This window comes from Paenibacillus monticola, assembly GCF_009664975.1.
Lineage (GTDB): Bacteria > Bacillota > Bacilli > Paenibacillales > Paenibacillaceae > Paenibacillus_AQ > Paenibacillus_AQ monticola.
Genome location: NZ_WJXB01000004.1, coordinates 1 through 57,671 on the forward strand (window position 1 = coordinate 1; position 57,671 = coordinate 57,671).

At 44.5% G+C, this 57,671-nt stretch carries 54 protein-coding genes, 1 tRNA gene and 1 rRNA gene (1 of these 56 running past the window's edge); 44 read left to right on the forward strand and 12 right to left on the reverse strand.

The window, feature by feature from the left end; all coding sequences use genetic code 11:
• The 3 genes from GJB61_RS12615 to gyrA form a co-directional block, all read right to left on the reverse strand.
• Positions 1 to 95: ribosomal RNA gene (locus GJB61_RS12615) — 16S ribosomal RNA — on the reverse strand; the annotation flags it as partial.
• A gap of 425 nt (positions 96 to 520) precedes the next feature.
• Positions 521 to 1,621 (reverse strand): HD-GYP domain-containing protein, encoded by a 1,101-nt coding sequence (locus GJB61_RS12620; protein ID WP_154118887.1) that lies wholly within the window; start codon positions 1,619 to 1,621, stop codon positions 521 to 523.
• A gap of 247 nt (positions 1,622 to 1,868) precedes the next feature.
• Positions 1,869 to 4,409, reverse strand: coding sequence for a DNA gyrase subunit A (gyrA, locus tag GJB61_RS12625; RefSeq protein ID WP_154118888.1), 2,541 nt, complete (start codon positions 4,407 to 4,409; stop codon positions 1,869 to 1,871).
• A 447-nt stretch (positions 4,410 to 4,856) separates the two neighbouring features.
• Here gyrA and GJB61_RS12630 point away from each other — a divergent pair, with 447 nt between their 5' ends.
• A complete protein-coding gene (locus GJB61_RS12630) occupies positions 4,857 to 5,726 on the forward strand; it encodes a YheC/YheD family protein (RefSeq protein WP_154118889.1) in 870 nt (289 codons plus the stop codon).
• 84 nt (positions 5,727 to 5,810) lie between these two features.
• Here GJB61_RS12630 and gyrB read toward each other — a convergent pair whose 3' ends face one another.
• The 6 genes from gyrB to dnaA all read right to left on the reverse strand — a co-directional run bounded on the left by gyrB (position 5,811) and on the right by dnaA (position 12,135).
• Positions 5,811 to 7,721 carry a DNA topoisomerase (ATP-hydrolyzing) subunit B gene (gene gyrB / locus GJB61_RS12635; protein WP_154118890.1) on the reverse strand — a complete coding sequence of 637 codons (1,911 nt, stop codon included), beginning with the start codon at positions 7,719 to 7,721 and terminating at the stop codon, positions 5,811 to 5,813.
• Between the two features lie 47 nt (positions 7,722 to 7,768).
• Positions 7,769 to 8,017 carry an extracellular matrix regulator RemB gene (gene remB / locus GJB61_RS12640; protein ID WP_154118891.1) on the reverse strand — a complete coding sequence of 83 codons (249 nt, stop codon included), beginning with the start codon at positions 8,015 to 8,017 and terminating at the stop codon, positions 7,769 to 7,771.
• A gap of 16 nt (positions 8,018 to 8,033) precedes the next feature.
• Complete coding sequence (recF, locus tag GJB61_RS12645; protein WP_338115789.1) at positions 8,034 to 9,152, reverse strand: DNA replication/repair protein RecF; 1,119 nt, start codon at positions 9,150 to 9,152, stop codon at positions 8,034 to 8,036.
• 23 nt (positions 9,153 to 9,175) lie between these two features.
• Complete coding sequence (gene yaaA / locus GJB61_RS12650) at positions 9,176 to 9,403, reverse strand: S4 domain-containing protein YaaA (RefSeq protein ID WP_154118892.1); 228 nt, start codon at positions 9,401 to 9,403, stop codon at positions 9,176 to 9,178.
• Positions 9,404 to 9,450: 47 nt separating this feature from the next.
• Entirely contained in the window at positions 9,451 to 10,593 is a 1,143-nt protein-coding gene (gene dnaN / locus GJB61_RS12655) for a DNA polymerase III subunit beta (RefSeq protein ID WP_154118893.1), read from the reverse strand.
• Between the two features lie 195 nt (positions 10,594 to 10,788).
• On the reverse strand, positions 10,789 to 12,135 hold the full coding sequence (gene dnaA / locus GJB61_RS12660; protein WP_338115790.1) for a chromosomal replication initiator protein DnaA: 1,347 nt from the start codon (positions 12,133 to 12,135) through the stop codon (positions 10,789 to 10,791).
• A 673-nt stretch (positions 12,136 to 12,808) separates the two neighbouring features.
• Between dnaA and rpmH the strand changes: the two genes are divergently transcribed.
• From rpmH to GJB61_RS12720, 12 genes are all read left to right on the forward strand, one after another.
• A complete protein-coding gene (gene rpmH / locus GJB61_RS12665) occupies positions 12,809 to 12,943 on the forward strand; it encodes a 50S ribosomal protein L34 (protein ID WP_036677745.1) in 135 nt (44 codons plus the stop codon).
• 282 nt (positions 12,944 to 13,225) lie between these two features.
• Complete coding sequence (gene rnpA / locus GJB61_RS12670) at positions 13,226 to 13,576, forward strand: ribonuclease P protein component (RefSeq protein WP_338115791.1); 351 nt, start codon at positions 13,226 to 13,228, stop codon at positions 13,574 to 13,576.
• A gap of 86 nt (positions 13,577 to 13,662) precedes the next feature.
• Entirely contained in the window at positions 13,663 to 14,580 is a 918-nt protein-coding gene (locus GJB61_RS12675; protein WP_338115792.1) for a YidC/Oxa1 family membrane protein insertase, read from the forward strand.
• Positions 14,577 to 15,311 carry an RNA-binding cell elongation regulator Jag/EloR gene (gene jag / locus GJB61_RS12680; protein ID WP_154118895.1) on the forward strand — a complete coding sequence of 245 codons (735 nt, stop codon included), beginning with the start codon at positions 14,577 to 14,579 and terminating at the stop codon, positions 15,309 to 15,311. The genes GJB61_RS12675 and jag overlap by 4 nt, the downstream gene beginning before the upstream one ends.
• A 99-nt stretch (positions 15,312 to 15,410) precedes the next feature.
• Positions 15,411 to 16,787, forward strand: coding sequence for a tRNA uridine-5-carboxymethylaminomethyl(34) synthesis GTPase MnmE (mnmE, locus tag GJB61_RS12685; RefSeq protein ID WP_154118896.1), 1,377 nt, complete (start codon positions 15,411 to 15,413; stop codon positions 16,785 to 16,787).
• Between the two features lie 22 nt (positions 16,788 to 16,809).
• Positions 16,810 to 18,696 (forward strand): tRNA uridine-5-carboxymethylaminomethyl(34) synthesis enzyme MnmG, encoded by a 1,887-nt coding sequence (gene mnmG, locus GJB61_RS12690; RefSeq protein ID WP_154118897.1) that lies wholly within the window; start codon positions 16,810 to 16,812, stop codon positions 18,694 to 18,696.
• Positions 18,697 to 18,699: 3 nt separating this feature from the next.
• On the forward strand, positions 18,700 to 19,422 hold the full coding sequence (gene rsmG, locus GJB61_RS12695) for a 16S rRNA (guanine(527)-N(7))-methyltransferase RsmG (protein ID WP_154118898.1): 723 nt from the start codon (positions 18,700 to 18,702) through the stop codon (positions 19,420 to 19,422).
• 446 nt (positions 19,423 to 19,868) lie between these two features.
• Entirely contained in the window at positions 19,869 to 20,684 is an 816-nt protein-coding gene (noc, locus tag GJB61_RS12700) for a nucleoid occlusion protein (RefSeq protein WP_154118899.1), read from the forward strand.
• Positions 20,685 to 20,866: 182 nt separating this feature from the next.
• A complete protein-coding gene (locus tag GJB61_RS12705) occupies positions 20,867 to 21,628 on the forward strand; it encodes a ParA family protein (RefSeq protein WP_338115793.1) in 762 nt (253 codons plus the stop codon).
• Positions 21,621 to 22,463: a ParB/RepB/Spo0J family partition protein gene (locus GJB61_RS12710; protein WP_154118900.1), complete on the forward strand. Its 843-nt coding sequence runs from the start codon at positions 21,621 to 21,623 to the stop codon at positions 22,461 to 22,463. The genes GJB61_RS12705 and GJB61_RS12710 overlap by 8 nt, the downstream gene beginning before the upstream one ends.
• Before the next feature lie 111 nt (positions 22,464 to 22,574).
• Positions 22,575 to 23,741, forward strand: a complete 1,167-nt coding sequence (locus tag GJB61_RS12715; protein WP_338115794.1) for an aminotransferase class V-fold PLP-dependent enzyme — start codon at positions 22,575 to 22,577, stop codon at positions 23,739 to 23,741.
• A 16-nt stretch (positions 23,742 to 23,757) separates the two neighbouring features.
• Positions 23,758 to 24,258 carry a DUF4446 family protein gene (locus GJB61_RS12720; protein ID WP_154119397.1) on the forward strand — a complete coding sequence of 167 codons (501 nt, stop codon included), beginning with the start codon at positions 23,758 to 23,760 and terminating at the stop codon, positions 24,256 to 24,258.
• Here GJB61_RS12720 and yyaC read toward each other — a convergent pair.
• Complete coding sequence (yyaC, locus tag GJB61_RS12725; RefSeq protein ID WP_154118902.1) at positions 24,233 to 24,838, reverse strand: spore protease YyaC; 606 nt, start codon at positions 24,836 to 24,838, stop codon at positions 24,233 to 24,235. The two genes, GJB61_RS12720 and yyaC, sit on opposite strands and share 26 nt — an antisense overlap.
• A 116-nt stretch (positions 24,839 to 24,954) precedes the next feature.
• Between yyaC and GJB61_RS12730 the strand changes: the two genes are divergently transcribed.
• The 4 genes from GJB61_RS12730 (at position 24,955) to GJB61_RS12745 (ending at position 26,594) form a co-directional block, all read left to right on the forward strand.
• The gene (locus GJB61_RS12730) at positions 24,955 to 25,206 is read left to right on the forward strand and encodes a putative Se/S carrier protein (protein ID WP_154118903.1); all 252 of its coding nucleotides are present in this window, start codon (positions 24,955 to 24,957) and stop codon (positions 25,204 to 25,206) included.
• Between the two features lie 13 nt (positions 25,207 to 25,219).
• Positions 25,220 to 26,248 carry a mechanosensitive ion channel family protein gene (locus tag GJB61_RS12735; protein WP_154118904.1) on the forward strand — a complete coding sequence of 343 codons (1,029 nt, stop codon included), beginning with the start codon at positions 25,220 to 25,222 and terminating at the stop codon, positions 26,246 to 26,248.
• Positions 26,248 to 26,460, forward strand: coding sequence for a DUF951 domain-containing protein (locus GJB61_RS12740; protein ID WP_338115795.1), 213 nt, complete (start codon positions 26,248 to 26,250; stop codon positions 26,458 to 26,460). Before GJB61_RS12735 ends, GJB61_RS12740 begins: the two co-directional genes overlap by 1 nt.
• 43 nt (positions 26,461 to 26,503) lie before the next feature.
• A tRNA-Ser gene (locus GJB61_RS12745) sits at positions 26,504 to 26,594 on the forward strand.
• A 363-nt stretch (positions 26,595 to 26,957) separates the two neighbouring features.
• On the opposite strand, the gene GJB61_RS12750 is transcribed toward GJB61_RS12745, so the two are convergent.
• Positions 26,958 to 27,155: a YjzC family protein gene (locus GJB61_RS12750; RefSeq protein ID WP_154118905.1), complete on the reverse strand. Its 198-nt coding sequence runs from the start codon at positions 27,153 to 27,155 to the stop codon at positions 26,958 to 26,960.
• A 180-nt stretch (positions 27,156 to 27,335) separates the two neighbouring features.
• Between GJB61_RS12750 and rpsF the strand changes: the two genes are divergently transcribed.
• The 20 genes from rpsF to GJB61_RS12850 all read left to right on the forward strand — a co-directional run bounded on the left by rpsF (position 27,336) and on the right by GJB61_RS12850 (position 50,418).
• Positions 27,336 to 27,620: a 30S ribosomal protein S6 gene (gene rpsF, locus GJB61_RS12755; protein ID WP_154118906.1), complete on the forward strand. Its 285-nt coding sequence runs from the start codon at positions 27,336 to 27,338 to the stop codon at positions 27,618 to 27,620.
• A gap of 48 nt (positions 27,621 to 27,668) precedes the next feature.
• On the forward strand, positions 27,669 to 28,169 hold the full coding sequence (gene ssb / locus GJB61_RS12760) for a single-stranded DNA-binding protein (RefSeq protein WP_154118907.1): 501 nt from the start codon (positions 27,669 to 27,671) through the stop codon (positions 28,167 to 28,169).
• 20 nt (positions 28,170 to 28,189) lie between these two features.
• Entirely contained in the window at positions 28,190 to 28,462 is a 273-nt protein-coding gene (gene rpsR / locus GJB61_RS12765) for a 30S ribosomal protein S18 (protein WP_087918946.1), read from the forward strand.
• Positions 28,463 to 28,990: 528 nt separating this feature from the next.
• On the forward strand, positions 28,991 to 30,940 hold the full coding sequence (locus tag GJB61_RS12770) for an endonuclease MutS2 (RefSeq protein WP_154118908.1): 1,950 nt from the start codon (positions 28,991 to 28,993) through the stop codon (positions 30,938 to 30,940).
• Positions 30,941 to 31,177: 237 nt separating this feature from the next.
• Positions 31,178 to 32,905: an oligopeptide ABC transporter substrate-binding protein gene (opp4A, locus tag GJB61_RS12775; RefSeq protein WP_154118909.1), complete on the forward strand. Its 1,728-nt coding sequence runs from the start codon at positions 31,178 to 31,180 to the stop codon at positions 32,903 to 32,905.
• A gap of 391 nt (positions 32,906 to 33,296) precedes the next feature.
• Positions 33,297 to 34,334, forward strand: coding sequence for an LCP family protein (locus tag GJB61_RS12780; protein ID WP_154118910.1), 1,038 nt, complete (start codon positions 33,297 to 33,299; stop codon positions 34,332 to 34,334).
• A gap of 193 nt (positions 34,335 to 34,527) precedes the next feature.
• Entirely contained in the window at positions 34,528 to 34,953 is a 426-nt protein-coding gene (locus GJB61_RS12785) for a CBS domain-containing protein (RefSeq protein ID WP_154118911.1), read from the forward strand.
• Between the two features lie 183 nt (positions 34,954 to 35,136).
• Entirely contained in the window at positions 35,137 to 35,439 is a 303-nt protein-coding gene (locus tag GJB61_RS12790; RefSeq protein ID WP_338115847.1) for a MazG-like family protein, read from the forward strand.
• 6 nt (positions 35,440 to 35,445) lie between these two features.
• The gene (locus GJB61_RS12795) at positions 35,446 to 36,363 is read left to right on the forward strand and encodes a DUF2232 domain-containing protein (protein ID WP_154118912.1); all 918 of its coding nucleotides are present in this window, start codon (positions 35,446 to 35,448) and stop codon (positions 36,361 to 36,363) included.
• Between the two features lie 11 nt (positions 36,364 to 36,374).
• On the forward strand, positions 36,375 to 38,381 hold the full coding sequence (locus GJB61_RS12800) for a DHH family phosphoesterase (protein ID WP_154118913.1): 2,007 nt from the start codon (positions 36,375 to 36,377) through the stop codon (positions 38,379 to 38,381).
• Positions 38,378 to 38,824, forward strand: a complete 447-nt coding sequence (gene rplI / locus GJB61_RS12805) for a 50S ribosomal protein L9 (RefSeq protein ID WP_154118914.1) — start codon at positions 38,378 to 38,380, stop codon at positions 38,822 to 38,824. Before GJB61_RS12800 ends, rplI begins: the two co-directional genes overlap by 4 nt.
• 1 nt (position 38,825) lies before the next feature.
• Complete coding sequence (dnaB, locus tag GJB61_RS12810) at positions 38,826 to 40,187, forward strand: replicative DNA helicase (RefSeq protein ID WP_154118915.1); 1,362 nt, start codon at positions 38,826 to 38,828, stop codon at positions 40,185 to 40,187.
• Between the two features lie 214 nt (positions 40,188 to 40,401).
• Complete coding sequence (locus GJB61_RS12815) at positions 40,402 to 41,688, forward strand: adenylosuccinate synthase (RefSeq protein ID WP_154118916.1); 1,287 nt, start codon at positions 40,402 to 40,404, stop codon at positions 41,686 to 41,688.
• Between the two features lie 216 nt (positions 41,689 to 41,904).
• Positions 41,905 to 42,564 carry a hypothetical protein gene (locus GJB61_RS12820; protein ID WP_154118917.1) on the forward strand — a complete coding sequence of 220 codons (660 nt, stop codon included), beginning with the start codon at positions 41,905 to 41,907 and terminating at the stop codon, positions 42,562 to 42,564.
• A 301-nt stretch (positions 42,565 to 42,865) separates the two neighbouring features.
• The gene (locus GJB61_RS12825) at positions 42,866 to 44,410 is read left to right on the forward strand and encodes a M23 family metallopeptidase (RefSeq protein ID WP_154118918.1); all 1,545 of its coding nucleotides are present in this window, start codon (positions 42,866 to 42,868) and stop codon (positions 44,408 to 44,410) included.
• 242 nt (positions 44,411 to 44,652) lie between these two features.
• Positions 44,653 to 45,384 carry a response regulator YycF gene (gene yycF / locus GJB61_RS12830; protein ID WP_154118919.1) on the forward strand — a complete coding sequence of 244 codons (732 nt, stop codon included), beginning with the start codon at positions 44,653 to 44,655 and terminating at the stop codon, positions 45,382 to 45,384.
• A complete protein-coding gene (walK, locus tag GJB61_RS12835) occupies positions 45,384 to 47,216 on the forward strand; it encodes a cell wall metabolism sensor histidine kinase WalK (RefSeq protein ID WP_154118920.1) in 1,833 nt (610 codons plus the stop codon). Before yycF ends, walK begins: the two co-directional genes overlap by 1 nt.
• The gene (locus GJB61_RS12840) at positions 47,213 to 48,505 is read left to right on the forward strand and encodes a YycH family regulatory protein (RefSeq protein WP_338115796.1); all 1,293 of its coding nucleotides are present in this window, start codon (positions 47,213 to 47,215) and stop codon (positions 48,503 to 48,505) included. Before walK ends, GJB61_RS12840 begins: the two co-directional genes overlap by 4 nt.
• Positions 48,506 to 48,856: 351 nt before the next feature.
• Complete coding sequence (yycI, locus tag GJB61_RS12845; protein WP_154118921.1) at positions 48,857 to 49,597, forward strand: two-component system regulatory protein YycI; 741 nt, start codon at positions 48,857 to 48,859, stop codon at positions 49,595 to 49,597.
• Between the two features lie 14 nt (positions 49,598 to 49,611).
• Positions 49,612 to 50,418, forward strand: a complete 807-nt coding sequence (locus GJB61_RS12850; RefSeq protein WP_154118922.1) for an MBL fold metallo-hydrolase — start codon at positions 49,612 to 49,614, stop codon at positions 50,416 to 50,418.
• Here the strand turns inward: GJB61_RS12850 and GJB61_RS12855 are convergent.
• Positions 50,387 to 50,593 (reverse strand): hypothetical protein, encoded by a 207-nt coding sequence (locus GJB61_RS12855; protein WP_154118923.1) that lies wholly within the window; start codon positions 50,591 to 50,593, stop codon positions 50,387 to 50,389. The genes GJB61_RS12850 and GJB61_RS12855 overlap by 32 nt on opposite strands.
• Before the next feature lie 394 nt (positions 50,594 to 50,987).
• On the opposite strand from GJB61_RS12855, the gene GJB61_RS12860 reads away from it, so the two are divergent.
• From GJB61_RS12860 to cydC, 7 genes are all read left to right on the forward strand, one after another.
• Positions 50,988 to 52,229, forward strand: coding sequence for a S1C family serine protease (locus GJB61_RS12860; RefSeq protein WP_338115797.1), 1,242 nt, complete (start codon positions 50,988 to 50,990; stop codon positions 52,227 to 52,229).
• Between the two features lie 290 nt (positions 52,230 to 52,519).
• A complete protein-coding gene (locus GJB61_RS12865; protein ID WP_019914582.1) occupies positions 52,520 to 52,720 on the forward strand; it encodes a cold-shock protein in 201 nt (66 codons plus the stop codon).
• A gap of 101 nt (positions 52,721 to 52,821) precedes the next feature.
• Positions 52,822 to 53,052: a cold-shock protein gene (locus tag GJB61_RS12870; RefSeq protein WP_154118924.1), complete on the forward strand. Its 231-nt coding sequence runs from the start codon at positions 52,822 to 52,824 to the stop codon at positions 53,050 to 53,052.
• Between the two features lie 221 nt (positions 53,053 to 53,273).
• Entirely contained in the window at positions 53,274 to 54,677 is a 1,404-nt protein-coding gene (locus GJB61_RS12875; RefSeq protein WP_154118925.1) for a cytochrome ubiquinol oxidase subunit I, read from the forward strand.
• Positions 54,667 to 55,680 carry a cytochrome d ubiquinol oxidase subunit II gene (gene cydB, locus GJB61_RS12880; protein WP_154118926.1) on the forward strand — a complete coding sequence of 338 codons (1,014 nt, stop codon included), beginning with the start codon at positions 54,667 to 54,669 and terminating at the stop codon, positions 55,678 to 55,680. The genes GJB61_RS12875 and cydB overlap by 11 nt, the downstream gene beginning before the upstream one ends.
• Positions 55,680 to 57,443, forward strand: coding sequence for a thiol reductant ABC exporter subunit CydD (gene cydD, locus GJB61_RS12885; protein ID WP_154118927.1), 1,764 nt, complete (start codon positions 55,680 to 55,682; stop codon positions 57,441 to 57,443). The genes cydB and cydD overlap by 1 nt, the downstream gene beginning before the upstream one ends.
• Positions 57,440 to 57,671, forward strand: partial view of a thiol reductant ABC exporter subunit CydC gene (gene cydC, locus GJB61_RS12890; protein WP_154118928.1) — the beginning only. It continues 1,523 nt past the right edge of the window; only the first 232 of its 1,755 coding nucleotides appear in the window; its start codon is at positions 57,440 to 57,442; the stop codon falls past the right edge of the window. Before cydD ends, cydC begins: the two co-directional genes overlap by 4 nt.

Below are 57,671 nucleotides of genomic sequence, written 5' to 3' on the forward strand. Positions count from 1 at the left end.
GTTGAAAGCAAGCTTTCAACAAAACTCCGCTCGACTTGCATGTATTAGGCATGCCGCCAGCGTTCGTCCTGAGCCAGGATCAAACTCTCCAATTTGTATTGAAAAGAGCGATTGCTCATTTTGAAACATCTGACGAGAATTTACATTCTCTAACCGACAAGTTCACTCAGCATAAATGCCGTGAAACTCATCTTCTTTTGGATTTTACTTTCGTAAAATCCCACTCACTCGTTGTTCAGTTTTCAAAGATCAAGTTCTCGTTGTCGGCGTTTAATGTCTCACCAGCAACTCTTATAATATATCATATTCATTCGTGTAATGCAAGCACTTTTTTTATTTCATTTTCGTGCTCGGCGTTGATGTCTCTCGGCCGGACTTAGAATATATCATGATTGGAGATCCATTGCAAGCTTTATTTGAATATTGTCTTCAAAGAAATAGCTGTACTTATCCGTTGCTGAGTATTCACCATCAACCATTGATAAAGTACAGCTACTTATAAGATCCCTCTATAGATACATTAAGCTATAATCTCCTGAATATGTAACTCACGTTCCTGTGCTAAGTTAACTATCTTACCTTCCACTTGCACCATAGGCCGCGTGGGGTTATTACGATCTGTGAATATGATTTCTGCATGTCGACCATCGCTTAAACGTATTCTTGTTCCATTATAGAACTCTGTGGTCTTTTGAATAAAGGTTTGAACAATAACCGGATCCAATTTGCCAAAGCTCTCTGTCAGTAACTGCTCTAATACCAAGTAAGGAGACTTGGCCTTTCTGTACGCTCTTTCCAGAGTCATTGCATGGAATATATCCGCCACCGCAACTATCTTGGCATAGAAATGAATCTGATTGCCCTCAAGCCTAAGCGGATAACCGGAACCGTCCACCTTCTCATGATGCTGAAGGGCCGCAAGTCTGACTCCCTCATTGATTGCCGTTACATTGCGTAACAACTGATATCCATAGGTAGTATGTCTGCGCACTTCTTCTATTTCAGCGCTGTTGAGACTGGCTGGCTTTTGCAAAAGCGAGGCATCCACCTTTACATTCCCAATATCATGCAGCAAGCCCCCGAAAGCAGCCTGCATCCAGTCTTTCTGTGGGTATCCACACCACTGGGCTATCTTGTAGGATGTTAATGCCGACAGTACTGCATTGTGATAGTTATAGTCCTGATCATTTAGCGTACGTGGTGCAAACTTCAGGATACTATAATCCTTTAAATGACTAATTAATATTTCTAGTTGGCTCCGCAATTCAAAAATGGGAAGAGACGCAGCTGCAACGGAAAAATAACTTTTTTTAATGAGTGCTAACATTTTGTCATATTCATCATGAAGAGGGGAATTGCTTTTAGCCAGTACTGATTCATTTATTATGGACCCTGCTTTAGACGGTGCTGGTTTGGAAGCTGCTTTTAGAGGATCGGAAGTTTTCGCCTCACCTTCACTGCCCTCGATCTCCACCTGTTGAATCAAGAAGGCTTGCAAAATATCCAAATCCCGCGGTAATAATACTTTTCCTTTAGTGAACAAAGTTCCTCCCAAAGGTGTTATTACATCTTTTAAAATCTTTGAACCTGGTTTAACTTCTCCAACCATTATGTTTGGCATATGCTCAGCCCCTTTATTTCTATAACCTAAGCCATGAAGGAACCCCATTTATGATACGGGTAATTTATTGGCCGACTGATGCATGCTCAGACACCTGGGTACTCTATGTATTTGATTATAGTACGGATAAATGCAAGCGACTAGTATGAAATGGAGCTATCTTTAAGAATATAAATAAACATTCGATTGATATTTCAAAAAAAACGGAAGTTTCTTATAAGAAACTTCCGTTTGGCATTATTTATTGTTATTCCAGGTTATCCGTTTCGCTCTCAGCGCCTGTCTGAGGCTGCTCAGTATCCCCTGCTTCTTCTGTTACACTTTGACCCTCTTCGCCTTCCACTAAGTCGGACAATTCGTCCTCCTCATTCTTATCAGCTCTGCAAAGGGTAGCCACTGCATCATCCTCACGGATGTTAATCAGCTTAACACCTTGGGCATAACGGCCCATTGTAGAGATACCATCCATACTTGTACGGATCAAGGTACCGCTAGTTGTAATAATCATCAGATCCTCGTCATTCTTAACAACCTTCAGACCAACTACTGGACCATTCTTTTCAGTAAGATTAATCGTCTTAATCCCTTTACCTCCACGGGTCTGGGAACGATAATCACCGGCTGGTGTCCGTTTGCCATAACCTTTGGAAGTAACAATCAGAACCTCAAGATCCTTATCTACACAGTCCATACCGATAACATGATCGCGGCTGTCGAGCGTGATGCCTTTGACACCAGTTGCACTGCGACCCATTGACCGCACATCGTTCTCGGAGAACGTAATTGACATCCCGCGTGCGGTACCAATAATCAAGTTCTGCTGGCCGTCGGTCAGCTTAACCTCAATTAGTGAATCCTCTTCACGAAGATTGATGGCAATCAGCCCACCCTTACGGATGTTATTATAGTCTTCTAGAGGAGTCTTCTTGACAATACCTTCCCGGGTAGAAAAGAATAGATACTTATCTTTATCTGCTTCCTGTACCTGGATCACGGCACTAATCTTCTCTCCTTGCTCGATTTGAATCAGGTTGATGATTGGCGTACCGCGTGCAGTGCGACCAAGCTCCGGAATCTCATAAGCCTTAATCCGGTATACTTTCCCCTTATCCGTAAAGAACAAGAGATAATTATGTGAGTTACTCACAAAGAGATGCTCTACAAAATCCGTATCTTTCGTATCCATACCAATAACACCCCGGCCACCACGCTTCTGGCTGCGGTAAGTGCTGACTGGCAATCGTTTGATATAGCCTGTATGCGTGATAGTAATAATAACCTCTTCACGTGGAATAAGGTCCTCATCGAGAATGCTTTCTTCCCCTACGGTGATTTCTGTACGACGGTCATCACTATATCTATCACGAATTTCTTGCAACTCGTTGCTGATAATATCCAATACGAGATGTTCATTAGCTAATATTTCACGGTATTCCGCAATTTTGATCATCAGCTCGTTATATTCATTCTCAATCTTTTCGCGTTCCAGACCGGTCAGGCGCTGCATCCGCATATCAAGGATAGCTTGAGCCTGCTCTTGACTAAGACTAAATGTTTCCATTAACCCTTCGCGGGCGATATCTGCCGTACGGGAGCTACGGATCAAAGCAATTACCTGATCCAAATGATCTAGCGCAATCCGCAGACCTTCCAAAATGTGCGCTCTTGCTTCAGCCTTCTTCAAATCAAATATCGTACGACGACGGATAACTTCAATTTGATGCTGCAAATAATGATAAAGCACATCACGTAAATTGAGTATCTTTGGCTCTTTGTTAACAATGGCTAACATATTAATACCAAATGTCGACTGCATAGAAGTATGTTTATACAGATTATTTAGTACAACACTAGGATTGACATCGCGTCTCAATTCAACAACAACGCGCATCCCATTACGGTCTGATTCATCACGAAGATCTGTGATACCCTCTATCCGCTTCTCGCGTACTAGTTCTGCAATCTTCTCAACTAACCTTGCTTTGTTTACCTGGTAAGGCAGCTCATGCACAAGTATACGTGCTTTGCCATTATTCTCTTCAATCGTCGCCTTTGCGCGCATTGTAACTGATCCGCGTCCCGTATTATACGCCTGACGAATGCCTTCACGACCCAGAATAAATCCGGCTGTTGGAAAGTCTGGACCTTGAATATATTCCATTAGCTCCATAGGTGTAATATCAGGATTCTTGATCATTGCCTGTACACCATCGATAACTTCACCCAAATTATGCGGCGGAATATTGGTAGCCATACCTACAGCGATACCAGATACCCCGTTTACAAGCAGATTGGGATAACGGGATGGCAATACTACAGGTTCATTTTCTTCACCATCGTAGTTGGGTTCAAAGTCAACAGTCTCTTTATTTAAATCACGAAGCATTTCACCGGCAATTTTGGACAACCGAGCCTCTGTATACCGCATTGCTGCAGCCATGTCTCCATCAACAGAACCAAAGTTCCCATGTCCGTCTACAAGCATATAACGCATCGAGAAATCCTGAGCCATCCGTACCATTGTTTCGTAAACTGCAGAGTCACCGTGAGGATGGTACTTACCAATAACTTCCCCAACGATTCTTGCCGATTTCTTGTGAGGTTTGTCCGAGGACATTCCTAGTTCCGACATTGCAAACAATATGCGTCGGTGAACCGGCTTCAAGCCGTCCCGCACATCTGGCAAAGCCCGGCTAACAATGATGCTCATCGCGTAATCCATAAAGGATTCACGCATTTCCTCACCAATGTCCCGATCTTTGACTTGCGGATTATTTTGTTCAGCCATGAGTTGCTGGACCTCCTTCAGTTAAAAACCGCTACCCATAATTATATTACTTTCACAAAAGTAGCACAATTAAACCTGATAGCCTTCTATCTTCTAATATTAATTTCTTTTGCCGTGATAAGGGTATATGCCCTTTCCGCAAATATCCGCAGTACATAGACTATACAGATAAGAAGAAACGTCTGCGCCGCACCCTACGGATGGCATCCGTTTCCCGGCAAAAATATAAGGATAAAGGATATCTTGAAATTTAAATATTCTTATATTTCAAGAATATCATCCTAAAATCGTCTCATAAGACATAGCCCCACATCCTCATATTATACCATTGTTTAAGTAGCTTGTCCTAAAATTTCAGCTGCTAAAAAATATGCTTCCGAAGTAAGTTTTGTACGAAGAAACTAAGGAGGAACAGATGCTGCGCAAAACTTTTAAGGAGGAAAAATAATGAGGATCCAACGGGTCTCCAGTAAATGGGCTAAAACAAAGGTTATTCTACAAAATCAATCTTTGTCCGCATATGTCCCAGATACCCGTCCATACAACTTGGCTTTCCTTAAGGAACTGCTTGGATTATATACAACGGTCTATATTAAACCAGACCGTGGAACTTATGGTATCGGTGTAATGAGAGCTGAACAACGAACTGTAGCCCTAAAACCGATCAATCAACAAGAAATCATTAATACTGACCCCATTCAGGTCATAGAAGAACAGGTAATGTATATTCTTAGATACGGTAAAGCTACTGAGGTTTTCACCTCACTTGAGGAAATGCATACGGTTTTGCTTAATCGATTTCAAGGAAGGTCCTACCTGATTCAAAAAGGGATCGATCTGCTTCATTACCGCAACCGGCCTTTTGATCTACGAGTGCTTACTCAAATGAGTCCGACAGGAGCATGGGAAACGACGGGAATGCTAGGCCGAGTGGCAGCTCCACAAAAAATCGTCACAAATTATCATAATGGGGGCACTATTCTTTCCGTAAATAAGTTGTTCAAGGATCATATGAATTCTCTTGAAACCAGTACAATGATTAACCAATTAAAAATATTAGGTGTTCAAATTGCCGGACAATTACAAATGGTCTACCCGAGAATCAGAGAAATTGGTCTTGATGTTGCTATAGATCAGCACCATGATATGTGGATTTTAGAGGTCAATACACTTCCCGCGATTTTTGTATTCAAGCGTTTCCCCAACAAATCCATCTATCGTAAAATCTATCGTTATGCTCTAGCTTACGGACGCCTGAAAGGAATTAAAGCCACTTATTCTTCTCACCGGAGAAAAACTACACGAATGTGCAAATAAGATAATAAAGAACCTCCTGCTATACTATTCCGTTAGGAACAGAAGCGGAGGTTCTTTTGGGATTAATCTAAACTGCTATATCAATTACACATCAAGGTTCTTTACGGATTTAGCATGTTCATGAATGAATTCGCGACGTGGCTCCACGTTATCACCCATAAGAGTGTCAAAAATACCGTCAGCCAAAATCGCATCTTCAATCGTTACCTGCAGCATCATCCGAGTCTCAGGGTCCATAGTCGTATCCCATAGCTGAGTTGCATTCATCTCACCCAGACCTTTATAGCGCTGAACATTTACTTTCACATTCTCGCCGAATGAAGCAATGATCTCATCGCGTTCTCTCTCCGAATTCGCATATCGGATCACCTTGTTACGTTCTACCTTGAACAGCGGCGGTTGGGCAATATAGATATATCCCGCATCTACCAGCTTACGCATGTAGCGGTAAAAGAACGTCAAGAGCAGTGTTCTAATATGGGCCCCATCTACGTCAGCATCTGTCATGATAACGATCTTATGGTAACGAGCTTTAGCAAGATCGAAGTCTTCACTGATCCCAGTACCCAGTGCTGTAATGATATTCCGAATTTCAGCATTGGATAAAATACGATCAAGACGTGCTTTCTCTACGTTCAGGATCTTGCCACGCAGCGGTAGAATCGCCTGGAAGTGGCGGTCGCGGCCTTGCTTGGCTGAACCTCCGGCAGAGTCACCTTCGACGATATACAATTCACTGATCGAGGCATCTTTGGATGAACAGTCAGCCAACTTGCCGGGTAAAGCGCTGACCTCAAGCGCACTCTTACGACGAGTTAGTTCACGTGCTTTGCGAGCAGCCTCTCGAGCGCGTGAAGCCGATAAGGATTTCTCCAGAACCTTGCGCGAAACTGCTGGGTTCTCCTCCAAAAATTGTTGCAGCTTCTCTCCAAACAACGATTCTACAATACCACGTACTTCACTGTTACCCAGTTTCGTTTTGGTCTGTCCTTCGAATTGTGGTTCTGGAATTTTGACGGAAATAATAGCCGTCAGACCTTCACGAACATCATCACCGGTCAGATTGGAGTTACTGTCCTTAATCACACCTGTCTTACGGGCATAATCGTTGATGATACGCGTTAGTGCACTTTTGAAACCAGACTCATGGGTTCCACCCTCATGGGTATTAATATTATTAGCAAAAGAATATATATTCTCTGTATAGGAATCATTGTACTGCAGTGCTACTTCAACCTGAATCGTATCTCGAGACCCTTCTACGTAGATAGGATCATCATGAAGGGCTTCTTTGTTCTCATTCAGATATTTAACGTATTCAACAATACCGCCTTCGTATCTGAAAACATTAGAGACTCCTGTACGTTCATCCATCAACGAGATCTCGATTCCCTTGTTAAGAAATGCCAACTCACGAATACGAGTAAGCAACGTTGAATATTCTATAACTCTTGTTTCGGTGAATATTTCAGGATCAGAATGAAAAGTTATTGCAGTACCCGTCTCATCCGTTTCACCGATAGTTTTGATTTCATACTCAGGTGCACCGCGTTTATACTCCTGCTGATAGATAAATCCCTCGCGTTTGACCGTAACCACGAGTTTCTCAGACAAGGCGTTAACTACAGATATACCTACACCGTGCAAACCGCCTGATACTTTATATCCGCCACCGCCGAACTTTCCTCCGGCATGCAGGACAGTCATAACGACTTCCAGTGTCGACTTCTTCAGCTTTTCATTCTCACCTACAGGGATACCGCGACCATTATCAATAACGGTTACGCTGTTATCCTCATGTATGACCACATCAATCCGGTCACAATAACCAGCTAGCGCTTCATCGATACTATTATCGACGACCTCCCATACCAAATGATGCAGACCTTTGGCGCTAGTGGAGCCAATATACATGCCCGGACGTTTCCGGACCGCTTCCAGCCCTTCCAGTACCTGAATCTGGCTCTCATCATATTTGGGTTGATTCATAGACATGCCTTCACCTACTTCTTTCAGATTATCTTTTAGTTCTTAAATGAATTCTATATTTCTAATAATATTTTGGCTCTCTTTTTGAGGGTGGAGGAAGAAATGGGGGAGTAGTACACGATATTTTTCGTTACGACTATAGATTTTGCTTCCTCTTCACCAATCCGCTCCAGCTTCTTATCCTGCTGAGACTGAATTACGAACTGTTTTGACACCTTAGAAGATTTCTCAATCGATATATCAAATATAGCGATCAACTCAGAGGATCGAATAATCTTTTCCCCGCCCAAATGAATATACATGGTCTTCCTCCGCTCTTTATAACTCGACTTTTCCATCATGAACATGGTAAAGGTTGGCGCCCTTTAATTTATCGGCATTCAGACCCTCAATACCGGTTGCGGTAATGAATGTCTGTACCTTGCTTTGAAAGGTTTCGATAAGCTGAGTCTGGCGGTAAGGATCAAGTTCGGACAAAACATCGTCAAGAAGCAGCACAGGATACTCCCCGATTTCCTCATGGATCAGCTCGATTTCCGCCAGCTTGAGTGATAACGCTGTCGTACGCTGCTGTCCTTGAGAACCGTAGACCTGAGCTTCTCTTCCGTTGATAAAAAAGGACAGGTCATCCCTATGGGGACCCGTCAGCGTCATGCCGCGCCTGATTTCTTGTTCTCTTGTTTGTGATAACTTTAACATAAAATTGTCTAATAAGACAGCTTCATCTTCCTCGTCTCTCTCCCCGAAAGAGGGAACATAAAGCAATTTCAGCTCTTCTCCGCCGTTCGTAATCCCGCGGTGAATGCTTTCAGCCCAAATTTGCAGCTTCTTTATGAATTGTTTCCTTTTTTTGACGATTTTAACACCATGCTCCACAAGTTGAACATCCCAAATCTCCAAAAGCTCTTTTTGAGCAGCATCTTTACCCCATAATTGCTTCAACAAATTGCCTCTTTGGAGCAGCACCTTCTGGTATTGCTGCAGATGAAACAAATAGCTTGGCTGCACTTGCCCAATCTCCATATCGAGAAAGCGCCGTCTAATGCCAGGTGTTCCTTTAACAATCTCTAGATCTTCGGGAGCAAACATTACCACATTGAGTGAACCGATAAATTCACTGAGCCGACGCTGCTCTAGTCCGTTAATCTTAGCTTTTTTGCCTTGAGCTGATAATAACAGTTCAAGTTTCAGATCGCCGTATTTTCGTTCTACCTCGGCATAAATTTGAGCAGAGCCTCCGGGAGCATTAAACGAGATGAGCTCGCGGTCTTTGGAGGTACGGTGGCTTTTGGTCATCGCCAGGACGAACAATGCCTCCATGAGGTTTGTTTTGCCTTGGGCATTCTGACCGAGAATCAGATTCACATCGCCCAAGCTCTCAAGACGCAGCAGCTCATAATTGCGATAATGCTGCATGCCGATATTTTTAACAAACACGAAATAGTTCCTCCTCGGATGCCCTACTCTTTAACTCCGCCGCCTTCAACTTCAAAAGCTCCGTTATCCTGAACCTCTATTTTATCACCAGGGTAGAGTTTTCTGCCGCGCCGTTCTTCTACTTCTCCGTTAACAAGAACATGACCTTCTTGCAGTAGGGCTTTGGCCATACCGCCTGTGGATACACATTCAGACAGCTTTAAAAACTGGTCAAGCTTAATGTATCCACTGTGGATAACTATTTTTTTCATGATTTTGATCCTTTCCACCACTTATCCACAGGCCGTGAACGATGGCGTTAATTTGTTGTGCGGTAAGGCAAAATGACATATAAGCTGCGGCTTTCATCCAGTGGTCTTAGTATAATTGGGCTCATCATTCCCGTAAAGGCAATGACCAGCTGCTCACTTTCTACGACCTTTAATACATCGAGCATGTATTTGGAGTTGAAGGAGATCTTCAACGGTTCACCTTTAAAATCAAGGACCTCAAGCTCTTCACGGACCTTACCAAGCTCTGACGAGCTTGAAGAGATCTCAATACTGCCATTCTCAAGCGTTTGCATCCGTACAATATTCGTTTTTTCTTCACGAGACAACAAATAAGCGCGGTCAATCGATTCGCTGAGTTTTTTTGTATCTAAAGTTAGTTCTGTTTTGTAGGCTGTCGGAATAATCCTAGAAGTATCCGGATAAATTCCATCCAAAATCCGTGAATAGAACAGTACCTTGTCAATTTTGAAGAGAACCTGGTTATCGGCTACAACAATATCCACTAGCATATTCTGGTCTGGAATAATTTTGCTAAGCTCATTGAGTGTTTTGCCGGCTATGACGACGTTAGCAAATTGAACACTTTCGGTACCTTCTAATCGGGCAGCTCTTGTAGCCAAACGGTGGCGATCAGTCGCTGTAAATTTAAATTCATTATCAGCCAAATTCCACAGTATTCCTGTTAGGATCGGTGTTGTTTCTTGAGTAGAAATCGAAAAAGCAGTTTGTTTAATCATATTTTTAAGCAAATCACCTGGTATAGAGATCGTCTCATTCTCTTCAATACTCGGCAGTACAGGAAATTCTTCAGGGTCAAGTCCTACAATCTGAATCTCTGTTGATCCGGAGGAAATATAGGTCTGGAAACCTTCCTTTACCTCCATCTGAATCTCTTTAGATGGCAATTTCTTGATAATTTCAACAAAAAATTTAGCGGGTAGAACAACACTGCCTGGTTGATCGACTTTCACAATGGTGAGACTGTCATTCTCCAGGGGAATAAATGATTGAATTGAAATATCAGTATCGCTGGCAGTTAGAGTCACTCCTTGGTGGGTGACTTCTAGTTTAATGCCCGTCAGGATAGGGATCGTTGTTCTGCTGGAAATAGCCTTTGATACATGTTGTATGGATTCGTTGAGTTCATTTTTAAGAATGCTTATTTTCATGATTTCACTCCTAGCTGAAAAATGGGAAATTGTGATGTTATTAGTGTCTTGAAAACACGCTTGTAGATGATGAATTATTATAGTTATTTAGTAGTATTAGTAGTAGGGGCACTGAATATGTGGATAACCCTCTCAAACCGCATGGAACTAAGCCTATTCACATGTGTATAGATTGTGCATAGGCTTATAGTTCATTTAGGAAGGATTTTTGATTTTCTCCGCAAGATTATTTACCACTTTGTACAACTCCTGATCAACCTTTAATTGCTGTGTTATCTTGTCATGGGCATGTATGACTGTCGTATGGTCACGTCCCCCAAATGCTTCGCCAATCTTAGGGAGTGAATAATCCGTTAATTCACGGGATAGATACATTGCGATCTGACGCGGAAAGGCTACGGCTTTAGTGCGCTTGCGTGCTTTGAAATCCTCAAGGCGTAAATTGTAATATTCGCCGACTTTTTGCTGAATGTCCCCCATCGTAATCATTTTGGGGCGGCTGGACGGGATGATGTCCTTCAATGCTTCAGCTGCCAGATGAGTAGTTACATCCTGGTTCGTTAGAGAGGAGTAGGCAACAACCCGGATCAACGCACCTTCCAGCTCACGGATATTTGTATCGATCTGATTGGCTATGTACATCATAGCTTCATTAGGGATATCAAGATTCTCGGCCTTCGCCTTTTTGCGCAAAATGGCAATCCGGGTCTCCAGATCTGGAGGTTGAATATCTGTAATCAAACCCCATTCGAACCGGGAGCGCAGCCGTTCTTCCAGTGTGGGAATTTCTTTTGGAGGCCGGTCGCTGGAGATGATAATTTGCTTGCGTTCTTCATGGAGCGCATTGAACGTATGGAAGAATTCCTCCTGTGTTGATTCTTTGCCGGCGAGGAATTGGATATCATCAATAAGCAAAATGTCAACGCTACGATACTTATTACGGAAGCTTTCGCCGCGGTTATCACGGATGGAATTAATGAATTCATTCGTGAATTTCTCAGACGAAATGTAGATAACCTTGTTGTTTGGGTTATGTTCCAGCACATAATGCCCAATGGCATGCATTAAATGGGTCTTGCCCAGACCTACTCCGCCGTATAAAAACAAAGGATTGTAGGCTTTGGCTGGTGCTTCGGCAACGGCCAGTGAGGCTGCGTGCGCGAAACGATTGCCTGAGCCGATCACAAAGGTGTCGAAAGTATACTTGGGATTGAGCAGATGCGTTTGAGCTTCTTCGCGTGATACTGCGGGAAAAGGCGCAGATTGTTGAATTATAAGCTCTGAAGGCTTGTTCTCCTCAATGACAAATTTGACGTCTACCTGTTTGCCGGTGACCTCGTAAACCGTAGCTCCTACCAGTTTGGTGTAACGACTTTCCAGCCATTCGACTGCAAATGTTGTAGGTGCCGAGATGATAAGAACCTGTGTGCTGAAAGTGATCGCTTTCGTAGCCTTAAACCAGGTATCAAAGCTCGGCTTGCTTAATTTGGTCTGAATAATCGATAAAATTTGCTGCCATAATTCGGAAGTATGGCTGTCCACAGACTGTCACTCCTTTAAATCTTCCAAATGTGGCATCAGCCATGAGTGGAAATGTCGAAGAAAATAGGTTAATGATGAGTTTTATCCCCAACATGCAATATGCAGAGACAAAAAAATATGGATAAATTTGAATTGTTCACAACGTTATCCACAACTTGTTGATAATATAGAGAACAAACAAATCTATTCACATTCAAAAGTAATACCATCATAGCAAAACTACCCTTGTTTTTCAATGATCAGGGCTATTTTATCCACAAATTCAAGCACTTGTGTATAATATTTAAGAACAACACTACATATTGTTGATAATTTGTTTATGGTTCGACAGTTTACGTCAAGGTTCCAATTTTTTTATACACAGGTTATTACCACCTGCAAATAGTTGGCTTAATTTTTTAGTAACAGGTGGATAACTTTTTAAGCCTGTGGATTACTTTTTTTCTGATCGGGGCTGTGGATAAACGCTTTAGCTTTAGGAGAGAAGAAGGTGGACGTGTTAGGTTGACTTTTATCCGTAAAATATGTTTTAATATATAAAGGTGTTTTCTGTGTGGATATGTCTCCAAATTATAATGATAATACTTGTAGATACTGTCCCTACTTAAAGGACGGCATAGTCCGTTTCTGCTTATAAGACAGTAATTTAGTACCTGTAAGGGAGGTGCAATACATGAGACCGACATTTAGACCTAATGTGAGCAAACGCAGCAAGGTGCATGGTTTTCGCAAAAGAATGAGCACGAAAAACGGCCGCAAAGTGCTGGCAGCCCGTCGCCTAAAAGGCAGAAAAGTTTTGAGTGCGTAAGTAAGGCCACCCGAGACCACTACGGTGGTCTTTTTTACTGTATTTTTATTTCTGGGGGCTCTGTAGAGGTTAGGATTACGCTTCGATGCGTTGGCTATACTTTGCGGGGTTATTTTACGTATACACTTATAAATATGAAACAACGAAGTTCAACCCCTATAGATGAAGTAGAGCAAAATGGGGTCAGCGGCCGTTTATGGCAGCTCAATAATGACTATACTAATTAGAAGGAAAAATTCCGGAGCGATCTTTGAGGCCGGTCTTTTTAATAAGGAGATTCTCGTGCACAAAAGATTACGTTTACGAAACCGTGCCGACTTCAGCCGCGTATACCGCCATGGGAAGTCATTTGCGAATCATCAGTTTGTAGTGTATTGGTTCAGCAGAAAAGAGGTGGAGCGGTTCCGACTTGGTGTATCAGTAAGTAAAAAGGTGGGAAATGCCGTTGTCCGCAACCGAATGAGGAGACTGGTGAAAGAAATTGTCCGTCTTCACGAGCCTGAAATTGCAGGTGGACTAGACATGGTGTTTATCGTAAGAAAAGGAGCCCTTACTATGGAATACGGAGAGCTCGAAAAAAGTGTGCTCCATGTGCTGCGCAAAGCCAAGCTACTAAAGGCTTCCCGTAAATAATGGAGCCCGAAGTGGCTTGTTTATTTGTATTCATAATTATGGTATGATTTACGGTGCAATGGAATGTTCAAGAGAGGGGTTTTGAAGTGTCTGTAATGAAGACTAGACGAGGAAAATGGTTTCTCCTCATCGCTGTGTTGATTTTATCGCTTGCTGTTTTATCGGGATGTACATCTTCAGTTTCAGTGACGCATACTACAGAGGATTTGAAAAATGGAGGATTCTGGCAGAGTAATGTTGTTTATTATTTTGCTTTAGCTCTCGATACGTTCGCAAAATGGTTTAATGGACAATACGGATTCGCCGTACTTGTGATGGTTATTATTGTCCGTACGTTGATTCTTCCGCTTACTATGAAACAGGTCAAAAGCTCGCGCGCAATGCAAGCCATACAGCCGGAACTCCAAAAGATCCAGAAAAAATATAAAGAAACACCTGAGAAGGTGCAGCAAGAAACCATGCGCCTGTTCCAGGAGAATAAGGTTAATCCAATGGCGGGCTGCCTGCCGCTAATCGTACAGATGCCAGTTTTTATCGCTCTATACAATTCAATCTACTACAACCCAAGTTTGCGTGAGCATACCTTCTTGTGGTTGCAGCTTGGTGAGCCAGATAAGCTGTTTATTCTACCGATACTTGCTGCTTTGACAACATTTATTCAAACCAGAATGATGACCAAAATGAATCCGACCCAAATGCAAGGACCTATGCAGTTTATGATGATGGTCTATCCGGTTCTGATTTTTGTCATGTCCTACAATTTCCCGGCAGCGTTACCTTTATACTGGGTATACAGTAATATATACACGATTATTCAGAACTATTTCTTATACCGCAACAATGGTAAAAACAAGTTAGCTGTTGCAGGTGCCGGTGTCATCGATGTTGGTCCTAATCTCGTGAAGAGTAAAGATGTCTCGAGCACTGGGAAAAACAAAAATGTTTCCAGCACTGTGAAAAATAATAGTGGCAAGGCATCGAAGGGGGCCAAAAAGTCAAAATGAGCAAAGTCGTCGCGACAGGGAAAACCATTGAAGAAGCTGTAGAACGTGGGCTTACACAGCTTGGAGTTCACCGGGATCGAGTTACGGTCAATGTACTTGAACAGCCATCAAGAGGATTCCTGGGATTGATCGGTGCGAAAGGTGCCAAGGTTGAATTAACCCTGTTTACCGAAGCTGCACCGGCATCAGCGGCGAGTGCTCCGTCACTGCCTCAGCAGTCAACAAGAGAGAGCAAACAGGAGGCTATTGGCGGCGTGCCGCGCCAAGATTCCGGACAACCGGTGGAGGAAGCTTACCAAGAGGCCGTTCATTTCATTGTGGATGTCGCCAAAAGCATGGGGCTTGAGGTGGAAGTGGAAATCATCCATACCAAGGAGTCAAATATTCTGCAGATATCCGGTCCGGATCTCGGATTGTTGATTGGCAGAAGGGGACAAACTCTCGATGCTCTGCAGTATTTGGCTAATATCGTAGCTAACCGATACTCAGACAGCTTTATACGGTTAGTGCTTGATGCGGAGAATTTTCGTGAACGCCGCAAGAAGACACTAGAAGAACTGGCTGATCGATTAGCAGGTCGTGTTATTCGTACCCGTAAAGAGGTTGTGCTGGAGCCAATGTCTCCGCAAGAGCGTAAGATTATTCATTCCAGACTACAGGATCACCGGCAAGTGAATACCCTTAGTAAGGGTGAAGAACCGAATCGCCGCGTCGTTATAACTTTGAAGTAAAGACCATATTGCCGCAATGACTCCTTGACCTATGAAAGGAGTCATTGTTTTTTAGTATATAAGAATATAAAGAGCAGATAAGACGAGGTGAATAACAGCATGCTTAGCGACACCATTGCTGCCGTATCAACGGCATTAGGTGAGGGCGGGATTGCTATAATCCGGGTCAGCGGCCCGCAGGCTATTACGCAGGTGACACCATTATTTCGCAGCCGGATATCACTTGCGGATGCGGAGTCACATACCGTTCATTACGGACATATTATTAGTCCGGTTGATGGTGAGAAAATGGAAGAAGTACTTGTAACTGTAATGAAAGGCCCGCGTTCTTTTACCACAGAGGATGTAGTGGAGATCAGTGCGCATGGTGGTATTATTTCGGTTAGAAGAGTAATGGATTTACTGCTGCAGCAGGAGATTAGATTGGCTGAGCCAGGTGAGTTCACCAAGCGCGCATTTTTGGGCGGACGTATAGATTTATCACAAGCAGAAGCAGTCATTGATCTTATCCGTTCCAAATCAGATCGAGCTTTCTCGGTAGCTTTAAAGCAGGTGAGTGGTTCACTATCCGAACAGATCCATATCTTGCGTCATTCGCTTATTGAAATGCTGGCTCATATTGAAGTGAATATTGATTACCCTGAACATGATGTGGAATCCGTAACAGCTGAATTTATTAAAGATAAAAGTACTGAGGTTATGGAAGGCATCAATAAGCTACTGAAGACTTCTAATGAAGGTAAAATTCTACGTGAAGGTATTACTACAGCCATTATAGGCCGTCCAAATGTGGGCAAATCATCGCTGCTTAATGCGCTCGCGCGCGATAATAAAGCGATTGTAACAGATATTCCAGGCACAACACGTGATGTTATAGAAGAGTATGTAACGATTAATAATATTCCGCTTAAGCTTCTCGACACTGCGGGTATTCGCGACACAATGGATGTGGTGGAGAAAATCGGCGTTGAACGTTCCCGAGCTGCCGTAGTTGATGCGGATCTTATTCTGCTTGTACTGAATTCAAATGACGAGCTGCATGCGGATGAATTGGCATTAATGGAACAATTCAAGGGTAGACAATGTATATGTTTGATGAATAAAATGGACTTACCGTCTAAAGTGGATAAGGAAACGTTACTTTCTTTTTTTGAAGAGTCGAGCATTGTACCCATGTCTATTCTGGAAGAGAAAGGTTTGGACAAATTGGAAGAGGCTATATCGACACTTTTTTTCGGCGGGAAGCTGGAATCGGGTGACTTGACATATGTTAGTAATGTAAGACATATTGCCTTGCTCAAAAAGGCGTACAGATCGCTTATGGATGCTTACGAGGCGGCAGAGTTGCATGTCCCGATTGATCTAATCCAAATCGATGTACGGCTGGCCTGGGAGCAGCTAGGCGAGATCATAGGCGATACAGCAGCCGACTCGTTGCTAGACCAGATTTTTTCACAGTTTTGTTTAGGTAAATAGGTTCTATAGGGGGAAACAAGATATGAGTTATGATGGAGGCAGTTATGACGTGATCGTCATTGGTGCTGGTCATGCCGGCTGTGAAGCCGCGCTCGCCTCAGCCAGAATGGGTTGTAGCACGTTAATGATTACGATTAACCTGGATATGGTAGCGTTTATGCCTTGTAATCCTTCCATTGGCGGACCTGCCAAGGGACATGTGGTGCGTGAAATTGATGCGCTCGGTGGAGAAATGGGCCGTAATATAGATAAGACTTTCATTCAATTAAGAATGCTTAATACAGGCAAGGGACCAGCTGTTCATGCTTTACGTGCTCAAGCGGATAAATTCCAGTATCAACATGCAATGAAGGAAACGATGGAAAAGACGCCGAAGCTGACACTTCGCCAAGGGATGGTAGAGCGCTTAATCGTAGAGGATGGACATTGCGTAGGTGTGATTACCAAGACAGGAACATCCTACCGCAGCAAGTCTGTTATTCTGACCACAGGTACTTATTTGCGTGGCAAGGTCATCATGGGTGAGTTGGCATATGAGAGCGGACCGAATAATCAGCAGCCTTCAATTAAACTGTCGGAGCATTTGCGTGAACTGGGCTTTGAACTGGTGCGCTTTAAGACAGGTACACCTCCACGTGTGCATAAGGATACGATTGATTTCTCCAAGACTGAAATACAGCCTGGAGACAATAAGCCGAAATTCTTTTCTTTTGAAACCAAGTCTTCGCAAAATGAACAGCTTCCTTGCTGGTTGACTTACACCTCTGAAGTAACTCATCAGATCATTAATGATAACCTGCATCGGGCACCTATGTTCACTGGAATAATTGAAGGAACAGGTCCGCGTTATTGTCCCTCTATAGAGGATAAAGTAGTACGGTTTAGCGATAAATCGAAACATCAAATCTTCTTGGAGCCAGAAGGAAAAAACACATCGGAATACTATGTACAGGGCTTGTCCACTAGTCTTCCCGAGGATGTACAGCTTGCGGTTCTCCGCTCTATACCAGGTATGGAAAAAGTAGAAATGATGCGCAATGGTTATGCCATAGAATACGATGCGATGGTCCCTACCCAGTTGTGGCCTTCACTGGAAACGAAACGTCTTCCAGGCCTGTTCACTGCCGGACAGATCAACGGTACTTCTGGTTATGAGGAAGCAGCAGGACAAGGGGTTATGGCGGGTATTAATGCAGCGCGCAAAGTACAGGATAAAGAGCCGATAGTATTGGATCGCTCACAGGGATATATCGGAGTATTAATTGATGATCTGGTGACAAAGGGGACTAATGAACCCTATCGTCTCTTGACCTCGCGTGCGGAATATCGTCTGTTGCTTCGTCATGATAATGCAGATCTACGCCTGACTCCTATTGGACATGAGATCGGTTTGATTCCTCAACAGCGTTATGAGACTTTTCTTGAAAAGAAGGAACTGGTGGAACGTGAGATAGCCCGTCTTCAGGAGACTAAGGTTAAACCCGTAGAAGTTAATGAACTCCTTGCACAATATGAATCTGCACCGATTGTTGATGGCAGCAACCTGCTTACACTAATGCGCCGTCCAGAGCTTACTTATAGTTTCGTTGATCAATTATCACCTTCTGCTGAGAATTTGGATGAGGATATGAAAGAACAAGTCGAAATTCAGATTAAATACGCAGGATATATAGAGAAGCAACTGCAACATGTAGAAAAACTGCAAAAGATGGAAAAAAAGAAAATTCCTGATGGAATTAATTACTATGAAATTCACGGGTTGGCGATTGAAGCCCGACAGAAGCTTACCAAGATTGTTCCTATCTCTATCGGCCAGGCCTCGCGGATATCCGGAGTGACGCCAGCAGATATTTCCATTCTTCTCGTACATCTGGAGCATTACAACCGGGTGACGGCGGCGAGAGGATAATTCATGGACAATATAACGACCCAATTCACAGAGCTTTTGCAGCAACAGGGAATTACACTTACACTGGAACAATTGGAGCAGTTCGAACTTTATTATCAGGAACTAGTATCCTGGAATGAAAAAATGAACCTAACCGGCATAACAGAGCGTGAGCAGGTATATATGAAGCATTTTTATGATTCGCTTTCATTGGCTTTTTATAAGGATATGAATGAAGTGAAAAGTATGGCGGATATTGGCTCGGGAGCAGGGTTCCCAGGGATTCCACTGAAGATATGTTTTCCACATCTAAAACTGACCATTATCGACTCGTTAAGCAAAAGAATTTCTTTTCTCCAGCATGTATGCAGTGAGCTCAAGCTTAGTGATGTACAGTTGATTCATGGCCGTGCTGAGGATATTGCCAGACAGTTCATTCATCGTGATGCTTATGATTTGGTCACTGCACGTGCAGTTGCGCGGTTATCATTACTCAATGAGTTTTGTCTACCATTCACTCGCAAGGACGGAATCTTCGCTGCGATGAAAGGCAATGATCCTTCTGAGGAATTGAATGAAGCTAAATACAGTTTGAAAGAACTTCGTGCTCAATTAGATAAAGTAGAGTCCTTCAGTCTTCCTGTAGAAGAGTCAGTCCGTCATATTATTATGATTCGAAAGACAGGAGCTACTCCTGCCAAATATCCGCGTAAAGCAGGTATTCCAGTAAAATCCCCACTAGTTTAAATGTTTCACGTGAAACATTTTAGCTCATATATTTCACACAACAACTCATCTCTATAGTCAAGAAAAACGGGTACCGTCCATTAATAGGACAGCACCCGTTTTTCTTGTATGCTTCTTCCATATATAATTGTCACTACAGAAACAGGTATTCTCGAAAAATTGAGAGCATCTTCATTTCTACACAAACTAGAGTGAAAATGTGAATTTTCGATCATAAATGCAGGAAAAATAGGTCTCTAAGGAGAATAGGATTATAAGCAAAAAAGTGATAGAATAATATAGTGAGACTTCCAATCTAGTTGGTTCCTTCTGATGCTATTGTTTCTTCGGAGGAGAGATTGTAACGCCTGGTGATTTGCAGGCTGGTTCATTGCTGTACGATATGCTTTCCCCTAAAGAAGGTCAAGAAGATCGTACTATAACGAAATTAGGTGGTTATGAACGGAATGAAAGAACAATTCACCAAGCTTTTTGGATTTACCGAGCGGAGCAGCGGAGAAGAAATCAAACAAATCCCGGTTCATGAGGTCATCAGCAGTCCGTATCAGCCTAGGACAATATTTGATGATGATAAGATAGATGAGCTATGTCAGACTATCAAAACTCATGGCGTTATCCAACCCATAGTTGTACGTTTTCGAGATTCACAGTACGAGATCATTGCAGGTGAACGGCGTTGGCGAGCAGTTAAAAAACTGGGTATGGAAACTATACCGGCTATTGTCCGCGAGTTTAATGATTCACAAGCTGCTTCAATTGCATTGATTGAAAATTTGCAACGTGAGAATTTGACTTCTATTGAAGAAGCAATGGCTTATCAAAAATTGATTGATCTGCACCAACTAACGCAGGAAAGTTTAGCGCAGCGGCTTGGTAAAAGTCAGTCAACAATTGCTAATAAGATACGATTGCTGCATCTACCACAAGAAGTCAAGACAGCATTGATGGAGCGTAAGATTACTGAAAGACATGCTCGTTCGTTACTGTCACTGGACAGCGTAGAAATGCAACTGAAGGTTCTATCAGAAGTTATTGCTAAGGGTTTAAATGTTAAGCAGACGGAAGCGCGTATAGCTTTCTATAAAGAGGTAACACATATAAAGAAGTCGAAGCGGGTCTCTTTTACTAAGGATGTTCGACTAGCACTTAATACAATTCGTCAATCTATTGATATGGTTTCAGGCTCAGGATTGGAAATCAAAACTTCGGAGAATGACCGTGGTGACCATTACGAAATTTTGATTCAAATCCCAAAAAGATAATGTAATCAACAGCTGAAGGCGGCCCTGAAGGTGATTGGCCGTCTTTTTATGTGGCTTAAGTCCATATATTAAAGAATTGCTTATACTTCTAGCAGAATATGATGTCGCCCGAAAGGGGCGGTAACATTATTCTTACTATCGACCTACAAGAAGATTCTTCCTAACTATTCGAGGTGAAATAAGTGTCCAAGATCATTGCCATAGCAAATCAAAAAGGTGGTGTCGGCAAAACAACAACCTCAGTGAACCTGGGTGCCGGCATGGCTGCTTTAGGAAAGAAAGTGCTTCTTGTCGATATTGATCCTCAAGGAAACACTACAAGCGGCGTTGGCATCAACAAAGCAGATGTAGCAGATTGTATTTATGATGTTCTTATTAATGAAGTAGATCCACAGGACACAATACTTGAAACCCAAAATGAAGGGTTGCATATTATCCCAGCAACGATTCAACTGGCCGGTGCAGAAATTGAATTGGTATCGATGATTTCAAGAGAACTGAAGCTGAAAAAGGCCTTGAATGCTGTTAAAGGGAATTATGATTATGTTATTATTGATTGCCCTCCATCACTTGGCATATTGACGATCAATTCGCTAACAGCAGCTGATTCCGTAATTATTCCAATTCAATGCGAATATTACGCCCTTGAGGGGTTGAGTCAACTTCTGAACACAGTACGTCTTGTTCAAAAAAATCTCAATCCTCATCTTAAAATAGAAGGGGTATTATTGACGATGCTTGATGCCCGCACAAATTTGGGGATCCAAGTTATTGAAGAGGTTAAAAAGTATTTTCAAGAAAAGGTATATAAGACGATTATCCCACGCAACGTGCGTCTTAGTGAGGCACCGTCTCATGGACAATCGATCATTACTTATGATCCCCGTTCAAAAGGAGCGGAAGTGTATTTAGAGTTGGCAAAGGAAGTGATTTCTTATGAGTAAGCGTTTAGGAAAAGGACTAGATGCATTAATTCCCTCCTTGTCTATTAATGAAGATGATAAGGTCGTAGAAATCCCTTTAGGACAATTACGAGCGAATCCTTATCAACCGCGCAAGGATTTTAATGAAGAAGCTATTCAAGAGTTGGCTGAATCTATTCGTCAGCACGGAGTAATTCAACCTATTATTGTTCGTAGTGTATTAAAAGGATTTGAAATTATTGCCGGTGAACGTAGATTCCGCGCTTCACAATATTGTGGTAAAGCTACTATTCCAGCTGTCGTGCGAAATCTAAGTGATCAACAGGTAATGGAGATTGCATTGATTGAGAACCTGCAAAGGGAAAATTTGAATGCAATGGAAATCGCTGTAGCTTATCAAGGCTTGATGGATCAATTCTCGCTTACTCAGGAGGAACTTTCATTGAAAGTTGGGAAATCGAGATCTCATATTGCCAATTTCCTACGTTTGCTTTCTTTGCCTGAGGAAGTTAAAGAATATGTTTCACGTGGAACAATTTCCATGGGGCATGCGCGGGCAATTGTTGCTTTGAAGGATACGGAGCTAGTATTGCAACTTGCGGAGCAATGTGTGGAGCAGCAATGGAGCGTAAGGGAATTAGAAGAAACTGTGAAAAACCTAGATCGCAAACCAGCCAATGGAGTTAAGGCCAAGGTGGTCAAACGTGATCCGTATATTGATAATGTTGAAGAAACATTGCGCGAAAGATTCAAAACAACGGTTAAGATTAAGCAAGGTAAAGAAAAAGGCAAGATTGAATTGAACTACTATAGCGCCCAAGACTTGGAAAGATTATTGGAATTATTGGGGAACTGATGGATATTTGCACCTAAAAACATATCCTGAGTTATCCCTAACCGGATAAGGAGGGGTATGTTTTTTAAAAAGATGAGAATTTGTATGTTTCACAGGATAAGGGGTGGAGGAGTGGGAAAACTCATATATTTGGATCATGCAGCAACTTCATGGCCGAAACCTCCAGAGGTGGCAACCGCAATGATGAATGCTTTACAACAGTCTGGGGCAAATGCTGGCCGAGGCAATCATTCAATGGCAATGGGTGCAGGTCGTGTATTAGTCAGAACGCGAGGCCTGTTGGCTGAATTGTTTGCTGTTCCCAATGCACAGGATATTGCCTTTACACACAATACAACTATGGCTCTGAATATGGGGATTAGAGGTACACTACAAGCAGGGGATCATGTGATATCGACAATGACAGAACATAACTCTGTGCGTAGGCCTCTAGAATATTTACGAAGAACTCAGGGAATAACAGTTGATTATCTGCAAGTGAATAAAGAAGGACAGTTGGATTTGCGCGAATTGCAGAATGCTTTTCGACATAATACTAAAATGGTTATCTGTAGTCACAGCTCCAATTTACTTGGCAGCATTCTTCCCATCGGTGATATTGGTGATATAGCTAAATCAAAAGGTGCCATGTTTATGGTAGATGCTGCTCAAAGTGCAGGTTCAATAGAAATAGATGTAGTATCAATGAATATCGACCTGCTTGCCTTCCCTGGGCACAAAGGGCTGCTGGGTCCACAAGGCACAGGTGGGCTATATATATCGCCTCAATTGGAGCTGGAGCCTCTGATGTATGGGGGGACGGGTAGTCAGTCTGAAAATAGTGAACAACCTTCTGTTCGTCCGGACAGGTACGAGGCGGGAACGCAAAATACAGTGGGTATTGCTGGTCTGATGGCTGGTGTTCAAAAGGTGAAGTCCATAGGGACGAACATCATACATGAGCGCGAATGGAAGTTGACACAATTGCTGATGGAAGGATTGCTGGAAATTCCGGGCATAAGATTGCTAGGGCCAGATCAGGGAGCGCCACGAACCGGGATCGTAGCTTTTGTGATCGCTGGACAGGAGTCAGCAGAAATTGCTCATCGTCTGGACCGTGAATATAATATTGCTGTGCGTGCCGGGATGCATTGTACGCCCTTAGCACATAAAGCAGTTGATACAATCGAGAGCGGTGCTGTTAGGGCAAGTGTGGGGTATGATTCGACAGAGCATGATATAAGCACAATGCTGGCAGCTATGGAAGAGCTATATGGCAATGCCGCAGCAGATAAATAAAAAGGATGGTCCATTTATGTCAGATATGAATCAATTCATCAGTGATCAATTGTTATGGTTTGTTGTTGCATTCGTTGTAATTGTGTTAGTGTTGGCAATCATCGTTATTGTACAGGGAGCCAACCTGCGTACAATGCGACGGAGATATGAAGCTATGATGTCAGGTAGCGGTGTGGAGGATTTGGAAAGTCTGCTGATCGATCTTAAAAACCAAGGTGAAATGCTGGAGGACGGGCAACGAGAACACAAAGCAATACTTGAAGCTACAACACTTAAAATCAGCGGAATGAAATCCAACGTGGCGATGAAACGTTACAATGCCTTCGGCGAACGCGGAAATGATTTGAGCTTCTCGTTGGCAATTTTAGACGATGCTAGCAATGGTGTAGTACTCAGCAGCCTGCATAACCGAGAGAATTCTTATATTTATTCAAAACCTATGCAAAAGGGAGAGTCGCAGTATCCTTTATCTCCAGAAGAAAAGGAAGTAGTTACTCTCGCGTTGCAGCAGACTTAGAATGAAGATGCCACTGCTTTAGTGCCGAGTAAAGGCTGGAAGCAATGATATCTGATAATCTCATAACCAAACTCAACCTTGTGTTTTGTAGTACAAAATATTCCATGAAGCCGCCGACATTAACGATACCCGTCAAATGGATATCGCCAACAGGCGGCAGTTGTTTATTTACACCCGCGCCAGGCTTTAACGGACCCTCTACGACTTGAATACATCCGACACTGGTAGAATGACCAAGACAAGCATCTATGCCAATAATGAAAGGATTGCTGTATCTTTCATTTATATGTGATAAGGTCTCTTCAAGATTAATGGCATGTACTGGTTCTTCAAGTGTGCCGTATATATGAAATAGAGGGCTGTGGAAACGGGCTAATGAAGTGCCAACAAGTGGGCCAAGTGAGTCTCCAGTAGAACGGTCCGTGCCAATGCAGACCACAATAATCTGTGTGTCCGGGCGTGTGCATGAGAAGTGAAAAAGCAGCCTGTGAGTAATGGCAGAATAGATATTTGGATCTGTATGTGATATTTTTAAACAGGACATTTCAGGTATTGGAGAAGCCTTAGATGAAGAGTTCATACCATCTTCCTTTCTGAAACTGATTCTATTTGTTGCTATCTAGTATATGGATGAAAGAGGAATTTTATACTACAGCGCAGAAGACTGGGCAAGAAACTATGAGGGAGGCGTGACGTATGGAGGAAGAACTGCTTATTTCATTTGATTCTACCCAGCAGGCGCTTCGGGCCGAAATGCTGCTTGAATATGCAGAAATAGAAATTGATATCTTTCCAACACCTAAGGAAATTACCGCTGGGTGTGCGATGTCGATCCAATTTTTTCGTGATGCACTGAGTGATGTGCGGAAGATTGTGGCTGAGCAAAATATTGAAATCAGAGGGATTTACGGTAAAGACGATAACAAGGGTTATGAATTGATCGAGTGATAAGGAGGATCCTATGAATAAATGGATATTAGATGCTTCCCTCACTGATGATCCCGTTGGACAGGCGCTCAAATTCAAGGATCAATTATGGAACTGGGTGTCAGATGCGGACATGTGGATGAGTGTATTGTTCACAGGGTTGCGAATTATTATAATTTTTATCTTGTCCCGGATTATAATTAAAGTTGTATATAATGTAATCGATCGGTCTATGGCTCGCAAAACCGGAGGCAGATTGTTAGCGAATACGCGCCGCTTTACTACTGTGGGAGAACTGCTCAAAAATGTTGTAACTGTCATCAGTAATTTTGTGATGATTATGTTGATTCTCTCCGAATTTCATTTTGATCTAGCACCGCTGTTGGCAGGGGCTGGTGTACTAGGCTTGGCTGTAGGTTTCGGGGCACAAAGTCTGGTGAAGGATATTATTACGGGTTTTTTCATCATTTTAGAGGATCAATTCGCGGTTGGTGATGTGATTCAGACCGGGATCTATAAAGGAACTGTTGAGGTAATTGGGTTGAGAACAACAAGATTACTTAGCAATACTGGTGAAGTGCATATCATCCCCAATGGTTCAATCATCAATGTAACGAACTATTCCCTTTCTAATGCGCTAGCCGTAGTGGATGTGCCTGTGAAGATTGAACGGGGATTGGAAGAGACATTAGGTTTGATTGGGGAAGCTTTGCAGGGAATAGAGGATCGTAATCCAAGTGTTCTTGCTTACCCTGATATTCTAGGAATCCAGTCTATGAGTACATCCGAATTTGTCATTCGAGTAGCAGCAAGCTGCATGCCAAATGCCAGAGATGCAGCGGAGCGGCAAATCCAGAGTGATATTAAAGAGGCCCTAGAGAAGCAAAGCAGCATGGAGGCTGCAGAGGCCGAACAACAGGCTCGTGAACGAGAGGAAGAGGAGTCCAGGGTTGCTCAAGAGGCAGATGCAATGAATGTAGCGCGGGAGGTTAGCGGATCTACAGGAGCAGCACCTAGACAGCAGGTGGCAGCCACACACGAGGGCGAAGAGGGGGAAGAATAGTGGAACGCAAAGTATTTCAGCTTGGAGATGTCGTGCAGATGAAAAAGCCGCATCCCTGCGGCACCAATGAGATGGAGATCATTCGTATGGGCATGGATATCCGGATTAAATGTACGGGCTGTCAGCACAGTGTCTTGGTTCCTCGTGCGAAGTTTGAGAAGAATTTAAAGAAGGTTCTGCGATCGACCGCGGGCAGTGCGGACAGTAATTAAGCTTGCAAAAGGCAGTGCTGCGTGATATGATAATTCTTGCTGCGGAGAGGTACCCAAGAGGCCCAAGGGGGCTGACTCGAAATCAGTTAGGCGTGTCACAGCGTGCGTGGGTTCGAATCCCACCCTCTCCGCCACTCATTTTACATATGCGATTTTAAATCCTTCGTTCTATAACGGAGGTTTTTTTGTCTCTAAATTTGGATATAAAAAAGGCATACAAAAGGAAGGACCTTTGCAGGTCCTTCCTCAGGAGGCAGCACATCAATGATGTTGGAATCTCTCTGTCTAAAGCCGCTAAAGTGATAAAAGGCTTTGCTGCGGTCACTGCCTTTTTAAGGGCGGCAACCAGCTACTCTTCCTTGCTTACCATAGTTGCTGAATCAGAATCCCTGTGATTTTGTTCGTCTACGACGTCCAACGGAACCACACCTCTCTTTTGTACTGCCTGAGAATAGTATGGGTAATGTCCTTTTTTTCTATACACATGATTCTAAAAATTAATGTACGCGCGCTTTCTCGACCTTTTTCCACTTGCGGTCCTTATTCGTGGTTTCAGGGAAGGTGTCTCCCTTCTCCATTTCAATTCGTTTGGGGTTCTGGATTTCCGTATGAAAGCTGCGTGCCTCGCCTACTTCTGTGTAGATGCCCGGATTTGGGGCCTTGTCACCTTTTTCATATTCGGTTTTCTCGCCCATGTGCTATTCCTCCTTCCCTAAGGGAAATGAAATCAGTTATATTGTGCGCAGATCAACTATTTTATATAACTTGCTTTATGCATATCGTTTTGGTATATTAAAGTGGTGCGAGTTTATGTATGTGCTCGTTCCTTGCTCCTGACGTGATTAGGGGCCTCAGACCATAAGGAGGTGAAAATTATGCGCAAATATGAAGTGATGTACATTATTCGTCCTGATATTGAACCAGAAGCCGTTCAAGCAGCAGTCGAAAAATTCCAAGGCATCATCTCCAATGGCGGGGAAATTACAAAGCACGATGTGCAAGGTAAACGCCGTCTTGCGTATGAGATCAAGAAATTCCGCGATGGCGTCTATGTTTTGGTTAACTTTACTGCAGAACCTGCAGTAGTTACTGAATTAGAACGTCTCATGAAGATTTCCGACGAAGTTATTCGTTATCTCATTACGAACGACGTTGCTTAAGAACTTGTCCAAGCTTTGTAATGAATCGCTCTAAAGGAGGGGATTGAATTGTTGAACCGTATCATATTGATCGGTCGGTTAACCCGTGACCCGGAACTTCGTTATACTCCCGCTGGTGTTGCCGTAACACAGTTTACGCTTGCCGTAGACCGTAACTTTACGGGCCAGAACGGTGAACGCGAGGCGGACTTCATCCCGGTTGTTACCTGGAGACAGCTGGCGGAAACCTGTGCCAATTACTTGCGCAAAGGTCGTCTGACAGCAGTGGAAGGACGTATCCAAATACGGAATTACGAGAATAACGAAGGTAAACGTGTATACGTAACCGAAGTCATTGCCGATAATGTCCGTTTTCTGGAATCTTCGCAGAATCGTGAAGGTGGAAATACATCTGGTGGTGCAAGTGTTCCTGAAGAGCCAGCCTTTGGTGGCGGCGGTAACAGTGGACGCGGAAATAGCAATAATGTTTCGCGTAACAACAATAATCAAGATCCTTTTTCGGGCGATGGAAAACCGATCGATATATCGGATGATGATTTGCCATTTTAATAAGGAAGGACTGAACTGACATGGCTTTTAAACCAAGAGAAGGCGCCGATAACGACAAAAGACCGGCTCGTCGTGGCGGACGCAACAAGCGTAAGAAAGTATGTTTCTTCACTGTGAACAAGATTACTCACATTGATTATAAAGATACAGAGCTTCTTAAGAAATTTGTCAGCGAACGCGGAAAGATTTTGCCGCGTCGTGTAACAGGCACAAGTGCAAAATACCAACGTGCTCTTACCATTGCTATCAAGCGCTCGCGTCAAATCGCGTTGCTGCCTTACACAACGGAATAGGACGTTTACTACAAGGGCAGCCGAGAAATTGGTTGCCTTTTTTGTGTTCATTGCTAAGATAAGCCTCGGGCATCAATTGACGTTCACTCTGGAATGTAGTAAGTTACAGATATCCTATACTAAAGGGGAAATTTTGATGTTGGTGAGTGTCCTTAACTAGTAATTTCATATTGCCTAATCAAGAAACTGCAGCTGGCTCGATTCGCATAAGAATACGTGCTCTATTAGAGTTCGTTGAACTGCGAGATCTGTAGTACTTGAAGGGTGAATGATTTAGTTAAGAACACACGAAGCGTCAAATGGCCTCTTTACGGCTATTGTTCTCTTTGTAACCCGTGCTCTTGCAGCACGGGTTTTTCTGTTTTCAATAACCTTTCTAAATTAGTGCTTAGAGGGAGTTGAGAGCAACAAGGGGATAGTAGCGGACAAATGGAGGGCAAGGACTGCCGATAGTGGCAGTCCTTGCCCTTTTTTGCGTTAGGGAGAATGAAGCAAAGATCTGAGTAGAAACAATAAGGAGGGAACGCTTTGAATTTACAAAATCTAAATACACTGGATTACGGGATCATTAAGGAGGAATTGGGGCATTTTGCAGTTTCTTATGCCGGTAGGAAGTATGTGAAAGAGCTTATGCCCATGACCTATCTGCCAGCTATACGAAGCGCCATGGAGGAAACGGCTGAAGCTAAAGAGCTATTGGAAAGAGGGGCGAGTGTACCCATTCCTTCATTAGAAGGAATAGAATGGATGATGTCATTAATGGGGACAGGATATCTATATAATGAACAAGATTTTATGGCAGTATCAACGTTCCTCCACAGCTGCAGTCAACTGCGCAAGTATATGGCCTCCAAGGAACAGTCTGCTCCAAGAATCGGCTCATACGCCTCCTCACTGCTGGAATTAATGTCAGTGCAAGAGGCGATTGATCGTTGTATTCGTTATGGTTCTATTGATGACGGGGCCAGTAAGGGGCTGGAAAAGGCCCGAAAACGGATGACCGTAACTAAGGAGAGGCTCCATAATAAATTAGAGGGTATCATGTCACGTTATCAGCCGATTCTGCAGGAGAATATTTATAGCCAACGTAATGGGCGATATGTTATCCCTGTGAAACGCGAATATTACAAGCAAGTGAAGGGCTCCGTGCTAGATCAGTCCACAAGTGGGCTCACTGTCTTCGTAGAGCCTAGCGAGATCGCAGACCTTCAGGGAGAACTAGATTTACTGTCTGCGGAGGAAGCGCGAGAGGAAGCTATTGTTTTGAGTATGCTGTCCGGCCTGGTGGAGCAGGAGCAGGTCGCATTGCGGCTTAATATTGAGGTGACAGGTACGTATGACTTTATCTTTGCCAAAGCAAAATATGCTCGCTCTATAGGTGGGAGTGCTATTTCTTTAAATGAGCGAGGTATTCTACGGATGAACGGCGGAAGACATCCGATGTTGAAGGATATGATTCCAATCAGTCTGGAATTCGGCAGAGGTTATCAATCACTCATTGTAACGGGACCCAATACAGGAGGTAAAACGGTAGTTCTTAAAACCCTCGGGTTACTGACTATAATGGCGCAGTCGGGTCTGCTGATCCCTGTAGATGAAGGTAGTGATTTCACCATATTCTCAGATGTATTGAGTGTTATTGGGGATGGTCAGAGTCTGGCACAGTCGCTAAGCACCTTTTCAGCCCAGATGAAGAGCATTGAGGAGATGTTGCGTAGTGCTTCTAGAGGGGTTCTGGTGTTGATTGATGAGCTGGCCGCAGGTACAGACCCCGGGGAAGGGATCGCCCTCTCCATCGCAATACTGGAGGAACTGAGCTATAAGGGAGTGAATATGGTCGTCACCACCCATTTTAACGAGCTGAAAACCTTTGCTGCTGCTACTCCCGACTTTCAAAATGCAAGGATGGAGTTTGATAAAGAAACACTGCAGCCGTTATACAGGCTGACGATAGGAGAAGCGGGCGAGAGCTATGCACTGCAGATTGCCGAGAAGCTGGGTATTCAGCAGAAAGTAATTGAGCGGTCACGGCAAATTGTGGAGGAGCAGAAGCATAAGCAAGGACTACAAAGAAACCAAGGAGCGTGGAAGGGTGCTAATCGGCCGAGTATGTCACAATCGGAAGAGGGGGAGCTGAACAGAGAACATAAAAGTTTTAATAATGAGACGAAGGGCAGGAAGGAACTTCCGCTTTCTTTTGAAATAGGCGATGCAGTGTATGTCAGTTCTCTGGGCAAAATGGGTATTGTCTACAGGCAGAAAGATAATCTGGGAATGGTTGGCGTGATGATACAGAAGCAAAAAATGAGTATCAATCATAAGCGGCTAAAGCCTTACCTGTCCAAGAACGAGTTGTATCCCGACGATTATGATTTGGACATTATTTTCGAGAGCAAGGTGAACCGCAAGAAAAGCAAACTGATGCAACGAAAACATATTGAGGGATTGACTATTGTTCATGAGGGGGAAGAGAACTGACCAATAGCTGGTAAAGCTGGGCCTGTCCGTAAGGATAGGCTTCTTTTATGCTCGATTTTGTTGCGGATCTTGGGAAATGCTGCTAATATGACCCTTCACTTTTAGATGGATATTGTATATATTTTCAAGAGGAATGTAATTAAATAAATAGACGTGAGATATCATACCATTGTAGGAAATTTAAAATTTTGTTAAAGTAAAAGCTTAATGCATCAAGAACGAGAAGGGAAAAAATACATGAATAACAAGAAAAGGAGCCGGGTCTTGCTATTGTTGCTCGTGGTGGCGACGATGCTATCTGCCTGTAATGGGTCAGGGTCAGGTAATAATTCAAATAATTTACGTTTATCCAAGACGGTCGTCGATGAACCACAGGTTGGTGGAATCGTTACTTATGGTTACCCCTCACCGTTTAAAGGCTTATTCGAACCTGCTTTTTATGAAGGTGATGATGACTTGAATGTCCTTGAGTTCACCACTGAAGCTATGTTTAAGGTTGAAGACGATTTATCTACGGTCCCGAATATTGCGACTTGGCTAGAATCGGATGATCACCGCACCTTCACCTTTAAGATTAAACCAGGCATACGTTGGCACAATGGGGATGAGTTGACCGTGGAAGACTGGAAGTTCGCGCTTGAAACCATCGCTAGTCCTGACTATACTGGGCCCCGTTATTACAGTGTAGAGATGATAGAGGGCGTGGAAGCTTACCATGCAGGGAAGACCCAGGGGATTACAGGAATCAAAGTCCTTGATCCATATACGTTGAAAATAACGGTGACGGCTGCACGTGTGAACACGATTGATAATTTATGGCCTTATCCGATGAATAAAAAATATTATACGGGCATAGCTGTCAAAGATATGCCGGAAAGCGATCAGGTTAGAAAACATCCGATTGGGATTGGACCTTTTGAGGTGACCCAAATTCAGCCTGGCGAGTCCGTAGAGATGAAACGGTTTGACGATTACTATCAGGGCAAGGCACTGCTGGATGGTATTGTATATAAGGTCTTTGATGATAAGCAGCTGACTTCCCTGTTTGAACAGGGCGTGGTGGATATGGAGACTGCTCCGCGTGATGCTTATGAAGGTCTGAGCAAACTGGATAATGTGAATATTATGCAGACAACAGAGCTGTCTTATGAATATATCGGTTTCAAATTTGGGCACTGGGATAATGAAGCAGAGAAGATTGTTATGGACAATGCCAAATTTAAGGATAAAAGATTGCGACAGGCTATGTATTATGCACTGGACCGTGAAGGGATTATTAATACTTTTTCCTATGGCTTGGGTCAGGTAGTGGAAAGTCCAATTCCAAGCGCAAGCTGGGCTAAAATACCGGATTCGGAGATTAATGCTTATCCGTATAGTCCGGAGAAGGCCAAAGCCTTATTAGATGAAGCTGGTTATGTGGATATTGATGGTGATGGTCTTCGTGAAGATCCCAAGGGCAAGAAATTTGTGATTCATTATGACGCTATGACAGGGAATACGAATACAGAACAGCGTACAGAGGCTATACTGCTAAACTGGCGTCAGGTTGGGCTGGATGTCCAGCTGAATGGTGGGGTATTGAAGGAAATGAATGTTTTCTATGATGCGGTAGAGAGCGATGAGCCTACTATTGATTTATTCAATGGAGTCTGGGGCTTGGCGAGTGATCCTGACCCATCCGGCCTGTGGCGAGCGAGTGACCTGTGGAATTATCCACGCTGGTCTTCGGAGCGGAACGAACAACTCATTCGCGATGGAGTCAGTATGAAATCTTATGACAGGAATTATCGCAAAGGCGTGTATTATGAGTGGCAGAAGCTTATCAATGAGGAAGTGCCTATGATTTTCTTTGCTGAGCGAGAGAGTATTACTCCCGTAAACAAGCGTTTGCAGGGAGTACACGTCAATTCCATGAGCAATATAATTGAACCGCAGAAATGGTGGGTAAAGCAAGCCAAGTGATTATTGCCTGGCCTGCTTTTTTATTTACTAAATAGGGGTTGCACAATCAAATTATGCCTTCAACCGGTACCAGATTGGATTAAATGTCGTTATTTGTTGTTTCTTTTTATCCGTTTAGTGATTACAATAGTAATATTGTTTCTACGGGCATAGGTATTAGGAACTGGATTACACTTTTTAAGCTTAGCCTGTGTCAAAGAAGATTTCCAAGTTTATTCTACAATAGGCGTGATCCGAAATTCCGAAAAGGGGGAACCATAAACCAGGAAGCAGAGCAGAGCTTTACAGATAAGAGAATTTAAAGTCATAACTGCCTGGAAGAACAGGTAAGTATTATAAATATAAGGTGAGTAATTTATATGTATATTCCACAATAAAGAAGGAATCAATCATGAAAAAATTAATAAAAAAGAAAAAAATTTATATTTCCCTTATTGTAATTGTGCTTATCATAGCTGGAGGCTTTCTGTTCCGTAAGTCGCTAACTGTGTTGGCATTTGATCTTTTTCTGTCAGATCAAGTTGAAGCCAAACTGCAAGAGAAATCCTACCAACCGCTTGTAAGTGAGGATAACAAAGTTAAGCCAGAACCAGTGGTTTACAAAAGTGATCCTTTCTCATTGATGTTGCTGGGTACGGACCAGCGAAAAAATGAAACAGCACGTTCGGATACAATGATCTATGCAGTTATTCGACCGGAGGATTCTAAAATTTTGCTTATTTCTATACCGCGTGATACCTATACCGAAATTATTGGACATGATGATAACAAAAAGGATAAAATCACACATGCTTATGCTTTTGGCGGTCAACAAATGTCCAAGGACACTCTTGAAGCTCTTTTAGGGCATGACATTCAATATTATGCTACCATTAATTTTCAAGGATTAAAGGATGCTGTTGATGCCATCGGAGGCGTACCCTTACCGATTCAAAAAGATATTGTAAATAAAGGTAAGGATCACGAGAAATTTACTATTGCCGGTGGTAAATCTAATTATAATGGGGAAGAAGCATTAAATTATACGCGTTATCGTGAAGATAGTGACTTTAACCGGACCAAACGTCAACAGGTATTTATTGACGTGGTAGCGAATAAGATGTTATCGATCAGCCAGATCGGCAATATTCCTGAGTTGCTGGATATTATGGGTGATAATTTCAAGACGGATTTACAGCCTTCTATGATTATTAGCCTGGCCAAGAAATTCATGGGTGGCAAAGCTATGGATATTTCCAGCTTTACGGTTATGGGCGAAGGGAAACGAATCGATGGTATATCTTATGATATCGCTGATGAAGAAGACCTGAGCGAGGCCACGGCAATGATCGATAACTGGATGAACGCTAGTACGCCAGTCGATCAATTAATTGAGCCGGGTAAAGCTGAAAATGCGCTGGAGCCCAAAGCGACGACTGCTGCACAATAATTTTGGATCAGATATAATGCCATATACCCTAATGCAGCAGCCATAGTGAAGGTTAGTGGCTGCTGCTTGTTGTGTCATGGTATAATGGTCTGGAACTATTTATTAGTCGCGACGTATTACTTTAAGGCCCTATAGGTAAGGGGAAGATAAGGGAACCGTAATTCCTTCGGAAATCTTTTAGGAGGATCAAGACATGAATATTGCATTTTTTTTACTTCCCAAACAGGAGGTAGCTTGTGTAACGCTGGATTCTACACTGCGCCAGACTTTAGAGCGGATGGAATATCACCGTTATAGCGCTGTGCCGATTCTTAATCGAAACGGAGAGTATGCAGGTACTATAACAGAAGGCGATTTATTGTGGTACATGAAGGATTCTAACGGTAAAATTACATTTGAGAATGCTTCTAAATTTTTGCTAAAGGATGTACCGCTGAGAATGAACAATAAGCCGGTCTCAATTGATGCGAATATGGAAGATTTAATTAATCTAGCCAAGGTACAAAATTTTGTGCCGGTGATCGACGACATGAACCGATTTATTGGTATTGTCCGACGGAGTCAGGTTATAGAATATTGCGAGAGATTTGTTTCACGGCAATCACAGGAATCGTTATAATTCATTTATTCACGGCTCGTGGAAGCAAACGAAGTCAAGAGGCCTGTATTTCCGGCGATAACGGAATGCAGGCTTTTTTTGAAAACAAGATTTCGGAGGCGGGAACCGTAAGTGGTGCACAGAAATATTTATGCTATAATGGAGAATAAAGCTTTTTGCCGGAGGTAGTGAAACGTGACCAATGTGCCGAAGGATCTGGATGTGGCTAAACGTGCGAAGGTAATTGAATGGCTGAAAACGGAAGTAATTGATCAAGTCTCGCGGTTATTTAAAGCGTTATGGGAAGGTAGTACTGCCCGTGTTGGTGACAGTCTGGCAAGCCTAATTATGAGTTCTTATATCCTGGGGCGAAGATTGGGCATCCCCTATAGTGAGCTGGATGGACTACTGCAAGAAAAGCTCAGGAAGCATAAGCAAGAAGGCCATCAATTGGAAGATTGGTATCAAGATATATCTACGTTAGAAGAACATATGCGTAAGAGGTGAATACTGTTGAAATTTCGTTGGACGTCTGTGGCTTGGAGCATCGCATATTTGTTATTGCTGCTCTCCTTATCAACCCCATTGCTTCTCATTACTACTCTATTTATGATTATTCCGGCCGTAGTGCTGTTCACTACTCTGAACACCAAACAGTTTATTGTACATGTATTGCCGATATTGTTAATTGTCGGTCTGATTACACCTATATATCCAGTGATAGCAGTGTATTTCTTGATACCGGCACTGGTTATGGGCCGCTTTTACAAAAAACGCGCCTCGGCGATGTCAACCCTGCTCGCAGGTACCGTTACAATTCTTGGAGAATTTCTGCTGCTCTTGCTTCTTGGAACAGCGCTATTTAATTTTGATCTGTCGAGCTATGTGAATGATGTGCTGCAAATGGTCACATCACCACTGTCGCAGTTAGGAACTGCCAATCCGCTGATAAGTGATCTTAACTTTACCTCAGAGGATGTAAACAAGATCAGTATCATGACTATTCAAATGATTCCTATGACTTTAATCGTGAGCTCGTTCATGATTGCTGTGATCACACACTCTATTGTCCGTCCGATTCTGAACAGTATGGAATATGCAGTTCCGAAGCTGAAGCCTGCGCGCGAATGGAGACTTCCAAGATCATTCATCTGGTATTATCTGCTTGGCGTTATTATTCAATTGTTGTTCTCCGGTTCGGATAGCAGCTATATGACAATGATTTCAGCTAATCTGTTGCCACTGCTGCGAATCGGTTTTATGATTCAGGCCATTGGATTTTTCTTCTTTGTAGCGCATGAGCGGAAATGGAATAAGATTATTCCGATTCTTCTGGCAATACCCATTATTCTTCTACCGCCGCTGCGGATTATCGGCATTATCGATTTGGTATTTCCGCTGCGAGCGTTTGTGACGAAATCGAAACGATAGGGTGAGGGTTCATGCCTAAATTTCTGCAAAGACGCTGGCACGGCTATCATACCGTATGGGCGTTCATGCTGTTACTAGTTCTTATAATAGTAGTCAGTATTTATAACTGGGCCCTTGGTGTCGCTAGTCTGTTTCTGGCTGGCACCTTGTGCTTCTCTATGTTGAAGGCCGAAATATCGTTTCGGCGCAATTTGGTGGAGTATATAAACGGGCTATCTTTTCGTATCAAGCGAGTAGAGGGCGAAGCGGTAAGCATGCTTCCGCTTGGGATTATCCTATATAGTGAGGATCGTACGGTAGAGTGGAATAACCGCAATGCAGGTGAGATCTTCGCCCGCAAGTCCTTGGTAGGCGAAGCGATTCAAGAGTTGCTACCTGATATGATGTCCTCCTTAGGGAATGCACAGGGAAAACGTGAGGTTTTTAAAGACGGTCTTTTGAAGGACTCAAGGTTGGAAATCACTGTGGATGAGCGGTATTATCAAGCGGTCATCATTCCAAGCGAACGTCTGCTTTACTTATACGATATAACGGAGCTTGTGGTGCTACGTGAACGCTATGAGGAAGAGAAGCTGGCAATAGGTATTGTGATGATGGACAATTTGGATGAATCCGCTCAAGGGATGGATGATCAGCAGCGAACTTCGCTAATCGCCAAAGTAGCCACTGAGATCACGGATTGGAGTAAGCAGTTTGATGTATATTTGCGCCGTTTATCTTCGGAACGTTATCTAATGCTACTGAATCATCGTAGTCTACAGGCATTGGAAGAAAGCCGTTTCGTTGTTCTTGATGAGGTTCGTGAGATGACTGCTGACTTAAAGGTCCCTATGACACTTAGTATTGGTCTGGCCTTTGGAGCGGAGTCCGCCAGTGAGCTTGGTGCGCTAGCGCAATCTAGTCTTGATATGGCCCTTGGACGGGGGGGCGATCAGGCAGCAGTAAAGGCAGGACAACGGCTGTCTTTCTATGGCGGCAAAAGCAATGCTGCGGAAAAGCGTACCCGGGTAAGAGCTCGAGTGATCGCCCATGCTCTGCGAGATTTGATGCAGGAGAGTGACCGCGTACTTATCATGGGACACCGGACGCCGGATATTGACGCTGTAGGTGCCGCAATCGGATTGCTCAAGGCTGCACAAATGTATAATGTGGAAGCGAATATTGTGATGGAGGACGCACCCAATCCTTCCATCACCCGCATGCTGGAGCAGATTCGAAAGGATGAGGAATTGAACAAATTCTTTATCTCTACGGAGCAAGCCATGCAAGTGATGACTGAGCATACGCTGCTAATTGTTGTGGATACACATAAAGCGTCTATGACGATGGAACCGCGACTTGTCCAATATGCCAGCCGGATTGTGGTCGTGGATCATCACCGGAGAGGCGAGGAGTTCATTAATGATGCAGTGCTTGTCTATCTGGAACCCTATGCTTCATCTACCTGTGAACTGGTGACGGAACTGCTGCAGTATATCCACGATAAGGTTAAGCTTAGCCCGCTGGAAGCGACAATGCTGCTTGCCGGGATTACGGTGGATACGAAACATTTTGCGCTTCATACAGGCTCGCGTACTTTTGAAGCAGCAGGCTTTCTACGCCGGATTGGTGCGGATACGATTCTCATTCAGCGCATGCTTAAAGAGGATCTGCAAGAGTACATTTCTAAAGCGGAGATTATCAAACATGCGCGAATGGTATATGATCATATTGCACTGGTTGTGACAGCGCCGGGAATGAAGATCCCGCAGCTGCTTATTGCCCAGACCGCGGATACGCTGCTCGGCATGACGAATGTAGTCGCTTCATTCGTCATCAGTGAGCGTCCTGATGGCCTAATCGGCATTAGTGCCCGATCACTCGGGCGCATGAACGTCCAGGTCGTTATGGAGCAAATGGGCGGCGGTGGACATCTGTCCAATGCGGCTGTACAGCTGGAGGGAACATGTAAGGAAGCAGAGGCCAGACTGATGGAAGTGCTGGCTGAAATTGAATCGAAAGAGGGGCTGTTCGAATGAAGGTTATTTTCATGAAAGATGTTAAGGGACAAGGTAAAAAAGGTCAGGTCAAAGAGGTGTCGGAAGGTTATGCAGCCAACTTCCTGCTGCCGCGGGGACTGGTTCGTCCGGCAACAGACGGCAATGTGAAGACGCTGGAGAATCAAGCAGCTGCGGAACAACGTCGCAAGGATAACGAAAAAGGGGATGCCCAGCAGCTTGGCAAGAAGTTGGACGAGCTAACCCTGAATATGAAAGCAAAAGCGGGTGAAGGCGGCCGTCTCTTTGGCGCTATTACAAGTAAACAGATTGCTGAAACTCTGTCTTCCACGGAGGGCATCGTTATTGACAAGCGTAAAATCGAGCTGAGTGACCCAATCCGTCACCTGGGTGTGACTGAGGTTGTTATAAAGCTGCATACTGAAGTAAAGGCTACGCTTAAGGTTCAGGTAACGGAGGAGTAATATGGGTGGAGATCTCTTTTTCGATCGGATTCCCCCGCAGAATCTGGAGGCCGAGCAAGCGGTAATTGGCGCTATTCTGCTGCAGGATGAAGCACTGCTCACCACTATGGAGCGGGTGAATACCGAAGACTTCTACGATAAACCGCATCAAATGATATTTGAGGCGATGGTGCAGCTCGGAGAAGAGAGCCAGCCGATTGACCTTGTTACGCTGACGTCCAGACTGCAGGACAAGGGACAGCTGGAGGATATAGGTGGTGTCAGCTATTTGGCTAAGCTGGCTCATGCGGTGCCGACGGCGGCGAACGTAGAGTATTATGCGCAGATTATCGAAGAGAAGGCCATGCTGCGACGTCTGATCCGTACAGCAACACAGATCGTAAGTGAAGGTTATACGGGCGGCGAAGATGTAGCCGGCATGTTGAGTGATGCTGAGCGGCGTATTCTTGAAATTTCGAATCGTCGCAGTGGCAGTGGATTTGTCGCCATTCGTGATGTGCTGATGCAGGTATTTGACCGGGTGGAGTTGTTGCACCAGAATAAGGGTGGGACTTCCGGTATTCCCTCTGGATTCGTGGATCTAGACAAAATGACCAATGGCTTTCAGCGAAACGATTTGATAATTGTGGCAGCCCGACCTTCCGTAGGGAAAACCGCATTTGCACTTAATATCGCCCAGAATGTATCTGTACGTGCCAAAGAGACTGTTGCGATATTCAGCTTAGAAATGTCAGCACCACAGCTGGTACAGCGTATGATTTGTGCCGAAGCCAACCTGGATGCCAATATTATGCGTACAGGGGACTTCAAGAGTGATGATGACTGGTCAAAGCTGACGATGGGGATTCAGTCGCTGTCGGAGGCGGAGATTTATATTGATGATTCACCTGGTATTACCGTAACGGAAATTCGCGCCAAATGCCGGAGACTTAAGAAGGAAAAGGGTCTTGGTATGATCGTCATTGACTATCTGCAGCTGATACAAGGTCGCGGAAAGGGCGGGGAGAACCGCCAACAGGAAGTATCGGAAATCTCGCGTACGCTGAAACAGATTGCCCGTGAGCTGGATGTGCCGGTTATTGCACTGTCTCAGCTTAGTCGGGGCGTGGAGCAACGTCAGGATAAACGCCCAATGATGAGTGACTTGCGTGAGTCCGGTTCGATTGAGCAGGATGCCGATATCGTAGCGTTTCTGTATCGTGATGATTATTACAATCAGGATACGGAGAAGAAAAATATTATCGAAATCATCATAGCCAAACAGCGTAACGGACCCGTAGGTACGGTGGAGCTTGTATTCTTAAAAAACTTTAACAAGTTCGTCAACTACGAGCGAGCGCATGCAGAACCATTTGCAGGTTAAGCTTATTCGTGACAATAACCGAACGATTGCACATTTACCCGTGTAATCGTTCGTTTTTATTTGACTTTAAAAATTACGGCTGTTACACTGGGTATTGTGCTTTAGCGGGGTAAAACCGCTGGCGTCCGGAGGGCTGCGTACATAAGAATGCCGTACAGGGCCCATATTATTATGAAAAATAATGGTGCTGGCAAGCACCTACGGAGGAATGAACATGTCAACGGTAGTCGTCGTGGGAACACAATGGGGAGACGAAGGCAAAGGGAAAATCACAGACTTTTTGGCAGAGAGCGCAGATGTGGTCGCCCGGTATCAAGGTGGTAATAATGCCGGTCACACGATTCTGATTGACGGTAAGAAGTATAAGCTCAGCTTGATTCCATCTGGTGTATTTTATAAAGAGAAAACTTGTGTAATTGGTAACGGAATGGTTATTAATCCGGAAGCGCTGATACAAGAAATTAATTATATTCACGAGAGCGGATTCGATACTACAAATTTGGTTATCAGCGATCGTGCTCACGTTATTATGCCTTATCATATGTTGTTGGATGCTTTGGAAGAAGACCGCAAAGGTCCGAACAAGATTGGGACAACCCGCAAGGGGATCGGCCCATGTTATATGGATAAAGCTGCACGCAACGGTATTCGTATTGCCGATCTGATGGATGCTGAGGAATTCGAGCTGAGACTTCGTCCATTAATGGAAGAGAAGAATCAGGTTATTACACAGGTCTATGGTGGTGAGGCTCTAGATGTTGAAGAGATTCTAACCCAATATCTGGCCTATGCCGAAGTGCTGCGCAACTATGTAACAGATACATCTGTTGTGCTCAATGATGCCATTGATGCTGGTTCGAGAGTGTTGTTTGAGGGTGCACAAGGGGTTATGCTTGATATTGATCAAGGCACATACCCGTACGTTACATCGTCTAATCCATCTGCTGGCGGTGTCTGCATCGGTTCTGGTGTTGGACCCTCCAAGATCAAACAGGTTATCGGGGTTGCCAAGGCTTATACCACTCGTGTGGGTGACGGCCCTTTCCCTACTGAACTGAATAATGAAATCGGGGAGTATATTCGGGAGACAGGCCATGAATATGGGACTGTAACGGGACGTGCGCGTCGCGTAGGTTGGTTCGACAGTGTTGTCGTACGCCATGCTCGTCGTGTCAGCGGTCTTACAGGCTTGTCACTTAACTCCTTGGATGTACTTAGCGGTCTTGAGACAGTAAAGATCTGTACGGGCTACAAATTCCGTGGGGAGATCATTAACCACTATCCGGCTAGTCTCAAAATGCTGGCGGAATGCGAAGCTGTATATGAAGAGCTTCCAGGCTGGAGCGAGGATATCACTTCTGCAAAAACACTGGAGGATTTGCCTGCGAATACCCGCCGATATGTAGAACGTGTATCGGAGCTGACCGGCATCCCGATCGCGATTTTCTCGGTTGGGCGTAACCGGGAACAGACCAATCAAGTGCTGCCAATCTATATCTAATAGTATGACCCTATGAGGGAGTCCCGTAAGCCATGTAAATGGCCTATGAGGCTTCCTCTTTTTTTTGAAATATAGGCAAGTAGAAGTTTCAAGATATCCTTATCTTCAGAGGTTTCCCAGAGCCCGTTCTAGTCAATACTTGAAAGATAGAAGCTACGGGCTGGATCATGCTCCTTCAGAGATAGGACATGAACATGAGTGAGGGGAGTGATGAAGATGAGGATAGTTAAGCGTACGCTTGGGGTGTGCCTAATTGTAGTGTTGGCGAGTGCACTTTCAATCCTGACAACAGGAGTGGTCGTGAATGCTTATATACAGTCAGTGTTGGCAAGCTTCGACATCAAGCTAGGTAGCTCTGCTCCGGGGCTAGGAGGGATGATGAAGAGTATCATTGGGATGGAGGATAAAGCTGCCTCGACCTCAACAGAGATAACAGAGAATACGAAAGAAACAAAATCTAGTTCGGGAGTACAGGATAAGGGCAGCACTCCAGATTCTTCGTCCCCTAAGAGTGAAGATCCTGAGGATGAAAAAGTTCCGGAGGATGCTGTACCTGCAATGGGACAACAAGCTTCAACAGATTCTGCGGCCTCCGACCAGAGTGAAAATTCGTTAGACCAACAATTGGTAATGACTCCCGAAGCCTTGGGTGACTTAAAGAATAATCTGCCATCTGATGAGAAGGCCAATATATTCAATATTCTGATGTCCAAGCTGCCTCAGGACGAAATGCAGAAGATCTCTACAGCAATGGAAGATGGATTAACAGAGGATGAAGTGAAGGAGCTGCAACAGGTAATTGCTAAGTATGTAGATCCAGAAGAATATGACACCTTAATGAAAATGCTTACACCAACTTTAGAGGAGTCTCCATAGCGGCAGAAAAGTGTCACAATTTGTACACCCACAAAAGGTTTAAAAGTCATATTTATACAAATAACCCGCGAATTTCGCGGGTTTTGTCATGATAACAAAGTTGAAATTTTTCACCCAGCTATGTTACAGTAAACAAGGATCATAATGTGTTAAAGTTTTGTAACCTTTTGAAACAATATTTACTGCAACTGAAATTAGACGAATCTATCTAGAGAAATCTTAAGCGAACTATATAAAAGGGGTCGTATAACAAGCTTGCCACTCTAAAGCGAGTGATTGGGTGACTGAAAGGGAGAGTTTCATGAATGGATTTAAATTCATGCGTCGGGTGGGGAAACTGCAGGACGGTCAAACCGCAACTGGAGAATCCGGCGTAGAGCAGGTCAGTAATGCCGCAAGTGATACAAAAGTCTTTCATCAAGCAACGGGAGCTCGAAAGGTAAGGCGTTCCTGGATTTTGGCTTCAGCCGGTCTGGTGCTTCTGGCTACCTTTTTGATCGGTGCAGAGAAGAAATATGTTGGAGCAAATACGGTAGCTTATTATCGAGTAATGGTGCAGGGGCAGGAGATTGGAAACCTCAACGAAGAGGCACAGCTGGACAAGCTATTTGAAGAGAAACGGCAGGCTTATCAGGCTAAATATCCGGGTGCGGTGATGGTACTGCAAACAGAAGGCATTTCCACAGAATCGGAGAAGGCGTACAAACCGGAGATTGACAGTGCGGCAACGCTGAAGAAGTTGGATGGCCTGCTCAAAGCTTATGCAGTAGGTGTACAGTTGATGGTAGATGGCAAAGCAGTGGGCGTTGTGAAGGACCAGGAGACGGCAAATGCAGTTCTGCAAGGGGTGAAGAACTATTATACCCCCCAGACTAAGGCTTCAAAGGGTGCGAATTTGAAGAAGACAGCAGCTTCAAGCTCAGCTATTGCGTCAGCGAAAGCCGTTGACAAGGTGGAATCAACCAAAATTCGTGAGGCAGTGACCATTGTCCCGATTAAGGCAGACCCCAACAAAGTACTGGATGTAGCGGAGGCAATCAAGGCATTTACGGAAGGTGAAGAGGAGCCCTTGCTCTATACCGTTGAGGAGGGCGACACGATCTCCGGTATTGCCAAACGTTTCAATATCACTCAGGCAGAAGTATTCCGTAATAACCCAGGAGCCAAAGAATTGGCCTTGCAAATCGGGGACGAGCTGCAGCTGAAGGTGGCACAACCGGATGTCACTGTAGTTACTGTGGAGCAAGTTACAGAGCAGGTCGTTACAGAACCGGAAGTTATTGTTCGTAAAAGCGATTTATTACCGGCGGGTAAGCGTAAAGTTGTCCGCGCAGGACAGACTGGGCTTAAAGAAATGCAGTATCGATTGACGAAGGAGAATGGCCTCGTTGTACAGGAGGAATGGCTGGGACAGACGGTGGTTAAAGATTCTCTGCCTGAGGTTGTATATAGTGGTACGAAGGTTGTTGGTGAAGGAACGGGCATGTTCGCTTGGCCTGTCACTGGGGCTGTAACTTCGAGTAGCTTCGGCGAGCGCTGGGGACGTGTTCATAAAGGCGTAGATTTGGTATCTGGCAATCGTACTATTATGGCTGCTGATGCGGGTACTGTATCATTCGCTGGTGTGCAAAGCGGATACGGAAATGTGGTCATTATCAATCATCTCAATGGATATGAAACGTATTATGGGCATATGAGCAGCATCTCCGTTTCCGTAGGGCAGCGACTGGAGCAGGGAGCCAAGGTTGGCATTATGGGAAGTACCGGTCGTTCAACCGGCACACATCTGCATTTTGAAATCCGTAAGAACGGAACAGCCATCAATCCAATGAAATATTTGAAATAGTTGAGTATAACCAGCCACCCGAATATATTCGGGTGGTTTCTTCTTGGAAACATAAGAATTTATAGGTTTCACACGATAAATCATCTTAATATTTCCCGAAGAAACGGGTGCCGTCCATATATAGGACGGTGAAGCCGTTTCTTCTTGGAAGTCATGCTTATTTCGTAGGATGTGACGTCAGGACAGGTATGTTAAAATAAAGGAATAAACGTTAGTTGGGATAGAAAGGTGAAGCGACAGACATGCAGATGGGGACGATTCTGGTAGTAGACGATGAACAGCCTATTGCTGACATATTGAAATTCAATTTGGAAAAAGAAGGCTATGAGGTTATCTGCGCCTTTGACGGGATCAGCGCTGTGGAGCTGGCTTTATCCATACGCCCCGATCTTATGCTGCTTGATCTCATGCTGCCGGGTAAGGACGGAATGGATGTTTGCCGTGAAGTGCGTTCCGCGCACCTGGATATTCCTATCATTATGCTAACCGCCAAGGACGGAGAGATTGACAAGGTGCTTGGTCTGGAGCTTGGTGCGGACGATTATGTGACCAAGCCGTTTAGTACGCGTGAACTGCTGGCCAGAGTAAAAGCCCAGATGCGGCGGCAGCATAAGCCAACCCCGTCCGAGGCACTCAGTGAGCCAGCAGAGAGCAAGCAGGGCATTCAACATTTTGATCTGTTTATAGATACAGACATGTATTTGGTATACAAAGACGGAGAGCCACTAGACTTGACACATCGTGAGTATGAGCTGATCTATTATATGATTAGGCATGCCGGCAAGGTAATGACCCGGGAGCATTTGTTGCAAGCCGTCTGGGGATTCGAATATTTCGGTGATGTGCGGACTGTAGATGTAACCATCCGACGTCTACGGGAGAAAATTGAGGAGAACCCCAGCAAGCCGGAATATATTTTCACCCGGCGTGGACTTGGTTATTTAATGCATAGCCCCAAAAGCGGAGGGCTGTGATGAAGGGACTGTCCTTTTTCCGGACGATTCAGGCCAAGCTAATTATTGTTTACGTCCTATTGATTCTGATCGCGATGCAGCTGATAGGTGTTTATTTTGTCAGCTCCATGAAGAATTCGTTAACAGATAACTTTACGAAGGATCTTAAAGCACGGGCAGAAATGTTATCGATTCTGACCGCGGATAAATTCGGCAGCGAAGCTGGAACGTCGGATGAGGAGACCGCAGTGGAAAGTCTGCGTGGCATGGTGAACAATCTATATATTAATGGTGCCGAGATTCAGGTGCTTGATGCCAACGGCAAAATTATTACTACATCCGTACCCTCACAAAGTGATTATGTCGGACAGCGCAATACACAGACTGTTGTCAGTCGCGCCTTACAGGGTATCAGTGATAACGAAGAATATATCATCGCTGATGATAATGTGCGTAAGAAGGTTGTGGCCAAACCCGTACTCTCGGGTGACAAGGTGGTAGGTGCCATTTATATCGCTGCGGACATGAAGGATCTATATGCTACGATGAGCCGCATCAACAGTGTCTTTATTTCGGGCATGCTGCTGGCTTTAGCGCTCACAGCTGTGTTGGGTGTAATTCTGGCCCATACCATTACTCAGCCTATCAAGGAAATGACCAGGCACGCTACCGCTGTTGCGGAAGGGCGATTTAATCGGAAGATGCCGGTATTCGGCAATGATGAAATAGGACAACTGAGTCAGGCCTTTAATTATATGACCGGAAGATTACGTGAAGCCTTATCGCAAAATGAGGAGGAAAAGGAAAAGCTGGCTTCCATCCTCACCAATATGAGCGATGGTGTGGTAGCTACGGATGAGAGCGGAGTAGTCATTCTGATGAACCGCCGCGCTGCCCTGATGTTGGGAGCGGAGGGGCCACTCCCGGAAGGCGCACCGCTTGCTGAGCTGCTGGGCCTTGATCAAGAGCAGTCCGTATCCTTGGCCAAAGGCAATGCCCAATCGGCCATGCTTCATCTGTCCCATCTTGGGGGTGAAGATCCTAACAGTGTTAGGGTAACCTTTACTCCAATCCACCGCCGGGAAGGGGTAGGAATTGCGGGTACGATTGCCGTGCTGCAGGATGTAACTGAACAAGAGAATCTGGAGGAGTCACGCCGGGAGTTTGTAGCGAATGTCTCGCATGAGCTGCGAACACCGCTTACGACAATTAAGAGCTACGCTGAGGCATTGGATGACGGAGCGCTCGATGATCCGCAGCTGGCTGTGCGTTTTGTTGGTGTGATAAGGAATGAGACCGAGCGCATGATTCGTCTGGTTACAGATCTGCTGCATCTGTCACGGCTGGATTCCAGGGAAGCTCGTCTCCGAATTCAGCAGACCGATATCACCGAGATGCTAGAGGATGTGGCAGACCGCTTTTCCTTTCAGATTCGGCAAAAACGTATCGATATTAGCACAAGGGTCCGCAAGGAAGTCTCTACTGCCTGGCTAGACCGAGATCAAATTGATCAGGTGCTGGGCAATCTGGTCTCCAATGCATTGAAATATACGCCAGAAGGCGGCACTATTGAATTGGAAGCTCTAAAGAGTGAGGAAGGTATGTTATCTATCTCCGTGCGCGATTCCGGGATCGGTATCCCGAAGAAAGATATCGAGCGCATTTTTGAACGCTTTTACCGAGTAGATAAAGCACGCTCACGTAACATGGGTGGGACTGGGCTTGGACTGTCCATTGCCCGGGAAATTGTGAAGGCGCATGGCGGTTCTATTTCCCTACAATCGGAGCTAAATGAGGGCTCACAGGTAACCTTTACACTGCCTCTACAGAGCCAAAGGGGGAGTGAGGCGTGAAGGAAAGAGTGAAATCCTGGATGCTGGCCTTGCTCGTGCTTGGGAGTCTCGTTGAGAGCTATTATTTGATTTATCGGCTGCCGGGTACTGACTCGGCCGTGCTCTCGGAGAATTTATATGTAAAGACAGACAACATGGGGCCTGAAGAGAAGGTTGAGAATCTGCTCTATCCGGATAAAATGATTATTCATATGGGAGACGGCAAGCACACTCTGTTTTATCCCAACTCCACCTTTTACAATCTGATCCTTAATCGGCTAAAGGGGCGCGGCTTTGAAAGCTTTCAACGGCGCTCAGTGCAGGACTTCAACTGGAATCAGATTCGCAAGGAGAATCCAGGTATTGAACTTTCCTTCGGAGCAGGAATTCCCGTAACGCTGCTACAGCGAATAATGCAGCTGTCACCGGATTCCCTGTTCGCCGGAGAAAGCATTGATAAGATCTGGATATACAATATCAAGAATGACTCCAAGGCACATGCCATCTTTTTCAGCACCCGGGGTGACATTGTATATGAAGCGGCTAAAGTCGATCTTACTGTGCAGGATATCCAGCAGCATGTGGATTTCGGCAAGAACCTGATCTCTTATACAACAGTGAATGGTGACTATTATGTACCTGACAGTAAGATATCGCTGGTCGAGGTGGAGATGCCATCGGGTATGTACACCATTGAACAGATGCAGAGCAATTTATTCTTTGACGCTGGGAGCACCCGATATATTCGTGAGAAAAATGGATCGGAGATTTACACGGATAGCAAACGTAGTCTGCAGGTTGATCAGGAGCAGAATTGGATGAGCTACAGTGACCCTGCTGCACTTCCGGCTGGTGAAAGCACATCGGCCAAGGACGCGCTTGAGGCTGTGGATTTTGTCAATCAGCATGGCGGTTGGAACGGAACTTACCGGCTGGCAGCAACGGAAGAAGGGAGACTGGAGCGAAAGGTTTCCTTTCAACAGTATTATGGCTCCTACCCTTATGGTTCCTATCCAATTATGAGTAAGCCGCAGCTCCAGTATGGCGTAATTAACTTGGAGCTGCAGCAAGGTACCGTGTCTTCTTATGATCGATCTTTAATTTATATTGATGAGAACAAATCCACGAAAAAAGTGGTGGAGTTATCGGGAGGCGAGGAGCTGCTGAATCAGCTTACGCAGATTGGCAAGGCTTCTTCTGTAAAAGATTTAACACCTGCTTATGTACCCGTAGAAAAGGGTGAGAAGCTACAACTGCTTCCAGTATGGCGTGTTACGCTGAGTGACGGCAGTGTGCTTACGCTGAACTAGCTGCTCATAAAACAAAGCGTATGCTTCCGAAGCGAGTTTTGTTCGAAGTGATTCAGGAAGTGGATGCTTACAAAACCAAGGCGTATGCTTCCGAAGCGAGTTTTATTCGAAGTGATTCAGGAAGTGGATGCTTACAAAACCAAGGCGTATGCTTCCGAAGTGAGTTTTATTGCGAAGAATACCAAGAAGTAAAGCTCCATAAAACAAAGCGTATGCTTCCGAAGTAGTTTTGTTGCAAAGCCGCATTCAATGAAGTTATGTTCCACAAAACAAAGCGTATGCTTCCGAAGCGAGTTTTGTTCGAAGTAATTCAGGAAGCAAATGCTCACAAAACTTTTGGGAGGTGAAAGTATGGATTGGGGAAGAGCCAAAAATGTGCTAATCTACGCTTTTCTGCTGCTGAATCTGCTGCTGTGTTATCAGCTGTGGAATGATCTGCATGATCAGGTCAGCGCCAATCTTGATTTCACCTCCCTTTCTGAAGAGACACAAGCAGTGATGGAACAGAAGGGAATCAGGGTGCTCTGCCCCATCCCGGCTGCGACACCACAACTGCCGGATATTACCTATAGTTATTCCGGTGAGGAGCAGAATGAAGCGCCGGTGCTGCTGAAGCTTCCGATAGACAGCAAACTGATCTATTCTTCATTCACCGAGCTTAGCGATCAATTGGTAGGCCAGATCCCGGACATTGCCAATTACCGCTTCGATTCCCAAGAAAGCGAGATAGGTAAATTTGTGCTTCACCCGCTAGTAGATAACCAGTGGTCGCTGTTTCGCGTGAGACTGGAACTAATTAATAGCAATCAGAAGATTGTGGCCTACCGTTGGCCACAGATCAAGATTGGAACCAGTAACAAAGAGGATTTACAGAAGGTACTTCCAGCATCCCAAGCACTGAGCAGTTTGATTGATAAATATTTTCCAGCCGATTCTGTAGTCAAGGAGATTGAGCTGGGGTATTACGGTGAATTGTTTAACTCGGAAAGTCAGGTCGCGTCTCCAATGTGGAGGTTCATGCTTGAGAATGGCAAAGCCTATTACGTAGATGCCATTAGTGCGGACATCATCAGTCCGAAGACAACAGAGTAGAGGGAGTAAGGAATATGGGAATTTCATTTACAGTACTGTCCAGCGGTTCTACTGGCAACGTAACAGTGGTGCGTAACGGGGAGACAACGCTAATGATTGATGCGGGCCTTAGTGCGAAGCGGATTGATGAGCTGCTGGGAATGCGTGAGCTGACGGGCAAGGATATCGATGGGATTCTGATTACACATGAGCATTCTGACCATATCAAAGGGTTAGGAGCGATGGCGCGCAAATACGATCTTCCGATCTACGCGAATACCAATACTTGGGGAGCGATTGAGAAGGGGATTGGCAAAATAGCTGAACATAACCGGATTATTATGGAATCCGGAGAACATATAGACTTTGGCAGTCTTAGGGTGGAATCCTTTGCGATTTCTCATGATGCGGCTGAGCCCGTAGCTTATAACTTCTATGACGGTAAAGAGAAGCTGTCTGTAGCTACAGATTTGGGGTATGTCAGCGATAAGGTGAGAGCGGCCATTGCAGATTCTGATGTCATGGTGCTGGAGGCTAATCATGATATTGAGATGCTCAGAATGGGACGTTATCCGTGGAACACGAAACGGCGTATTCTAGGCGATATGGGCCATCTATCGAACGAAGCAGCAGGTGCAGCGCTTAGCGAGATTCTTACTGGACGGACTAAACGTACCTACCTGGCGCATTTAAGTCGGGATCATAATATGATGGACCTGGCTAAGATGTCCGTTCGTTATGCGATGGAGGATCGGGGCTGTTTTTTCAAAGATAGCGAGTTTAAATTATGTGATACGTATTATGATCGTCCTACGCCATGGGATACGGTGAGCCAATCATAAGCTGGTCCAATTCAGTGGTCTTGCGCTCAAGTTCCTGGCGGGAGATAAGACCTTTTTCAATCAATAGCTCAATTATGGCACTAAGAGTGAGGGTCATATGATAGTGTTCATCCTTCAGATCGCCTAGTTTACCAATGAACTGTACCAGATCAATACTTGTGGAGAAAGATTCCATATTCAGCTGCTCCTTTCGAATTGAAAATTTAATGTAAAATGTAAAAAATTTGCAAGGTTTTCGCTTCAGAAAAGCCACGACTGAACGTCTGCCTGTGATACAATCATATAGAGAATAAGTTAAACGTAATTCTATAGTGCTTGCTATTATTGTAGTCTGTTAAGTTGAAAAATATTCCGAAATAAGAGAAACGGCTGCGTTCTTCTGGTCAAGATCGAGATCCGTTTTATAAAATAGCCTTACCTAACGCTTCATGTCGCTTTCTTGTGTTAAAGGGATAAAGTGAAACCTTTTAACACTATTTGGAGTCTAAAAGATAGATTGATATAGCTCGGGCGTTGTTGCTTGGCGTTCAGGTCTTGAATGCAGTAGCAATAGAGGGGAGAGGATTTCGGTGGGACTGTTTCAAGATGATTTCTATTCAACTAAAGTATCGCGGCGAAAAGAACGAAAAGGAACAAAGGGATCCACAACCCGCGGCTGGTCTGTTCGCAAATCACGCCGTAGTATGCCAACATGGCAGATATCTGCCATTTGCTCTTTACTTAGCGCGGTGTTTGCGGTGCTTCTCTTCAGTTTGCTTACGGGTCAACTAACACATGAGACGGCTCAGAATCCGGCAAAGATTGAGAATGTTACCTCGAGCAGCGGTGATCCGTATGACCGGATTATTCAGGCAGCAGCTCTGGTTCGTCCTGCCGTAGTGAGCATCATTAACCATAAGGAAGATAATAAGGAACTTAATATTCTGGATGAGTCTGCATTAGGCTCCGGGGTTATCTATAAGAAAGACGCTAAAAAGGCCTACATTATTACGAATAATCATGTCATCGAAGGTTCTAGTAAACTTGAGGTAGTTACCATTGACGGGGAGGCCCGCAAAGCAACGTTAGTTGGTGCTGATAAGGTTAGTGACATTGCCGTGCTCTCCATTGATGCTAAAGGAATAAATACGATCGCACAGATCGGGGATTCCTCGAAGCTACGTCTCGGCGAAACGGTAATTGCCATTGGCAATCCACTGGGTCTTGGCGATTCACTAACTTCTGGTATTGTCAGCTATACAGAACGGATGATTCCGGTGTCGCTTAATCAGGATGGCGTATATGATTGGGAGCAGGAAGTGATTCAGACGGATGCAGCAATTAATGAAGGCAATAGTGGTGGTGCGCTTGTAGATCTCGAGGGTAAGGTCATTGGCATTAATACAATGAAGATTTCTGATACGGGTGTAGAAGGACTCGGCTTTGCAATTCCGTCCAATCATGTGATGGAGAATGCAGATGAATTAGCTGAAAAAGGCAAGATTGCCCGTTCCTATCTGGGTGTCTATTCTGTAGATTTGAATAATCCCTATGTTCCACTCGCAGAGGATCAACGCAAGGAATTGAACCTGCCAGCAAGTATTAAAGACGGTGTAGTTGTTCTGGATGCTGTTGGACCTGCAAAGGATGCTGGACTGAAATTAAATGATGTCATTACGAAATTTGATAATGAGCCGATTACTTCGACGCTCTCGTTGCGCAAATATTTATATGATAGCACCAAGATTGGTGACGAGCTCAAGATTACCTATTATCGCAATGGAGTAGTGAAGCAGGTTGTAGTAAAACTTCTAGAGAAGCCAGAGGAATAAAAGCGATAAAGAGTGTATATACTGATATTGTAAGTGGGAAAAATTAACCGGCTGGTAACCCTTACATTGGGAAGTCAGCCTTATACGGGAAAATAAGGGGAAATACGGATACCTCTCTTGCCTTTGCTATTCAGGTGTGGTAATATGATAACAATCATACAGTTGATACCTAATTCTTGCATTGAAAAGGGCTGTCAAGTAGAGTAATACAACCTTTTTCAATGTGTGAATTTTTTCTTTGTCTGAAGATAAAAAGAACATATTAATTTAAATTTGTGGAGGTAACACACATGCAAACAGGTACAGTTAAATGGTTCAACGCAGAAAAAGGATTCGGATTCATCGAGGTTGAAGGCGGAAGCGACGTATTCGTTCACTTTAGCGCAATTACTGGCGACGGCTTCAAAACTTTGGACGAAGGCCAACGCGTTGAATTCAACGTTGTTCAAGGCAACCGCGGACCACAAGCCGAAAACGTTGTAAAACTGTAATAATAGAAGGTGCCGTCCCCGCTTGTGAAAGTTGGGACGGCCTTTTTTTACATTTCCATCGGTTTTCTCAACTTTTGACATAAAGGAAGGGAGGAACGGTAATGAACTACCGGAAGAAGCCTTTAGAAGAAATACCGGAAGAGGATACAGCAATCTGGGCCTGTACCAATGATGGATGTAACGGATGGATGAGGGATAATTTTGCATTCGAACATGCGCCTTCTTGCCGTCTGTGTCACTCCCCAATGGTTCGCAGCATGAAGATGCTACCGATTTTGCTTAATTCCAATGGCGATCTCAAGTCGCTGAAGAAAGGTACTTCTATCACCTAACTTACGCTTTATGAGCTGAGCATTTTATAGAATGACGTACAATAAAGAGACGGGTAAACCGTCTTATTTTTTTTGCTTTTTTTCGAAATATTGTGATATTTGTCACAAATATATTGTTTTTTGCCTCTAAATGGGGTGTATAATGTGATTATTATCACACTTAGTCCTTCGAATTTTTGACAAAATATAAGTACGAAAAGGGAAGAAGGAAGGGGAGAAATATGGATACAGTGATGCTGTCTCGGTTTCAGTTTGCATCGACGACGATTTTTCATTATTTCTTTGTGCCGGTGTCTATCGGACTAGCGCTCCTGATTGCGATCATGGAGACAATGTATGTTAGAAAAGGGAATGAAGAGTACAAGAAGATGGCTCAGTTCTGGGGAAAGCTGTTCCTCATTAACTTTGCAGTAGGTGTTGTAACGGGAATATTACAGGAATTCCAGTTTGGGATGAACTGGTCTGATTATTCGCGTTTTGTCGGTGATGTGTTCGGAGCACCACTGGCTATTGAAGCACTGTTGGCTTTTTTCCTGGAGTCTACATTCATAGGGCTGTGGATTTTTGGGTGGGATAAAGTCTCCAAGAGAGTGCATCTATTATCCATTTGGCTGGTAGCGTTCGGAACGATGTTGTCCGCTTTCTGGATCTTAGCCGCCAACTCCTTCATGCAGCACCCTGTGGGGTTCGCCATAAATAACGGACGGGCAGAGATGAATGATTTCTTCGCCCTGATAACAAACGGTCAGTTACTAGTGGAATTCCCACATACGGTGCTGGCTGCATATGCAACAGGAGCTTTTCTGGTAACAGGGATTAGTGCGTATAAACTGCTGAGAAAGCAGGAGGTTTCTTTTTTCAAAAAGTCATTTGAGATTGCTGCTATTGTAGGTATTGTATCTTCGATGGGTGTGGCTGTTGCAGGACATGCTCAAGCACAGTATTTGGTCAAAACCCAGCCGATGAAAATGGCAGCATCTGAAGGCTTGTGGGGTAAGAGTGGTGACCCGGCCCCTTGGACTATATATGCTAAAATTGATCCGAAGAACAAGGTGAGTAGCAATGAAATTCAAATACCGTATTTGCTAAGTTTTCTGTCTTACAGTACATTCTCTGGTGAAGTCAAAGGTATGAATGAGCTGCAAGCTGAATATGTGCAGAAATATGGTGAAGGGGATTATATCCCGCCAGTGCGCACAACCTTCTGGAGCTTCCGGATCATGGTTGCGGCTGGTACAGCGATGATCGTGTTGGGTCTGTATGCTATCTATCTGATTTGGCGCAAAAAAATGGACCGTCCGAATACTTGGTTCATGCGGTTCATGCTCTGGGGGCTGTTGCTTCCACCAATCGCCAATACTGCAGGCTGGATTATGACCGAAATTGGACGCCAGCCGTGGACGGTGTTCGGCTATATGCAGACCAAGGATAGTGTATCTCCTAATATCTCGAGTGGACAGGTGTTATTCTCGGTGATTTCTTTTACAACGATCTATTTAATCCTAGGATTAGTGATGGTTGGGTTGTTTATCAAAGTCATCAAAAAAGGCCCTTATGCCATGGATAACGATCACGATGTGTCGCATGATCCATATAACAAGGAGGTGTCCCCAAATGTCTCTTAATGAATTATGGTTCTTGCTGATTGCCGTGCTGTTCGTAGGATTCTTCTTCTTAGAGGGATTCGATTTCGGGGTGGGAATGGAAACACAGTTTCTAGCCAAGAATGATACGGAGCGCCGGGTGCTTATTAACTCGATCGGGCCTTTCTGGGATGCTAATGAGGTCTGGCTGATTACGGCTGCGGGGGCGATGTTTGCCGCTTTTCCTGATTGGTATGCTACGCTGTTCAGTGGATTCTACGTTCCTTTTGTCTTCGCTCTACTGGCTCTGATTGCTCGTGGAGTAGCCTTTGAATTCAGAGGCAAACGGGATTCGCAGGCTTGGAAAAAAACATGGGATGCCTGTATCTTCTTCGGCAGCGCCATTCCGCCGTTCCTGCTGGCTGTAGTCTTCGCCAGCTTCATCAAAGGCTTGCCGATTGATGGGGATATGCAGATGTATGCTGGATTTACGGATATCGTTAATGTGTATACAGTCGTGGCTGGTATTACGGTAGTTCTGCTCTGCCTGGTGCATGGTCTGATGTTCACTACTCTGCGTACGTCTGGCGATCTGCAGAACCGCGCGCGGAGCCTGGGTCAGAAATTACTGCTTCCACTGGGCGCACTACTGTTGGCCTTTGTAATTATGACCTACTATATGACAGATATATTTGATCAACATGGAGCCTGGCTGCTAATTATGGTAGTTCTGGGGATTGTGGCTTATCTACTGGCTGGATACTTCATGATGAAGAAGAAAGATAGTCTTGCCTTCGGAATGACCGGTGCTGTAATTGCACTGTCGGTAGCTTCAATCTTTGTAGGCCTGTTCCCACGGGTCATGATTAGTTCCATTGATCAAGCCTTCAATCTGACCATCACGAATGCGGCCTCGGGCCATTATTCCTTGAAGGTTATGACGATTGTGGCGTTGACGATGCTGCCGTTCGTATTGGGATATCAGATTTGGAGTTACTTTATCTTCCACAAACGGATTCACGAGAAGGAGCATCTTGAATACTAATGGATAAGAATTTGCTAAGGTATAAAGGAGTTATGCCGGTCTTTCTGATCGTGGGCTTCCTTACCCTGGTGCAAAGCGTGTCCATACTTCTGCTGGCCAAATGGCTGGCAGAAGTCATTTCTGCACTGTTTGCGGGAGAACCGCTGAAGGAACAATGGGGCACTGCGCTATTGTTCCTTCTTGCGTTTCTCGTGCGCCATGCCTGTGCTATGCTGATGGGCCGTGTCTCCTACCGTTTTGCGGAGATGACCGGCAGCAGCATGCGGAGAGAAATGATGGACAAGCTGTTCCAGCTTGGACCCAGAATGGTGGGCGACCGAGGAACAGGAAATTTGGTTACGCTTGTACTGGAAGGAGTAACGAAGTTCCGTACTTACCTGGAGCTGATTATTCCACGGATGGTAGGGATGTCTGTTACACCAGCCTTGCTGCTTATTTATGTCTACACACAGGACATGACGAGCGGTATTATTCTTACGGTGACGATGCCAATTATTATTGTCTTTATGATTCTGATCGGTATGACGGCCCGCAAGCAGATGGACCGCCAGTTGAAGTCATACCGCACCCTGTCCAATCACTTCGTCGATTCGCTGCGCGGCTTAGAAACGCTGAAATTTCTCGGGCGCAGCCGCAGTCATAGTCAGAGTATCTCCGATGTGAGCGATCGCTACCGCTCGGCGACCATGCGCACACTGCGCGTGGCGTTCATGTCCTCGTTCGCTATGGACTTCTTTACGATGCTGTCTGTAGCTACGGTTGCCGTAAGTTTAGGCCTTAGGCTCGTCAATGAACAGATGACACTGCTTACTGGCCTGACTATTCTGATTTTGGCTCCGGAATATTTTCTGCCAGTCCGGCTCGTAGGTACAGATTTCCATGCCACGCTGGACGGGAAGGAAGCAGGAGAGGCGATGAAGAGTATTATTGACCGGGATACAGTGAAGGCAGTGTTGCTGGAAGCTGAGGGGAATGAAGTGGCTATTGAAGCTGAATCTGCGGGATCCATCTTTAAATGGCATCCCGAGAGTACGCTTACGCTAAATGATCTCAGCGTGCAATATGAAGCTGGTGACCTTTCTTCACTCAAAGGTATTAGCCTGCAATTTAAAGGCGCCAGCAAAATCGGCATTATCGGGGAGAGCGGTGCGGGTAAATCTACACTCGTGGATGTGCTCGGTGGCTTCCTGCATCCAACCTCCGGTAGTATTACGATCAATGACAATCATGTTAGTGCGCTCACCGATGAGGCTTGGCGTAAGCAGACCTCCTATATTCCGCAGCGGCCTTATATTTTCAGTGGTACGCTGGCGGATAATGTACGCTTTTATTATCCAGAGGCTGCTCTGGAAGACATTGCCCGAGCGGTGGCTGCGACCGGATTATCAAGACTAGTGGCCTCTTTGCCGAATGGCCTGGATGAGATGATTGGGGGTGGCGGTCGTGCGCTGAGTGGTGGACAGGAGCAGCGGGTAGCGCTGGCCCGCGCTCTGTTAAGCAGCCGCCCGATCATGCTGCTGGATGAACCGACAGCCCATCTTGATATTGAAACAGAGGTCGAACTGAAAGAAACCATGCTGCCACTATTTGCTGGAAAGCTGGTCTTTCTGGCTACACATCGTCTGCACTGGATGGTCGACATGGACCTCATTATTGTGATGCAGCAGGGACAAGTGGCAGAGATCGGGACCCATGGGGAGCTAGTAGCCCGTAAAGGTGCATATTATGAGCTTATACAAGCGCAATTGGAGGGACTCCATTGAAACGTGAAGGATGGTTTGCTCCCTATGTATCGTCGTATTTTTGGCGCTTTCTACTTATTATCGCACTTGGAGCGCTGACGATTTTCTCAGCATCATCACTGATGTATACCTCAGGCTTTCTGATCTCCAAAGCCTCCATTCCACCGGAGAACATCTTAATGATCTATGTGCCGATTGTTGGTGTGCGCACGTTCGGAACGAGCCGCGCCGTTATTCACTACGTGGAGC

Excerpts from the sequence above, each read along its gene's own strand:
- cydD (WP_154118927.1), top strand. The coding sequence starts at position 55,680 with ATGGATAAGAATTTGCTAAGGTATAAAGGAGTTATGCCGGTCTTTCTG.
- mnmG (WP_154118897.1), top strand. The coding sequence starts at position 16,810 with ATGAGTTATGATGGAGGCAGTTATGACGTGATCGTCATTGGTGCTGGT.
- GJB61_RS12620 (WP_154118887.1), bottom strand. The coding sequence starts at position 1,621 with ATGCCAAACATAATGGTTGGAGAAGTTAAACCAGGTTCAAAGATTTTA.
- GJB61_RS12800 (WP_154118913.1), top strand. The coding sequence starts at position 36,375 with ATGCCTAAATTTCTGCAAAGACGCTGGCACGGCTATCATACCGTATGG.
- GJB61_RS12780 (WP_154118910.1), top strand. The coding sequence starts at position 33,297 with ATGAAAAAATTAATAAAAAAGAAAAAAATTTATATTTCCCTTATTGTA.
- yaaA (WP_154118892.1), bottom strand. The coding sequence starts at position 9,403 with ATGAAAAAAATAGTTATCCACAGTGGATACATTAAGCTTGACCAGTTT.
- GJB61_RS12710 (WP_154118900.1), top strand. The coding sequence starts at position 21,621 with ATGAGTAAGCGTTTAGGAAAAGGACTAGATGCATTAATTCCCTCCTTG.
- GJB61_RS12875 (WP_154118925.1), top strand. The coding sequence starts at position 53,274 with ATGGATACAGTGATGCTGTCTCGGTTTCAGTTTGCATCGACGACGATT.
- yycI (WP_154118921.1), top strand. The coding sequence starts at position 48,857 with ATGGATTGGGGAAGAGCCAAAAATGTGCTAATCTACGCTTTTCTGCTG.
- jag (WP_154118895.1), top strand. The coding sequence starts at position 14,577 with ATGAGCAAAGTCGTCGCGACAGGGAAAACCATTGAAGAAGCTGTAGAA.
- rpmH (WP_036677745.1), top strand. The coding sequence starts at position 12,809 with ATGAGACCGACATTTAGACCTAATGTGAGCAAACGCAGCAAGGTGCAT.
- rplI (WP_154118914.1), top strand. The coding sequence starts at position 38,378 with ATGAAGGTTATTTTCATGAAAGATGTTAAGGGACAAGGTAAAAAAGGT.
- GJB61_RS12630 (WP_154118889.1), top strand. The coding sequence starts at position 4,857 with ATGAGGATCCAACGGGTCTCCAGTAAATGGGCTAAAACAAAGGTTATT.
- dnaN (WP_154118893.1), bottom strand. The coding sequence starts at position 10,593 with ATGAAAATAAGCATTCTTAAAAATGAACTCAACGAATCCATACAACAT.
- GJB61_RS12825 (WP_154118918.1), top strand. The coding sequence starts at position 42,866 with ATGAATGGATTTAAATTCATGCGTCGGGTGGGGAAACTGCAGGACGGT.
- opp4A (WP_154118909.1), top strand. The coding sequence starts at position 31,178 with ATGAATAACAAGAAAAGGAGCCGGGTCTTGCTATTGTTGCTCGTGGTG.
- rsmG (WP_154118898.1), top strand. The coding sequence starts at position 18,700 with ATGGACAATATAACGACCCAATTCACAGAGCTTTTGCAGCAACAGGGA.
- rpsF (WP_154118906.1), top strand. The coding sequence starts at position 27,336 with ATGCGCAAATATGAAGTGATGTACATTATTCGTCCTGATATTGAACCA.
- GJB61_RS12870 (WP_154118924.1), top strand. The coding sequence starts at position 52,822 with ATGAACTACCGGAAGAAGCCTTTAGAAGAAATACCGGAAGAGGATACA.
- walK (WP_154118920.1), top strand. The coding sequence starts at position 45,384 with ATGAAGGGACTGTCCTTTTTCCGGACGATTCAGGCCAAGCTAATTATT.
- yyaC (WP_154118902.1), bottom strand. The coding sequence starts at position 24,838 with ATGAACTCTTCATCTAAGGCTTCTCCAATACCTGAAATGTCCTGTTTA.
- rpsR (WP_087918946.1), top strand. The coding sequence starts at position 28,190 with ATGGCTTTTAAACCAAGAGAAGGCGCCGATAACGACAAAAGACCGGCT.
- mnmE (WP_154118896.1), top strand. The coding sequence starts at position 15,411 with ATGCTTAGCGACACCATTGCTGCCGTATCAACGGCATTAGGTGAGGGC.
- noc (WP_154118899.1), top strand. The coding sequence starts at position 19,869 with ATGAAAGAACAATTCACCAAGCTTTTTGGATTTACCGAGCGGAGCAGC.
- GJB61_RS12720 (WP_154119397.1), top strand. The coding sequence starts at position 23,758 with ATGTCAGATATGAATCAATTCATCAGTGATCAATTGTTATGGTTTGTT.
- yycF (WP_154118919.1), top strand. The coding sequence starts at position 44,653 with ATGCAGATGGGGACGATTCTGGTAGTAGACGATGAACAGCCTATTGCT.
- cydB (WP_154118926.1), top strand. The coding sequence starts at position 54,667 with ATGTCTCTTAATGAATTATGGTTCTTGCTGATTGCCGTGCTGTTCGTA.
- dnaB (WP_154118915.1), top strand. The coding sequence starts at position 38,826 with ATGGGTGGAGATCTCTTTTTCGATCGGATTCCCCCGCAGAATCTGGAG.
- gyrB (WP_154118890.1), bottom strand. The coding sequence starts at position 7,721 with ATGTCTATGAATCAACCCAAATATGATGAGAGCCAGATTCAGGTACTG.
- GJB61_RS12785 (WP_154118911.1), top strand. The coding sequence starts at position 34,528 with ATGAATATTGCATTTTTTTTACTTCCCAAACAGGAGGTAGCTTGTGTA.
- GJB61_RS12820 (WP_154118917.1), top strand. The coding sequence starts at position 41,905 with ATGAGGATAGTTAAGCGTACGCTTGGGGTGTGCCTAATTGTAGTGTTG.
- GJB61_RS12750 (WP_154118905.1), bottom strand. The coding sequence starts at position 27,155 with ATGGGCGAGAAAACCGAATATGAAAAAGGTGACAAGGCCCCAAATCCG.
- remB (WP_154118891.1), bottom strand. The coding sequence starts at position 8,017 with ATGTATATTCATTTGGGCGGGGAAAAGATTATTCGATCCTCTGAGTTG.
- GJB61_RS12850 (WP_154118922.1), top strand. The coding sequence starts at position 49,612 with ATGGGAATTTCATTTACAGTACTGTCCAGCGGTTCTACTGGCAACGTA.
- gyrA (WP_154118888.1), bottom strand. The coding sequence starts at position 4,409 with ATGGCTGAACAAAATAATCCGCAAGTCAAAGATCGGGACATTGGTGAG.
- GJB61_RS12730 (WP_154118903.1), top strand. The coding sequence starts at position 24,955 with ATGGAGGAAGAACTGCTTATTTCATTTGATTCTACCCAGCAGGCGCTT.
- GJB61_RS12735 (WP_154118904.1), top strand. The coding sequence starts at position 25,220 with ATGAATAAATGGATATTAGATGCTTCCCTCACTGATGATCCCGTTGGA.
- GJB61_RS12815 (WP_154118916.1), top strand. The coding sequence starts at position 40,402 with ATGTCAACGGTAGTCGTCGTGGGAACACAATGGGGAGACGAAGGCAAA.
- GJB61_RS12855 (WP_154118923.1), bottom strand. The coding sequence starts at position 50,593 with ATGGAATCTTTCTCCACAAGTATTGATCTGGTACAGTTCATTGGTAAA.
- GJB61_RS12865 (WP_019914582.1), top strand. The coding sequence starts at position 52,520 with ATGCAAACAGGTACAGTTAAATGGTTCAACGCAGAAAAAGGATTCGGA.